Genomic DNA, 57,671 nt, shown 5'->3' on the forward strand with positions numbered 1-57,671 from the left:
AGATGAGGGCCCGTAGGCTCGCGCCAAACGGCTGATATTCGTTTGACATCAGCCGGTTCGCGCCAGCGTCCGGGCCCCCTCATTCATGTTAACTTAGCGGTATTGGGCTCTAGCCGCCTCTTGTCGCTACGTCGCAGCGACCGGGAATCGCCAAAAGGCTAAACACCAACGGTTGCTGAATCCATTTTCACCGATGTCCGTGCCATTCGGGTCAGGTACCTTCAATTCGATCGGGTTCGGCTACGCTCCGACCGCGTTGCGGGGCGCCTGGTCACCGACATGCTGGCGGCTGGCTTCCACCATCGAGAAACGCTCACGCCAGAAGAATCGCTGCAGCAAGCTCGGGCGGCGCAGATTGGGGTCGTCGGCTTCGATCGTATGAACCTTGCCCTTGGCCGTGACCAACCGCAGTTGCCCGTCGGAAAGCACTTCATCGACGACCCAGAACTTGTCAACGACATAGCCGTAGGTTTCTCCTTTGGGAGACGCGACAACTTGTGCGGCGCGACGCCCCGGATTCACGCCGCTCTTGCTCTTACGATAGACCGCCCAATCCCCCGCTTTCCAACTTGCATGCATGACTTGTTCCTCGCTTCGCCTGATGAATGCCCGATCCGTTTCCCCTTCGACCAATGCTAGAAACGACCTCCGACCCTCTGAATCGGAAAGGTTCTCGCCGGCCAAGCTCAGCCGGCTTGCATCCCTTGCATCGCCTCTCTCCCGAAAACACCTCAGTTTAAACAGTACGCACATTCTGCGCGGGTGGACAGTTGAAAACATGTTGAGAATTCAAATTCTTCATCAGATTCACGTTTTTTTCGGGAGAATCACGACATTGGGGATCGATGGTGCCATGACGCAGTGGCGTTGCCGTGACACGTAAACGCTTGGCAGTCCTCAATTGTGTTGCCGCACAACCTTGCGAGCCGACTCCGCCAGGCTTTAAGATACGCAGTGATGAACCGTCACAATGATGACGTTCTGATTCCGGATGCTGCCGCTCATCGTCCGGAACCGTTCGCCCCGAGAACTTATCACGCTTCAAAGGAATTGCGTCATCATGTTGCTCGTCCCGTCTACCTTGATCGCCGCTGCCTCCGTTCCCGTGGCCACCGCTGCAAGCCCACTGCCCTGGGCAGCGATGCTGTTGGCAGCCAATGGGGCCTTTTATGCAGCACTGATCGCCATCGGAACGCTCGTCTTCCTGGTGTTCGCCGCCGTGATGGGCTTCTTTGCACTGCGTTACGGCAAGTTGTGGGTTCAGGCCTACATGTCGGTCGCCGACGTCAGCGCCCCCAGCCTGATCCGAATGCACTTCACGAAGGTCAATCCGAACGTGATCGTCCAGGCCAAGGTGATGTCGGCGCAAGCCGGTTTGGACATCGGACGCAAAGCCGGCATCAGCACGCGTCGGCTGGAGGCTCATTATCTGGCTGGCGGGAACGTGATGAACATCATCCACGCGATCATCGCGGCCGCACGCGCAGAGATCCCTCTCGATTTCGACCAGGCCGCCGCGATCGACTTGGCCGGACGCGACGTGTTGGATGCGGTCCAAACAAGCGTTTACCCCAAAGTCATCGATTGCCCCGACCCCAGCCGTAGTGGCAAAACCACGCTCAGTGCGATCACCAAGAACGGAATCGAACTGCGCGTCCGGGCCCGTGTGACCGTTCGCACCAACCTGGAACAACTGATCGGCGGTGCCACCGAAGACACCGTCATCGCCCGAGTCGGCGAAGCGATCATCAGCTCGATCGGCTCGGCCGAAACACACTTCAAGGTGCTCGAAAATCCGGACATGATCACCCGCGTGGTCCTCGATCGCGGCCTCGATGCCCAAACCGCCTTTGAAATCGTTTCGATCGACATCGCCGACATCGACGTCGGCGAGAACATCGGCGCACGACTGCAAAGCGACCAAGCCGAAGCCGACACGCGCGTCGCCCAGGCCCAAGCGGAAAGCCGTCGCGCCGAAGCGGTCGCGCAAGAACAACAGATGAGCGCGATGGTCGCCAGCAACAAGGCCCACCTGGTTCTGGCCGAAGCCGAAGTCCCCAAAGCCATGGCCGAAGCGTTCCGAGCCGGTCGCATCGCCGCCCCCAACGGATCGGGCATCTAACGGCGCTCGTGAACGAATACGAATCGACCTCCTACCGCGTCAGGTTTCCCAGCGGAATCGAACGCGTCAACTTGGCCGGCATCATCGATCGCCCCAAGGTCTGGCATCCATGGAAGGACGCCGGGCGCACGCGTCTGCGTCCGGTCGTGGTCTATTCGCATTGCTTCACCTGCAACAAGGACTTCAAGGCGACCGTCAAGATCAGCCGTGCCTTGGCCCGATACGGAATCGCGGTGCTGCGCTACGACATGACGGGCCTGGGAGGCAGCGAAGGCGACTTTTCGAAAACCAATTTCACCACCAATCTTCGCGATCTTGCCGCAGCGATCCGATTCGCCAACGAAGAACTGGGTCCGGTCACCGCCTTGGTCGGCCACAGCTTTGGTGGCATCGCCTCGCTGGTCACCGCCGCAAAGTCCTTTCAAACCGATCACGACGGCCTGTTGGCCGGCCTCCGCTTCGTCGCAACGCTCGCCGCGCCCAGTGACACCCAACACCTCGCCACGCTGCTGTCGCGGATGAACCCCGCGATCGAAACCGAGGGTCAAGGCGAGGTCACCATCGGCGGCATCGAATGGACGATCCGCCGCCAAATGCTGGAGGACTTTCGCCGTCACAACGTCACCGATTTGCTGCCCCAAGTCTCTTGCCCGGTGCTGCTGATGCACTCCCCGGTCGACCAAACCGTCGGGATCGATCACGCGCTGCGGATGATGTCGCTGATCCAAACCGACCGCGCGGCCGATGCATCCACGATCACCCCGGTCAGCCTGATGGCGCTGCCGGATGCGGATCACCTGTTGGCCAAACATCCCCAAGACCTGACCTTCGTGTCGCAAATCCTGGCCGCCTGGTGCCACCGTTTTCTCGCCGACGATCGCACGTCCAGCTGATCTCAAACGATCATCAGCCGTTTGGCAAACCCCAATTTCGTCAAATTGACACTGCTTAGAATTGCATCGACTGCCCGAACTCGATGCAGATGCTGCCCAGAAAAGTCTCAGCCCCGAGCGAGCGGGGCAGCCTGCCTTTCTGGAAAATGCAGTCACACCGATTTTTACGGAAAATCCAACGCCCCTCACCTGCCGCAGCGGAACACCGAATCCCCATCGCCTCGATCTTCAGCAAACCGCTCGCTGCCGGCTGAATCACCCGACTTTGGCCTCTCGAGTGCATCCCTAACATGGTCCTTCTCTCTCTGGAGACCAAGACCATGAGCTTCAAAGTACAGCTATCGCGTGAGCAGATCCGCACACTCCCGCTGCGTGACGCGATCGCCATTGATGAGCACACGGTTGCCCGCGCGGCGATCGCACTGATGCGGACCCATTCGTTGGGCTGTGCCGTGATCGTCGACCAGGGTTGCCGCCCACAGGGAATCTTCAACGAACAATCGATCCTCCGGATGTTGGTGGCGGGCGTTTCCCTAGACACGACGCCGATCTCGGCATTTGCCGAGCCCCACGTCGGCATCGTCCGAGCAAACGACCCGATTCTCTCAGCCTGGCAAGCGGTGGTCGACCAGGGACACCGCTTCTTGTGCGTGACCGATGACGAGGGTTATCTGGTCGGTTTGACCGGTCAGCGTGGCTTGGCGGAATACGTTTGTGATTGTTACGCGAAACAGATCGCCGTTCAGCGTCTCGGTAGTGCACCGTGGATGCTGCAGCGCGAAGGAGCTTGACCGATGAGTTCGTTTTTTAGAATGGATCCGGCTGAAGCGTGTGACCCCCTTTCAAACTTCGAGCCGGTCGAATACGACAGCGAATTGGAGCGGGCACTCGCGGAAGACCCGATCGCAGAAATCGACGCCAAGCCGTATCTGCAGATCAGTCCCCGTGCGTCGGTCCAGGAGGCCGTCGAGATGCTCCATGATTCAGGCGCCGCCAGTTTGTTGGTCGTGGAAGGCGAACATCTGGTCGGGATCTTTACCGAGCGTGACGTGCTTGAAAAAGTGGTGGAGAACTACCTGCGGGTTTGTTCCCAACCGGTCGAAAACTTCATGACCACCAATCCGACGATCGTTTACCAGTCCGATCCGTCAGCCGCTGCGGCTGCCGCGATCGCGGTCGCCGGTCATCGGCACGTGCCCGTGTTGGACATGGACGAGTGTGTTCAGGGCGTGATCAGCCCCAAACGCATGTTCGCGTTCATGCAGAAACACTTCTAAATCGCAGATGCAAAGCGCATGCTCGCCACGGTGTTGCCCAAGGAGGGGCGCCCTGGCCTGCGTCCCATGCAATCTACCTCGACTGCGAACGAGCGATTGTTTGTGAGCGGTAGGGCTCTAGCGGGCTGTCGGTTTTAGTCGGGTTCTGCTGAGTTCACGGTGAGCCGCTGGCCGTGAGGCCTCGGGCGTGCGTCACTGTGCCCGGCCGCTTACGCGTCACGGCTCACAAAACCGACAGGGCGCGAGCCCTACGGTCTATCAACCCGGTTTCAAGCTGAAACCGGACGGCGCGCGCCCTTTCCGCGCCCACTTGCCATTGCCCACGTCGCTGGCATTGGGCCTGGGCCGACCGATGGTCTGTGATTGCCGAAATATTGGGGGATGACCGACAATCCTACCGGTCGCAGGGACTGCCACGTCCACTCGGTTCGCTCAAGAATCGGCGTCGCGATGTGGGAGTTGTCTTTTGCCCCGCCGAAAGCGGCACATCCAGCCCGGTTGCGTCGCCTGATCCGAATGATCGCTACACGCGGCACCGCAACCTTCCTTGCACGACCGCCGCCACTGAATTTCTTGCGGGTCGGCCGGCGTGCCGTTGCGCGTGTCCTATCAGTTTCTTTAGTCGCGATCCGCACGGCGACAAACCCACCGATTCGGTCGGAGTCTCTCCAGGATCGATCAAACGTTTAAAAAACAACTACCTGATTTAAGTTGGAGGCCCACCGTGGCTCACGCAATTGCCTTTCGTCCCAGTCGCGCCCGAAAGGGTTTTTCGCTCGTCGAGCTGTCGGTCGTCGTCATCATCATCGGCGTCCTGGCCGCGTTCGGCGTCCCGCGATTGCTGCAAAGTGTTGAACGAAGCAAGGCTTCGGAATCATTCAAGTACCTCGCCAGCGTCCGCGCTGCACAAGAACGCTATCAGGCCCGCCAAGGGACCTACGCATCGGATTTGACTCAATTGGACATGGAGCAAGCTCCGCCGAAGTACTTTAGCGTTGGTGTCGCCGCCGCCGGCGGCTCGGGAAGCCTGGAAGATTCCTGGACCTTGACGCTGACGCGATCCGGCTCAAGTTCCGGTTATGGCGCCTACACCGTGACGTTCACCGAAGACGGTTACGATGCGATGAACAGCACCATCGACCCGGAAATCAATCCACAAAGCACCTAGGCTGACGACCTGACCGCTTTCTGGGGGGAAAGCGTGGCATGAACCGTCACCTCGACGGAATGATGCCACCACCGATCCAATCAGCTGGGGCGGTCCGTAACCATTCACGGACCGCCCTTTTTTTTTGTGCCAGCTTGAACTGGCGTATCGCATCCAGATGCGACAGCGGGTTCTTCACCATCCGGTGAGCCCCGCTGACGCATCACCGGAGGGGACGCTTCCATCATGAACACCGCAAGCGATCGATCCCGCAGCCACGTTGTCGGGATTCTGTTCGGTCGACAACACTTACATGGATGTCACGCATCGACAACCATGTTTGGTGCGGTGCGTTATGAATACGCTTCGGTCGCCGTCCAAAGCGACGACCTCGGTCACTCGTTGGCTGAACTGTTTGACGCCTTGGGCATTCAGGGCGACCCCGTCCCCATTGCCGCGGCCATCCCGACCAGCGAGTGCTACTTTGCGACCCGTCCGATCAACTCCGGCGGCGGCAATGCCAGCCCACGCACGTTGCTTCGCGAATCGCTGCGAAGTTCAACCGCGAAACTCGATCAACTCGCGATCGATGTCCTCAACTGGCAAGCCCATCGCCGACAATTGGTTTCCATCGTGGCCGCGCCACTGGATCGCATCGAATCGATTCGTGAAACCATCGGCAACACCAAACACTCGCTGCAGCGACTCGAGCCGGCCGCCAACGCGCTGATCAGCGCCGCGGTCGAAAATGAACGCAAAGAAAGACGCGACCGATTGGTCACACGCGTGTTCTTGGGCGACACCAGCTTGTTGGCCGTGATGACCAAGGGCACACGGGCGATCCATTGGCAGAGCATGCCCTTGCCACAAGGTGACGAAGCAACGGGCATCGTTTCGATTGTCCGCTCGGTCGAAGCCGCCTACGCCGCGTGCGGCCTGGATACCTCCCCGGACGCGGTCAGCATCTACGGCCGACGCGAGTTGCAGTCGCTGATCGATCGCCAGTGGTTGAGCGACAATCTGCCCGACGACTTTCGCTGGCTCGACGCCCCCTCGATGAAACCGGACCACATCGCCCGCGCCTGCGCCGATGGGTTCTTGGCCGACGAAGAGGACGAATTTGATTTCGTGAGGGAGTATCGCGAGCCGCTGAAACTCCACCGCGTCGTGCCTTACAAAGAGATCGCCCTGTATCTCGTCGCCGCTTGCGCCCTGGCTCTGGTGCTGTTGGACCGCATGAAACAAACCGAATCCAACCATGTGGCACTCGTTTCCAGCGCCCCTTCAATGGTCACCGATGGCTCCAACCCGCGTCCCGAACGTGATCGCTTGAACGCCCGGGCGGGGGCCATCAGCACCTTCATGGACAAACGCGTTCGCTGGAGTCCGATGCTGGGACAGATCACCTCGGTTCTCCCCGAAGGCACGAGGCTGACCGGCATACGCGGCAGTGCGACGATGAGCCAAAAACGAAAACGGGCCGTCAAGACTGCCCCCACCACGTTGATTTTGCACGCCGAGTGCGTGCTCGACGAAGACGGCCAACTCCCCGCCTCGGTGAGCAAACTGACCGAAACCGTCGGCCAACTGGATACCGTCGCCGAACACTTCCAACGCGTCGAACTGAGCGACCTGCGGCGCACCCTCTCGGCCGAAACCGGAATCGCCGGTGCCCAGTTCTCCATCATCCTGACCACCAGCAGCAAGGCCAAGGGGTAGTGCGTCCTCCAAGCCAGTACCATGAAACATCCTGAAGCGAAAAAAGACTGGAAGCAAGAACTGCAGCAGGTCGCCGAACAACTGCGCGACCCGTTTCGCATGCGCGTTGCCGTCGCGTTGGTCATGGTCGCCATCATGTTCTTCGCGATCAGTGAGCCCTTGCACGGCAGAACGAAAAAGACACGCCGGGAACTGCAACAGTTGCGCGAAACGGTCAAGACGGCCGAAGAGGTCATGCTGCTGCAAGACGCGCTCCAGCAGGTTCGGCCGCGGATCCTGCAAGGCGAAGGCAACGATGCGGTGACCGGTTTTTTCATCGACCTGTTCCGGGATTCCGGCGCCGACCTGTTGCAGATCAATGCCGAAGCCCCGCAACGCTTGGGGCCGATCTACAACGTCCGCGTCACCCTGGACTTGGCGGGCGAGTTCTACCAACTCAATGAAGCGCTGTTCCTGCTGGAATCACAACCCGAATTGATTCGCGTCGAGACGCTTCAGATCAATCCGGCCGAACGCAGTGCATCACAACCCACGATGCAGTTGTCCGTTCGCATGCTGAAGGAGAAGGAATGAACGTCAACCTTCAAAAGTACGCACCTCCGTGCGCCGTCCTGACCATCGCCCTGTATCTCGGCTGGCCGCCCGAGACTCCCTTGGACCTCGGCGAGGATGTCGTGCGGGCCAAATCCGTTCGCTGGAAAGTCGCCGACCTGGAAACCCCGACGCTGCCCGCGATGATCAGCAAAGATCCCTTCGCGGCCGTGCTGGTCCAGCCACCCTCAGCCGACGCGTCCGAGGGTGATCCATCGGATGCGACTCCCGACGAACCCACCGGCCCCACCGACGAAGACCTGCGGAACGGATTGCGGCTCGGAGGCATTGCCCGGACGGATCATCACCGCTGGGCGATCGTCAACGGCAGCGTTTGCAAATCGGGTGACCAGGTCCCCGTCCTCGGGCTCGTCGATGTCTCCGCGACGATCCGCGAAATCGCAGCCAACCACGTCACCGTCGTCTCTGGGCCCGTGACCATCCAAATCAAACGAGAAGAGCGTCCCAAACGATCCGCCGACCCGTCTGTCAAACCCGCGACGCCCGCAACAGGCAAAACAGGTGCCGGCTCGCAGGACGCGAACGAAGACGAAGACGAAGACGAAGAAGACGCACCCCGCCCCACAGCGACCGCTCCGGATCGCCCTGAGAATCAGCCCGATCCGCGCGAGAATCGTTTCCAAGCCAGACTTTAACACCGCATCGAATGACGCCTCGCTCCCGATCGAGGCGGAAGACGCCTACCGCACGTGACATCAAACCATGACCAACGCTACCTCCGCCCTGACAGCACAGAACAACCCGCTGATCATTCGGCTGCTTGATTCGATCGACAATCTCGATCCGGAAAAACTCGAGGCACTCTGGCAATCGGTCGGCAAGGATGACGTCACGATCGAAGAATCGATCATTCGTTGCGGTGTCGCGACGGAATCCCAGATCGCACAATCGTACGCCGATCACTACCTGGTGCCGCTGTTTGACCCACCGGCCGACGCGCCACCGCCGATCGACACATCGGTCGCTTCCGTCTTGCCCAACCGGCTCTGCCGCGACCACTTGATCGCGCCGTTGAGCGATGACGGCGGCGTGTTGGAAGTCGCCGTTTTCTCACCCGATTCGTTGTTGCTCGCTGACGAAATCAAACTGCTGACCGGACGTCAAATGCGTCCGATGTTTGCACCGCTTTCGGTGATCGAACGGTTGCTGACGATGCTCTACGAAGAGGGCGGGTGGAACACATCAATCCCCGTTTCCACATCGACCAGTTTCCAGGAAGTCGATGACGCTGAAGACCTGGACCAGGAGGAGGCCGCCGAAGCGACCGAGGTGATTCACCTGGATCAATCGCCACCGCCGGGACGAGACGGACGCATCATTCGCTACGTCAACAGCATCTTCGAACAGGCCCTGACCACGGGCGCGAGCGATATTCACATCGAACCCTACGAAGACGATTGTCGCGTCAGGCTACGCGTCGATGGCGTCTTGTCCGAGGTTCAACCGCCACCGATGCCGCTACTCAATTCGGTCATCAGCCGGCTGAAAGTGCTCAGCAAGATGGACATCGCTGAACGACGACTTCCACAGGACGGGGCGATCGCCCTGCGAACCGGCGAGCACCGCGTGGACATGCGGGTCAACACCTGCCCGACGGTGTTCGGCGAAAAGATCGTGATGCGTGTGTTGGACAAAAACGCGCTCCCGCATGACCTGTCGATGCTGGGCATGGACTCGCGGCAATTCAAAGATTTGACCGAATCGATCCGAAGCCCACACGGTTTGATGCTCGTCACCGGGCCGACCGGTAGCGGGAAAAGTACCACACTGTACTCCTGCCTGAACGCACTCAACGACGAAAAAACCAACCTCTGCACGGTCGAGGACCCGGTCGAATTTAAGTTCGGCGGCATCAACCAGGTCCAAACACGAGCCAAAGTCGGGCTGACGTTCGCCAGCGCCTTGCGGGCTTTCCTGCGACAAGACCCCGACGTGATCATGGTCGGCGAGGTCCGCGACGACGAGACGGCGGAGATCTGCATGCGTGCCGCGCTGACCGGACACTTCGTGTTCTCCACGCTGCACACCAACGACGCGCTCAGCAGTATCACGCGTTTGCAAGACATGGGCATCGAACCGTTCCTGCTGGCCAGCACGCTCCGCTTGCTGGTCGCCCAACGGTTGGTGCGGCGGCTCTGCGACGAATGCAAGGTGCCCTACCAACTCGATCATGAATCAAGCGAGCGTTATGCGATCCCGCGAGAAATCCCGGTGTTCCGCGCCGGCGGATGCGATCGCTGTCGCAACATCGGATACAAGGGTCGGCTGGCCGTTTTCGAGGTGATTCGCGTCAACCAACAACTCAAAGACATGATCCAAGCCGGCGAGTCGGTCGGCGCCATGAAACGCGCCGCGGTGGAAGACGGCATGAAACTGCTTTCGCAAAGTGCCGCGGTCAAAGTCGCCGAGGGCCTGACCAGTTTGGAAGAAGCCGTCAGCCTGTGTAACGATCACTAACCCCAGGACTTGCCATGTCCCTCGACGCCTGGTTCTTGTCTCGCGCACGAGTCTCTGCAAAGCAGCATGGACGCGCCAGTCTGGACGACAAGATGACGTTCTTCCAGCAACTCGGATCGCTGCTCGCCTCCGGGACCCCGCTGCTGCGCGCCTTGCACGTGTCCGCCGAACAGAACCAAAGCAAGACGCTGCAGGCGGTGATGGAAGAGGTCGCCGAACGGGTCGCGTCGGGAATGCCGCTGCACACGGCGATCGAAGCGACCACCGACATGTTCCCCATGCACTGGGTCGCGATGATCGCGACCGGTGAAGCGACGGGGAAACTCGATGAGGTCCTGGTGGATTTGAATCGCCAAATCCGCGAAGCCGCCGACACGCGCAGCAAATTCATCGGTTCGATGATCTATCCCTGCGTGTTGATCTTTGTCGCCGTCCTGGTCGTGTTCGCCATGCTCTGGTTCGTCGTCCCGACCTTCGGGGACATGTTCAAAGAGATGGGTGCGGAATTGCCCGGCATCACGGTCTTTGTTTTGGACATCAGCGATCAAGTCGCCGCGTATGGCTTGTACATCGTCGCAGGCTTCTGTGTCGGCGGGTACTTTTTCAAACGTTGGCTCAACACCGAGGCCGGCCGCCGTCGATCGATCAGTGTCATGGTCGCGATCCCCGTCGTCGGCGACCTGGTCATCCAGTCGTCGATGTATCGGTTCGCGTCCAATCTGGCACTGCTGCTCAAAAGCGGCGTCCCGATGTTGGAAACCATGCAAACCGTCGCCGACGTGTTTGCCGCCCAACCGCCGTACCGCGAAGCCATCGAGTACGCCAAGAACCGAATGGCGGCCGGTCGAAGCCTCGCCGACGGCCTGGAAGAATCGGGGCTGTTCACGTCCATGATGGTCAACGCGGTGCGGGTCGGTGAAGAATCGGCACAGCTGGGCCGGGTGATGGAAGAGATCGCGCCGTACTATCGCGAAAAAACACAAGCGTTCATGTCACGGGTCACCAAGCTGGCCGAACCGGCGATCATCATGGTCATGGGGGCCGTGATCAGTGTTGTGATGCTGGCGATCTACATCCCGATGTTCGAAATGGCGGGGAACGTCAAATGATTCGCGATCGGAACTACCGACGCCAGGCTTTCTCGCTGATCGAAGTCATCGTCACGATGACGATCCTGGCCGTCTTGCTGACCTTCGCCGCACCCAGCGTCGTCCAAACGATGGAACAGTCGCACGCCGACCTGGCCGGGGCGAGTCTCCGCTCGATCGCTTCGGCACAGCGATTCTATTGGTTAGAAAACCGCACCTACGCCACCACGCTGCAGGAATTGATTGACGACGAACTGGTCGACAACGAATTGCTCAATGCATCGCCGCGCTATGAGTTTTCGATCACCGCCGCCGATGCCGCCGGATTCACCGCCCAAGCCCGACGGCGAAGTTTCAACGGTGCCGGGAATCCCGTCTTCAACGGAGCCTGGAGCGGTGATTTTCAGATCGACGAAACCGGTCAGATCACCGGGGACGTCCAGGGCAGGTTCAATCCCATCCTCGGCGACAGCCCGACCATCTCACCCGGGTTCTGAGGCACGCAGCGATGAGTCAATTCGGACGCACCCGAGCCAACCGACGCGGATCAACCTACTTGGAAGTCCAAGTGGCGATGGTGCTGCTGTCGATCGGCATCAGCGGCCTGTACAGCCTGTCGGTGATCCAATCACGCCAGACCGCACGGCTGGGACAAATGCTTCCCGCTGACGAAATCGCCTCGATCAATCCCGTCACCGGCGGCAGTCCATCAGAAGCGGCCTGGATGAAGAAGTTTGGCGTCTACGCCGACATCGCAACCGATGCCGTCGCGGCTCCCGTTCCCAACTACCCGCTCAATGAAGGCTTTCTGGAGATCCGCGACAACGAGGACAGCAGCGGGTTCTCCACCTATGCGGCTGCCGGAGGAGACGACTGGGAAGAATACGGAGGACACCCGGGCGATTATCAGTCAACCGTCCATGAGATCCAAACACCGACCTCCGTCGGGTCGTACGCGCTGTTCTCCTTTTATAGCGTTCCCCCCGGCGACTACGAACTGTTCACCTCGGTACCGGACAAGAAGGATTCCTACGCCGGGCAGTTCGGATCCGCCGTGCCGCACTACATCTACAATGCCGGCTGGACGGCGACCGTGTACGTCGACCAACGCGCGATCGACCATGACCTCGATCACGCCGGCAAATGGTGGGAAAGCTTGGGAGCCTACACGTTCAGCGATAGCACCGTCCATGTGCTGCTTTACGACTCGCCGCGTTCAGGCGATTGGTTGGTCGCCGATGCCGTGATGCTGCGATGTCGTCGTTCGGTCGAGATTGTCACCCCCGTCACGACGACGGTCGCCGGCGGCGCCACGGTCACGGTGGAGTTGGATTGATGGCAGGCAAAGTCCCACCACGCATCCAGCAACGCCGCAAGGGCATGAGCTTGTTGGAAGTCACGATCGGGTCCGCGATGGCCGCGATGATCGCCATGATGGCGGCCGGGGTGACAATGGACATGACACGCAACATGGCCGACAACATCGCCAGAACCAGGATCGCGGGCGAAGCGAGACTGGCGATCGAAGCGTTCCGACGTGATTTCGGCGGCAATGATCCGGACAGCCCAACCGGTGACCGAAACCGCTGGCGTCTGGTCGACAGCATGGTCCCCACCGCCGAAGAACTGCGGCTCTGTTTCGATGCGGACCTGGACGGATCCGCCGATTGGATTTCACCCGATCGCGTCATCATCTACTTCGAAACCGACGGACAACTGATTCGATCGGATTTGGAAAATGGACGGACCAACGTGGTCGCTCAGCTGGTCGACTCGGTCAATTTCGAAGTAATCGGCAACGAACTGCGAATCACACTCGCATTCCAACTCGGCACGATCACCGAAACCTATGTCTTCAATACACCGAACATCTAGACCATGACCCATCGACGCCCTCCCAGCCGAAGACGCGGATACGCCATGTTGGTGGTGATGCTGCTGATTCTGACAACGACCGGCATGGCGGCGGTACATGCGCGACAACTCGCCGCGTCGCTGAGAATTGAACAAGCCAGACGACGCAGCGAAGCCCGGTCGCGCGGGCCGACGACCGCGCTCGCGATCGCTTGCCAACGGATCGAAACAGGAAACCCGACCGACGCCAGCGCCTCGTTTCAATACTCGCACCACGATGGATTCCAGACGGTGCTCTACCGAATCAGCTACCAAGCCGTCGGGCCTGACAAATGGACCGTCACCGCCGAGCCCGATCCGGCGGCGGGAACACTGCCACCCTTGCCCGCATCATTCTAATGCTTTGTCAACGATTAAAAGTGGGGTGAGCTTCCAGCTTGCCGTCTCGTTTCACTCGTGAAACGCAAGCTGGAAGCTTACGCCACTTTCTTGAGCGAAAAAAGGTGCTTCGCATTTTTGGTACCTGCCCCCTTTTCCACAACGCGGGGCTACTCCTTCACGCTGTTCTGGCCCCGCCAGGAACGCATCAACGAACGTAGCGGTGCGGCGAACGCGAAATAACAAAATGCGATCGGCAGCGCCAACCAGTGCAACAGAAAGACGCCACCGACGGCAAACATCGCTTGTCCAATCTGGTGCGTCGTTCGACGGCCCTTGACCCACTGGGCAACCAGGTGGGGATACTGAAATCGAGACACCATCAGGTACGCCAACACGCCGGCAAGCGCCGGGATGAAGTAGTGCGAAGCGACCAGGGCGGCGTTGGCAGCGGTCTGGATGTATTCGTGGTAAATCTTGTTGCTCGCCAGATCTTTTAAGTCCGGCATGGCGATCGCGAACGCGGCCAACGTTCCCGCAGCCGCCGGGCTGGGCAGCCCTTCAAAGGTCTCATGCGAATCGTCTTCGCCTGTCTCCACGTTGAAACGGGCCAGACGAATCAAGACGCACAAGGTGAATAGCACGCCGGCCGCCCACAGAAACCGCTGAGGCAACGCATCGGTGATCCGCCAGATGATCACCGCCGGAGCGGTCCCGAACGTGACCGCGTCGCACAAACTGTCCAGTTGAGCACCGAACTCAGTCTCCTGACCGGTCATCCGCGCCGCCGATCCGTCGAGTGCGTCGAATAGCATCCCGCCGAAAATCAACATTCCCGATGTAAACAGTTTCTGTTCCAGCGGCCAATCCAACTCCACGCCGCTGATGGCGACGGCGATCGCACCCAAACCACAAACACCATTGCCCAGAGTCAGCATGGTCGGTAAGACGGCCAGCATCACCTTGCGGCGACGTTTTCGTTTTTGACGTCGAAAGTCTTTCCGAGAGAGCGGCTTGCCCGATTCGGGATCCCCTTCCGCATCGATCCCTGCCAACTCGTCGAATTCCTCCGGCGGGTAAAGTTCGCGTTTTAATTCGCTCATGGACATCAAAAGGGGTTGCTGAAATCGCCGTGCCGCCGGTGTGCACCAAAATCAATCGCCTATTGTATGGCAAGGTGCCCAATCAAAGGAGAGCCCGAGCTTTCCGCGTCCCCCCGCAAAAAACCAAATCTCCTGACTTGCCCACTAACTCGGAATATCGACCTCATCCCATTCCGCGTTCTCGAAAAACGTCAGCCAATTGAGGGCATGCTGTCGCTCTGCGATCACACCACCCTCGACCCCGGCAGGCGGTTCGGTTTGTCGCGTCGCCGCGTCTCGGGCTGCCCACAACAAGCGAAAGTTCAGGTCCAAGGCGTCCAGAATCTCGCCAGTCGGTCGCAGCGTCGCCGATTCGATCATTTGGCGGGCCGGCATCGCGATCATTTGACGGGCGACTTCGGGGACATCACAAATCGCATCGGGAAAGGGAAGCGTCCCATGCATTCCCAGTGCCCACTGCAGCGTGGCCAACGCTTCGTACCGCCAACCGGCCGCGGAGACGTCGGATTCGGTCGGCGAGGCGTTTTCTAGAAACGCGGTTTCCCATGGCGACAACGCCTGGAACGCCAACGGTGACTTTTCCCGCAAGGCTGCGACGGGAATCGGTTTTCCACTGGAAACGGATTCCGCCCGGACCGCGACGACGAACAACGCCAACATCCGCCAAACGACTTCGTCGGCCGAACGCAGCGTGACTTCCCACTCGCTGATCACCGGCGGCAACGCCTCGGGCGTGTCGATCAATCGGTTTCTCAGCTCGATTTCCGATTGGGCTTTTCGCTGCCGTGCATCGGGCAGAAACGGTAGCTGGGCGTTCGGGTCGGGCTGTTCCGCCGACGGATCGTGCAACACCGCGCCGTTGGGGTCACGGATCGTGCGATCGGGCAGAAACAAAATCGCGTTGGATTGCCAAGCCCACGGCGCGATCGCTTCGACGTGTTCCCCGTCTACCTTGAATGCCACCAACATGTTGGTTCGTTGCAAGTGCCGACAGACGGCATACAAGGTCTGGCTCATTTGTCCTTCACCGAATTCAAACAGGTCTTGGACCAGTTTCATCAGGTGTTCGACGAACCCCGGTGTCGATTCGTTGCGGACGAAGACCGGCTCGTGGGGAAACTCCGGCTCCGGCGGATCGCGGTGCGTGCAATACGCAAAGACTTCTATGGGCATCTCAACCCAACAACTCTGCGTCGAGCTTCTTCTTGCAAGCGCCGATGACACTTTGAACCAACGCGTCGGCATCGTCGCCGCTCAACGTCGTTTCGTCACTCTGCAACTGCACCGACAACAACACCCGCTTGCGGTCCTTGCCGTCCTTTTCCGGATCGCGATAGGTCTCGCGGTAGGTGACCGATTTGAGTTGCCGGCCGACGGCCGACCGGACCACGTTCTCCAGTTCGTTCCAACGCACCGATTCGGACATCACAAAGTTCAGATCGCGTTCGACCGAAGGGAACATGCTGACGATCTGTTGCTGTGGGACCAATTCGGCGTCCGCGAGCAGCGCGGCGATCGACAGTTCGGCGACGATCACGGGGCCGGACAATTTCCATTGCTTCAACGTCTTGGGCGCAACCACACCCAAATACCCCAGGGGCGATTCGCCGAGCGACAGGCGGACCAACTGGCCGGCGACAAAACCGGGTGAATCGACCGGCTGGACCGACAGGGCTTGTCGCGCTCCCAGTCGTTCACACAACGACTCGATGACGCCTTTGACGGAAAAGAAATCGCCGCCGCACACCAGCGCGACCGCGTACAGTTCCTCAGGCAAGTCCTCTTCGGTTTCTCCGGGCAGGTACAGGTGTGCGATTTCGAACAGGTCCGCCTCGATCGATGCCGACGCCCAGTTGTTGGCACGCGCTTCGATCAGACTCGGCAACAGCGTGCGGCGGAGCCGTTTGGCGCCTTTCAGCATCGCCGTTTGGGTGCTCAAAGCCGGTCGCTCGGTCCACGGCGAAAGTGCCTTGTCCAACTTCGACGTCACCACGCTGGGCGTCATCGCTTCGCTTAGCCCCGCAGCGGTCAACACGCCGCGAATCTTTTCCGTCGCCGAATCGAACGTCCGTTTACTGCTCGGAGCGACCGGGATCGGGCTGTCCTCAGGAATCTTGTCATAACCGTGAATCCGAGCGACCTCTTCGATCAAGTCGGCTTCGCGGGTCAAGTCATGACGCCAGGAAGGTGCGACGAACGATCCGGATCCGGTCGAGAGTTTTGCATCGCTCTGACAACCGAGTGCCGTCAGAATTCGCTCGACTTCGCCGGAATCAATGGTGATGCCGAGGATGCGTTCCAGTTGCGCCAGACGCAACACGATCGGCGGCCGCTTTTCGATTTCCGGTGCGGTGTCGATGATGCCCTCGGCGACGGTGCCGCCGGCGGATTCGATGATCAACTGGCAAACGCGCCGGCTGGCCCATTCCACGCCGACCGGATCGACGCGACGTTCGAAACGGAATGACGAAGGGCTGTGCAGTTTCAGCTGTCGCGCCGTCCGTCGGACCGACAGCGGTGAAAAGATCGCCGCCTCGATCACCACATCCGTTGTCGACTCGGTCACTTCCGAATCCGCGCCCCCCATCACCCCGGCGACCGCGGACGCCGCTTTCGCATCGGCGATCACGCACATCGAAGGATCGAGTTCGTATTGTCGGTGATCGATCGCCGTGATGGATTCTTTCGCCCGCGCGGGCCGCACGACGATTTTCTTGTCCGCGATGTCGGCATAGTCAAACGCATGCAGCGGCTGGCCACATTCCATCAGCACGTAATTGGTCGCGTCGACGACGTTGTTGACCGTACCGATCCCGACGCTGGCCAGCGCGGCCTGCATCCAATCCGGACTGGGGCCGACCTTGACCCCCTGGATCACACGCGCGGTGTAACGTGGACAGGCCTCGGTGAATTCATTCTCGACACTCAACAGCGACCGGACGTCCGTCTTGGACGTCTCCAGGGCTGGCGCGGGAACACGCAATTCGGTGTCGTACAACACCGATACCTCACGTGCGACGCCGAGGTGACCCAAACAATCGCCACGGTTGCTGGTGACTTCCAAGTCGATGCAAACGTCATCGGGCGACAGCGCCGGGTTCTCGGCAGGCGTTTCAGTCCCCTCGTGATTCAATCCGCTCAGACTGAGCCGAGTCTCCAGCTGCTCACGATCGGCCGGTAGATCGACGTAGTGGGAGAGCCATTTCCAGGAAACAAGCATGGTCTGGTTGGGGGTTCCAGGTTTCACGTTCCAAGTCACTCAGGAATCGCAACGTGAAACCTGGAGCCTGGAACTCGGAACAGAATTAAAACTGTGACAGAAATCGCATGTCGCCGCTGTACAGATCACGGATGTCCTTGATCCCGTGACGACGCATGCACAATCGTTCGACGCCCAGGCCGAAGGCGAATCCCGAGACCGCTTCGGGATCGTACCCGACGGCCCGAAAGACGTTGGGATCGACCATCCCGGCGCCACCGAATTCGATCCAGTTGCCGTCCCACAAAAAGTCGACTTCGACGCTGGGTTCGGTGAACGGAAAGAACGACGGCCGAAATCGAATCTCGACGTCGCCGCCAAGGTAGTTGGTCGCGAAGACACGCAACACGGTTTTCAAGTTAGCCATCGTCACGTGCGTGTCGACGAGCAACCCTTCCATCTGATGGAACATCGGAAAGTGAGTCGCGTCGGGATCATCGGGACGATAGACACGGCCCAGCGAGATCACGCGAATCGGCGGCTTGCGATTGGCCATCACGCGAATCTGCACCGTGCTGGTTTGGCTCCGCAGCAACCGTGTGCCTTCGACGTTCTGTTTCTCCGACCCCATGGCCGCAGTCGCCAGATAAAAATTATCCAGCGGGTCACGTGCCGGGTGGTCTTCGGGGATGTTGAGCGCGACGAAGTTGTGGTGTGGGTCTTCGACCTCCGGACCTTCGGCGGCTTCAAAGCCCATCCGCCCCATGATCTCAGTCAGGTGGGTGATCGTTTGCGTGATCGGGTGGACGTGCCCGATCGCCGGCCGCACCCCGGGTAACGTCGGATCAAACGTCGGGTCGGCCCCGCTCTCTCCGCCGCCGGAAATCCGTGACTGGGCTTCGGCGACCGCTTTCTCGATCGCCTGCTTGACTTGGTTCAGCCGCATCCCGGCCGACTTGCGGTCGTCGGCCGCGACGCTGCCCATTTGCTTCTGAATGTCTTTTAGTGCGCCTTTCTTTTGGCCCACGTACTTGACCCGCGCAGCCTCGAACGCCTCCGCATCGGAAGCAGCATCAAGGGTCGCGATCGCCTCGGATTGCAGAGAATCGAGGGCGGAGAGAAAGTTTTGCAGAGACATAGCTTGGGTGCCGCGGAAAAGGGGTCAGACACCAAAAATGCGAAGCACCCTCAGCAACCGTTGGTGTCTAGCCTTGAGGCGATTCCCGGTCGCCGCGACGCAGCGACATGGGGCGGCTAAAGCCTGCACACCAACACGCGTGCCCGTGCCCTTCGTACCTGCCCCCTTTTCCGCTCGACAAACGTAACCGTAAATTCGAATCGGGGGAGAGCCTACGCTGCCAACGCTTCTTTGACCTTGTCGACGACGGCCTTGAAACCGGCTTCGTCGTGAATGGCCATTTCCGACAGCGTCTTGCGATCCAATTCAATCCCGGCTTTCTTCAGCCCATGGATGAACTCGCTGTAACGCAGCCCGTGCATACGGGTCGCGGCGTTGAGACGGGTGATCCAGAGTCGACGGAAATCGCGTTTTCGCACGCGGCGATCGCGGAAAGCGTACGCGCCGCTGCGGAGCAGTGTTTCTTTGACCGAGCGGGTCAACGTTCCGCGTCCGCCGACGTAGCCCTTGGCGCGTTTAAAGAGACGTTTTTTCGATTGCCGACGGGCGGCACCTTTGGTCGCACGCATGGGTGCATTCCTTTCAGATTGTTTTGAATCAGGCCCCGACGTCAAAAAGTTGCGTCGATGTTTCGCCTATCCAAATGGTTAAAATTCGAACGTTAGTTGCTGTAGCCGTTGAGCGAAGCCTGGATGGATTTTTCCATGCAGGTGTCCACCGCGGTGGTCCCGCGAAGGTTTCGTCGACGTTTCTTGGTCAGGCCGTTTGCCAAGTGGCTGGTACCACTTTGGCGGTGCATCGCCTTGCCCGTCGCGGACAAGCGAAAGCGTTTTTTGATACCCTTATGGGTCTTCATCTTGTTGCCCATGATTCCATCATTTGCTGGGGGTCATTTTGTTTTCACGCCACTGTTGCTCACGCTGTCAGTCGACGAAGAACCGCGAAAGGTAGCAACTGACGCTCGGGTTCGGAAGAGGGTTCGAACCGCGAAAACGCCAAATTCACCTGGATTGGACTACTTCACCAGATCCAATTGGGCGTTCATCTGCTCCGTCGCCGCCGCGACAGCGTCATGCCAGCGCGCATCCCCGAACTTATCGGCATATTCGGGCCGGGCATGAGCGAAAATGATGTGTCGCGAACTGTTGACAACCGCCCCCATCCCCCCCTCGTGAAACCCGACCTTCACATCGTCGGCTGCTCCGCCCTGGGCGCCGAAGCCCGGGATCAGGATCCAGCTGTGGGGCAGTGCCGCCCGCATTTCCGCCAATTCCTGCGGATACGTCGCCCCGACCACGGCCCCCAATGGCCCATATCCCTCCGCGTTTTGACGGCTCGCATTCAACTCCGTCAACAACTCGGCCACGCATTCAAACACGGTCTGACCATCCGTTTTGCGGTTCTGCAGCAGCCCGCCGCCGGGATTGGACGTTTTCACGAGCACGAAAATCCCGGCGTCCCGCTGATCACACACATCGACAAACGGCTCAATGCTATCACGCCCCAGATAGGGGCTGACCGTCAACGAATCGCTACCCCAAGGGCTCTCGGCCCCCAGGTAGGCGTCGGCGTAGGCGGTCGCGGTGCTGCCGATGTCGTTGCGTTTGCCGTCCAAAATGACCAGCAGGTTTTTCGACCGGGCGTAGGCGACCACTTCCCCCAGGGAGATCATACCGGCCGGACCGAGCTGTTCAAAAAACGCCGCTTGCGGCTTCACGCAGGGCACGTGATCGCCGACCACATCGATGATTTCGCAGCAAAACTGGGTATACGCCGCCGCCCATTCTTCCGGCCGGTCGTTGACAACGGCATCGCGAAGCGGGGCGGGCAGTGAGGCTTTGCGGGGATCCAGTCCGACGCAGGTGACGCTGCGTGTCCGCCGAACCGCGTCGGCCAATCGAGTCGCAAAAGACATGGTGCTGGGGTACTCCGTGGAAAGTGCGGGGGTCGGCCAAGAGTGTGCCCCAAACTCGGCCAAAGCGAAACCGTGGTCCGGCAGCCACGCACCGCCCACCCCACACACCTCCAGCGACGAAGTCACCCTCCCGTGTGCGGGAGGGTCGAGCGAGGGGAGGGGAGGGGAGGGTGACTTCACCTCAAGGACGAACCGAGGGCTTCACTTGATGCCTATGGGGTCGACCACACAAGAAAAAGTGCCCCCGCAGCAGTTCTTTCCGGACTAGAAAACAAAAACAGTCTTCGCTACGCTATCGCACCTTAGCGGGATGTGGCTCAGCCTGGTTAGAGCGCTGCACTGGGGGTGCAGAGGTCGCAAGTTCGAATCTTGTCATCCCGACTTTTCCTAAACTTCGGTTGATACGCTACTTAGCGTAACCGGCATCGTGCCGTGCGACCCGTCTCGCAAATCGTTTCACGGTAGTCCCATACCGTGAAACCTTTTGTAAGGGTTTCGCTTCCATGGCACGTCCACGCTCCAAAATGCCGGCCTACCGGTATCACGTCTCCGGCCAAGCCGTCGTCACGCTCGCGGCCAAAGACTTCTACCTTGGCGAATATGACTCCCCTGAGTCACGAGCCCGCTACTTCTCGCTGCTGGCCGAATACAACAGCAACGGCCAACAAGCACCCGGCCAGCCCCAACGGCAGGCCGAGACGCCGATCACGGTTCGCTGCGTGACCGGCGAGTTTCGCGAACACATCAAGACGAAGTACGCGAACAACAAAACCGCGACCAATCGATTTCAGAACCTCTGCACGCTGCTGGAGGACGAGTACGGCGACCTGCCGGCAAAGAAGTTCGGCCCGCGGAAACTGAGCGCACTGAGGGACCTGTTTGTCGCCAGCGGAAACTGCCGGCCCTACGTCAACAGCCAGACCCGAAACATCATCCGGATCATGAAGTACGGGGTCTCGCGCGAAGTCGTTCCCCCAGAAGTGATCGTCGCCCTCGATTCCCTGGAGCCGCTCCGCCATGGCCAGACGACGGCGCCGGAGGGCAAAAAACGCAAGCCGGTGAGCGTGGACGATGTGATCGCAACGGTGAAGTTCCTATCTCCGACACTGCGTGCGATGGTCATCCTCCAGACCGCAACCGGCATGCGCCCGTCGGAGTTGTTTCGGATGCGTCCCTGCGATGTCGATCGATCGGGCGACGTTTGGCTCTATCGAGTCCCAGTCCACAAGACTGCCCACCATGGAATCGAAAAGGTGATCCCGCTTCTCGGCGAAGCCCGTGAAGCCGTCTCGCCGTTTCTGCTCCGCGACGCCGAAACACCATGCTTTTCGCCGGCGGAGTCCGCCCAGTGGTTCCGCGAGCAACGCTCCGCCAACCGAACGACGCCACGGAGTTGCGGCAACGTGGCCGGCGGCAAACGCAAGGCAAACCCCAAGCGACAGCCTGGAGCACAGTACAGCAAAGACAGCTACCGCAGGGCGATCGAACGCGCCGCGGAGAAAGCGGGCGTCTCGCACTGGTTTCCGTACCAACTGCGACATTTGGCCGGCACCGTCGTTCGGGAACTGGCCGGAATCGAGAGTGCCCAGATCCTGCTCGGACACACTTCGCCGCGGACAACGGAGATTTATGCGAAAGTGCCGCTCGCCAAAGCGATCGAGGCGGCGAGGGTCGCACCACGTCTAACCGACCGAACCGCATGAAGGAAGCGCCCCCTGGGACGGTGGCGCCACCGGATCGCTCAACTCCTCATTGATTCAACTGGCGTGCAAGGCGCGATTGGTCTGCCGCTCAAATCCTGCGATTAACCATCCCGAAACACAATGAAATCGGCGTGCGGGTCGCGCCGGATGCTGTCCTTGTGCTGTCCGCCGAAACGAGGGATGCGGACGGGGCAGGGGTGTTGAGGCCGGTCAACAATCCGCGGAGCGAATGAATGCGGACGAAAGTGAGTACGTTGCATTTTGAATGCTTTGCCGCTGGCAATCCTTGGCAGGAAACGCATCGACCTAGATTGCGATGCATGGCCTCGTCCTACACCGAGTTGAATTGCAGGAGCCAAAGGGGGCCCCATTCGTCACGGATTTCTTAACCGCAAATCGCGTCAGCGGTTTGTAGGTACCTAGGTTACCTCGCGTCCTCTCATTTTCGAAAAAAAAGCGGGGTGGTGTGTTTTGTGATTCTGCTGAGGCGAAGGGAGCAGAAATTACAAAAAAACGAAAGGCGAAATTGAAGAAACCTCGTGATTTGCCGGGCGAAAGTTACTGAAGTGACTTCAGTGTTTCCGCGTGTTTTTGGAGCGAGGTTTCGTGATGGACGAAGGAGAGGACGTGGTTGCAGTGCGTGCTGCTGAGTTTCGTCGGGTGTTTGATGGTCTTCCTGATGTGGAAGTGCCTGCTCGCGAGGTATTGGAATGGGTAGAGGATCATCCTGCGATTGGCAACCGACGAACTGCAGCCTAGGCGACTGATGCCGTCGGTGAAGTGCCGAGGTCCGGGTTTCAAGTGATCTCCTGTCCGGTCACCTTCTTTCCATCACGCCCAAAGTTAGGAAGCCGGCTGAATTTGTAGGCGAATGGCGAGCCCGTTTCCCGACACATCGATCTGAAAGACAGCCACTCGATTCAGCGGAGCGGTTTAAATCACGAACCGGGCCGAGCTTGCCCACCATCAGCGGATGACAGTGGCCTATTCGCTGCTCCGGTCGATGAAGCCGGAGCCAACCTGCAATTCGGAAAGGTCGCAAATCCGCGTCGGTGTTTCACGCCGATGCTATTTAGCCATTGCGGTTCGAGGCGTCGGTCGCGGTCTCCACAGCACATATTTACTGACTCAGGACGGTTCGTCCTCGGTCAGAAACGCAGCTTTCTCAGACGACCAAAAGTGACCCCGACACCATCAATCGGACTATACAATTCACTGGGCTGAATTGCGGTCACGCTGAAGTCCAGTAGATGCCGCAGCGGGCGATACAACCGAATTGCCAATCCGTTGCCGCGAATCGCCTCGGGTGTCGGACCGATACGCGCGAGACACCTTGGTTTCCCACTCTGGTTGCGAGCACGGAAGCCAAAGCAGCGCCCATGATTCAATCGATATTCTGGTCTACAAAATAGAATCACGGTCCTTGAAGTTGTACCACTGCGCAACTTCGTGCTCGTGATGTCCAATAACTGCAGCGCCTCGGAACGGATGAGCCTCGGATCTGAAATCATGTCGCTCGATTCGATCAAGGATGCAACGAGCGACGATCTGGAAGGGGACGGACTCGAATCGGGCAGGGCAGGCGTGAACAGTGGGAAACCAGTCGAAATAGGAACGGCACTGGTCTAGAACAAACAGGTCGCAGTACATCCGGCGTTTCTTTGCAATGTACGTGACGCGGTCGCAGGACCTTGTATTCGCAAACCAGGGTTTCCCGTAGATACCGAGAAGCGAATTCACGATGAGGTTCGGCAGCGGCGAATCGCAGGTGATCCCGGCGCCGCGATCGAACCATGAAGTCGCGACTGCGAGTTTCATCGCATCGCTCAGTATGTCCCAGTGCCCCTCGATCACGTGGTCCAGCAAGGCGGACGCCTTGACCAAGTCTCGGAGGCTGCGTTGCTGATGGGTGAGCGGTTTCTTCAGTCGGTTCAGAACGGGGTCGTCTTTCCGCAGTTCTTCCAGAATCCTCACGAAAGAGGGGATTGGATAAGACGACGGTGACAACAGCAGTTCGCCGGGCAGTTTTCCGCGACTTAGGTCCATCGTTGGGTCATCTGCGCGACCGCGAACCTCTTTGAATTCCTTCTCCCCCATGAGATAGCTGCGAAACAGTGCTCCCATCGACAGTGCCCGGCAGTTCGGCACCAGGTTCATTCCAAGATCGGTGATGAATCTTGTGATGAAGTGCGAGTACAGCGGTTCGAGGTTCTTCGCTGCAAAAGAGTGAAGGTGCCGGTACTCGTGTTGAAATTCCTGCGGGTCGAGATAGCCAGCCTCATGAACGATCCGAGGCAGATCGTTATACCGAGGTGCGAAAAACGCAGTCACCAGGTCAACGTAACGGTCCCTGGCGTCCCCATCGTCTGGAGACTCACAGAAATTCGTGATGAGCACGCCAGGAGAATTCAGTCGCTGCCGATCCAGAATGCTGATGATCGGGTCCAGCGTGTTGGGTTTACTACCGGCGATCGGCCCACAGGCGTCGAAGTAGATAATGTCGAACGTCTCGTTAAAGACGTCGAAGAACTCGGCCAGACTCCCTCGATGTATCTTGAGAGGTACACCAGCTTCGCTGCACGCCGCAACCGCCGTTGCGTGGTCCTCTTTCCCTGTTACTGCCCAGACGTTGTGCGGATTGACTCCCGCCTGAGTCATGACATTCAGGTCATTCAGTGGCTCTGGTCCGGAAAGATAAAGAACACGCAGGGACTGAGACTTTTTGGTCCCGATCCTGGACGAGTGGTAGTCCAGCCACAACGCCAGCTCGGACAGCGTCTTGTCGCGGTGAGCGTCCGAGCGTGTGGCACGCTTCAATGCGGCGAGGAAGAACTCGACGGTCGGGATAAGTTCCTCTTCCCGGATCAGACCGGACCTGTGCCGGTCACTGGTCAGTGCGACGATCGCGGCCGGCAGGATTCGCTCCCGGACAGCGTTTTTCTCGGCTTGTTGATACGAAGATGGCATGGCGCAGCAGACACATTGACGACAGACGACAGGGACGACGGCCTCGGCACGGGCGTCGCCGACCTCGGGCCTGAGTGTGTAAACACCCTTCAGATGGCAGAGCTTGCCGGTGGCCTGGCGAAAGAGGTGACCGTGATCGACAGTTGTTCGAGCGTACCGCTACCAGCTCGCAGGAAAGCCGGCGAATCCGCGTATCCCAATCTCTGAAGCAACGTCTTGACATGCATCCTGCGACCACCAGTTCCTGCCTTGCTTGGGCTTGATTATAGCCGGATTTTCTGGAAGTTAGGAATGGCTGGTGGCCAACGCGGTTTCCTCACTGTTCGGTGGGAACGTGTCGCCCAGAATGGCGGCGATGGTGTTTCGATGAGCACCATTTGCAACTCAATAGCGCGTGTCCTGAGCGCGCAAATGGCTTCTGGCTGGCGTTCTCCTCAGCGGCGATACGCAGTTTCCGAACCTGCGTCGGATTCATCGTCCGACGCAGATTGGCGAGTATTCAAAGTGAGCGAAGTTGGACAAACTTCAGCATTCTTGGCGATCCCCGAACTGCAGGAGGTACGTGACACCGAAGCGGTTTTCGGCATTCCGCTGGCGTCACCCGCTGGCCGACGCCGTAGCGAACAAAGACCGACCCGCGAGAGAGGACACTGAGCGCGATTTGAGCGTCCCCAACGCGAATGATGTTGCATCGTTTTCGGCACTGGGTGCTCCAGCGAACCAACAGCGGCCAGATTCAAGGGCTGCAAGTAGGTCTTTCACTTGGACGCGGCGGTGCATCGATCCCGCGAAACATCCACAGTTTCGCGATGGCTTCATGGAGCGATCGATGTGAAAGGGGGCCCCAATTATCAGCGGGTTTTGACCAGCGATTCGGATTCTCGGTATGCAGGTACCTAGGTTACCTCCTGTCTGTGTTTTTGACATTCTCAGGAACCGGAACCTCGTTTTTGCCGCGAGGCGAATGAAGTTTGCTGAAGTCCCTTCAGTAAACTGTGAATTCCGGCCTCAGCTCGGCGGGTGCTGGCCCGCCGCAATTCCGGTGCGAGGCGAGTCGATTCCGTGATCGGAATAGCTCACCGCACCGGCACCCCCAAGTCACCCCCACTCAAACCACCTGGCTCCCTTTTTGGCTGCCAAAGTGGTCCCCTTTTTCACTGCCATCTCCAGTTCCGGCGGCTAGGCGTCGGGTTCCAACGTCGGTTCGTTATTGTTCCACCCGCGGAAGGAAAGCGCTTCCTGATACTCAGACTCGGTTATTTCTCCGTCTGACAGGTCTATCAGCATCGTGACATGATCGGAGTGAAGCCGCCGACGCAGCATCAACTCATCAGCAATACGTTTGACGGCTTTCACATTCTCCGGTTGTCGCATCAGATCGAGCGCCATGGCCTTGGCTGCTGCACGGGCGCCTTGAACCTTACTAAAGTCATTTTCACACCCAGCCGCGGCCTCATCCTCGCTATATCTCGCGGCTAGCACCGCCCCGTATCCTGCGCAAAGGTATGTGTCAAAATCGGCCATTGTCTGTGCATCCTCGTTGCCCGACAGTTGTTCGTTCGCACTCCATCCGGCCGCACCTTCTTCCTCTTGTTCTTCAACAAGCACACAAGCGACACCAAACAGGTACCAATTTGGAAAGAAGCGACGATGCGCGACGGTGTGCCCCGCCTCGTGGATAGCTGTGATTAGATCCATAGTGTCACCCCGCACCTTCAAAGAACTGTTGAATCTCTACGTCAAAGTTAGTCACCCTGCTCCACGTCAATGTCGAATTCCTCTCGGAGCCTTGGTTATCGAAGGCTAGTTGGCGTATTGGGTCCCGTACGCTCCTTTCACTCCCTTTCAACAGATTCCATTGCGATGTCGAGTCCGACGACGTGCGATCAGCCCCAATGCAACAAAAGCGATGAGAGCCGTGGATGAGGGTTCTGGTACGACTGTTACATTCGCAACCCATGCCTCAGTGCCTCCGAATGGATTTAGGCCGTAACCAATGATGGTTTCTCCATCATCTGAGATGCCCGTCGCCCTACTCAAATCCCATCCGTCGAGATTCAATCCATAATCCGACGTAAGGACTTCGCTGAGATCGCGCATTCCGTTTTCTTCGTCCCAGATAAACGCATAGTTGCCACTTTGGCCTACGATGATCGATCCGTCTGCTGAAACTGCATTGGCCTTGCTATCGCCTGTCACAGATATGGATCCCAGTTCAAGGATCGGTCCACCCGTAAAACGGACTGCCGATCGTCCTGATTCCCCCACAATGGTTTGGCCATCGGATGAAATAGCGAGAGCTGCACTGTCCTCATTCCCTAGACGACCCAATCCTTGGCCAAGTTTGGAAGTTCCCGACCAGTCCCCGCTCCATATCGTAGCCTCAGTCCAAGTACCCTCGCTTCCACTCCTGAGGCTGTTTCCAACGACAACCTGACCATCGCCCGAAATTCCATAGGCTTCTGCCTCCCGTCCATCGATGCCTTTCAATTCGATGTTGTTTCGAAATCCACGCGGACCATCCGGTGATGGCGTGAACCGCTTTACGCCAATCTTAACTGTGCCGTCAGCCGAAACGTCATGCGCAACACTATTGTTCCCGCCTGACGGAATTGCTCCGGAGTTAAGATCGGCAGCTTTGTGGAGGATATAACGCTGGCCAGTTGTTGTGCTAGCGTATTCGTATGAGCCCACGAACACGCCGTTGCTTGACACAGCATTGCCGTGGCTGGACGCAAATCCCCCGACTTGAGTCATGCCTTCCCCAATCGTCCACTGGAACGCTTTGTTACCACTTAACTCACCGCTTTGTTGTGATGCAGGGCCACTCGTTCCAACTATGATTGTGCCGTCCGGAGAAACGTCATTTGCCACACTTCGTGTGTGTCCCGGCAAATGCCCAAGGCCTGTGAAAATCGCAGCCTTCACCTGGCCTAATCCCATCACGGCGAGCAATACCACTGGATATGCAAGCACTCTCATCGCTCTGGCCTGAAGATGGTTGTTAATACGGGGATCATATGATTCCTTCCTCAAAAGTCGTTTGTCAATTGTACCGTTGCAGCGTGCCTCAGCCTGTTCAAGAATTATTTTAGTCGCTTCGCCCGGTGGATCCGGCCGCCGAGATGCTCGACGAACTTCTTATTTTGCACGAACATCTCGCCCGAACTGTCACGGGGCGCCCAAATGGGACCACCTATGGGCGCTTCGGGCTCCTCCACACTTTGGGTGGTATGTGGCTCATCGCTTTTCGTTTTCAAAGCCTATACAGCGAGCGAGAGCCTGTGAAAACAAAAAACGAATCGCCATTAGGGTGGGGGCATTTGCGCGCCCATGAGTGGTCCCTTTTCAAGCGCCCCGTGACACCCGAACCGCAGCGCGGGTCATAAACTCGGTCCCGTACCTAATTGGCGGACATTTCGAGCACTTTCAACGTTGCAGACTCCCAATTCCTAACAAGACATAAGACAATGTGTCTACTGAAGTGACTTCAGTAAAATCAGCGCGGAAAAGTACCAAATACTGAAGTGACTTCAGTGCTTTTAAGCCGAGCGATTACGGGAAAAACACTTCTGAGTCTCCGACACCGGCTTTCAATTCATCGCTTCCTTCGATGAAGGATTGCCTCGCTAAGGGGTGATCGCCCTCGATTCGAACTGATGCCGGGTCGTTCGTGCCATTAGGAAACAGCCGAACCAACGGTCGCTTGCTCTATCCAACCGGCGAGTGTGATGCGTGAAACCTAGGAACCAAAGTTTCAAGCGATCGCGGGTCCGGTCACCTTCTTTCCGTCACGCTCAAAGTTAGGAAACTGGGTGAACTTGCAGACGAACAGGGCCAACGGTGGCAGTACAATCGCTAGCGCTTCATTCCAACTCGTCATTGGTCATCTCGGTCTGCAACCAGGCACGCGTGAAAACCCAGGATCGCTCGGCCTTCGTCTTTGAAATGCCGAGTAACTGAGCCGCCTCGGCGACGGTGAACCCGACGAAGTAACGGAGCTTGACGAGTTTGGCTCGCTCAGGATCCTGTTGCTCGAGCCGATCGAGCGCGTCATTCAGTTGAAACAGTTTTTTGTCCGAATCCTCGGAAGCGATCTGTTCGTGAAATGGCTCGCGTTTGCGATCCCCGCCCCGTTTGAGTGTCTCACGTTCGCGTGCACGTTCGATCAATATCCGTCTCATCGCTTCGGCAGCCGCGGCAAAGAATTGCGCTCGACTTTCCCAGCTGATCGGTGCGTCGTTGCCAATTAACCGAAGAAAGGCATCATGCACCAACTCGGTCGCGTCGATGCTAATTCCGTCTCGCTCACGGGCAAGCTTGGAACGGGCGAGTGTCCGCAGCTGTTGATAGACCAACGGCAACAAATCTCGTGTCTCATTGTGTGTCCCTTCAACGAGACCAACGAGAATTTTGGTCACGTCCGTCATGGTTCGTTTTTCGATAATCGAAGGACGACTTCCGCTTCGCGAACTGCGATTTCAGCAAATAAACGTTCAGTCGAGGCATGATTCCAGTAAGACGAATAGATGACGGTGGGATCACCGGACTTCCACTCCTTGAGATGAAGCCTTGCTTTTTCGAGTTCGTTTGTCGCAGTCTCAAAATCACCAAGGTGATGCGCGGCAATCGAACGGTAGGCAAGATGGGCGACGCTATTCGCATTGCGATACGACAGGTAATTTCGCGTTTTTTCGAAGTCGCCAAGTCGGAGCGCGGCCATGCCACCAGTCAAAAGAGACGGCGAATGGTCGGTGTGTTGTTTCAATTTCTCTTCAGCTTTGCTAAGAAAGTCGTTCGCCTTACTTTCCTGTGGTGGCAGCAGATAGGCCTTTCCAAGGTCAATGATCGTTTCTCGATTCCTTGTTTCGCAAAGCGAACGAATCTCGAAAGTGGTCGCATCGTACTTTTCCATCCAACTTTGGTGATAAGCAATGATTCCCGCGTAGATTAGGCCACGGTACTCGCCCATCCTGTAGGCCTTCATGTAGAGGTCGTAAGCTTCTTCGAGTTCACCTTGGATGACTTGCTCCTGCGCCATCAAGAATTGCCAGTCAGCGTAGTTCGGCAAAGCATGCATCAGCTCCTTGATAACCGCACGGCGTTTCTGAACGTCTAAGTCTTGTCCATACCGACTTGATTCTTCCAGCGTCAGCCCGAGGGTTCGGTCGAGTCGGTCACGCAACATGATCGAGTTTTCGTGATATTCTTTCCATCTCACGTTGCCGGAATTCGGTATCCAGCTTTCTTGATGACGGATCTTTCGTGCCGCGGTCCAACGTAGCATTTTCGCGGCATCCACCCGTCCGAGTTGGTACATAAGTTCTGCGGCCATCAGGTCAAATTGGGTATACGTTGGATGTTTGTTTTTTTGCAGGTAGCTGAGTACGGACTCAGGGGGAGAGTTCGACAGCTCTGCGTAGAATGCAATGGCAAGTCTTACGTACTCGTTTTCATCATCATCGCCGATCAACCTTCCCGCAAGTGCGATCGTTTTCTCGTCTCTTTGCAAACAAGCTTTTGTCGCCGTCGACGCTACGCCAAAAGCTATCGCTTCTTTGAAGGAATCGAGTTGGGCCTCTTCAACGTTTGCGTTCCTCGCCTGTTGCTCGGCATCGACGAGAACCTCCATCGAACTCTTCAACTGGCCTGCGTTCCGCATCGTATATGAAAGTTCCTCGGCGATCCGCTGAAATCGCGCGGATGAATCGGGAAGCAACGTTGCGAGATGCCCGTACTCCTGGCGACGCCAATCAATCTCCTGAACTAGCTCATCAGGCGTGACGGGCTCCGGGATGTCTGGTCGTTGGACAGCAAGCCAGAGCGCAGCACTCGCAATCACAACTGCAGCAACACTTGACGTTGCAACCAAAATTCCACGTCCGTTTCGACGGAAGTATTTTTGGAGTCGATAGCCCGCAGAGGGTCGCCGTGCCGCGATCGGTTTGGTTTGCAGAAACCGCTCCACGTCTTCAGCCAAGCTTTTTGGCGTTTCATACCGGCGTGAAGGACTCTTCTCCAGGCTTCGCAGGACGATCCAGTCAAGATCGCCACGCAAGTATTGGCAGAGTGATTTCGTCGCCGCACCACGCTTCGTCGCGACTACCGACGCGCGTTCTCCCAGTGTGCTGAGTCGATGGCTGGGACGCTCGGCCTCTTCTTCGCGGATCAGACGTCTTAGCTCGTCAAATGCCGCCGACCGAAGCCGTTCTTTACTCACTGGAGTGGTCCCGGTCAAAAGCTCATAAAGCAGGACGCCGAGTGAATAGACATCGCTCCGAGTGTCGACGTCCAAGGCGCTGAGTTCCGCTTGTTCGGGGCTCATGTACTGAGGTGTACCGATCATATGCCCGTACTTGGTGAACAATGTCTTTTCGGTGAGTTTTTGGTTGAGCGCCTTGGCCACTCCAAAGTCGATGACTTTGGGAAAGGGTTCGCCGTCAACCATCGTCACCAAGATGTTCGATGGTTTGATATCGCGATGAATGATACCTTTCTGATGAGCATGCTGGATCGCAGCACAGACTTGAGTAAACAGTCGCAGCCGGTCTTCAGTGGACATGTTGTTGACATCGCAGTACTCGGTTATGGAAACCCCTTTTACCAATTCCATGACAAAGTAAGGACGTCCGCTCTCCGTCGTTCCCGCGTCCATCACCCGGGCAATGTTCGGATGATCCATCAGCGCAATCGCCTGTCGTTCGGCTTCGAATCGGGCGATCACCTCCCTGGAGTCCATGCCCGGCTTGATGACCTTGATTGCGACCTTCTGCTGGATTTCACCGGTCCGTTCCGCCATGTAGACGGCGCCGAATCCGCCCTCACCGATCTGCTGCAATAGCTTATACGCTCCAATCATCATTCCTGGTGATTCCGAGACGGATCGTGACTCCACGGTAGGTGCACCACCAACGGGAGATTCCAGAAATCCGTCCGGTTCATCGTGCGCCCGAAGCAGCTTCAATACCTCTAGCTTGACTTTCTGGCTTGTGGGGGCGGCCTCGATGAACTCAGAACGCCGTTTCGGATCGACGATTTCGGCAGCTTCTAAGAAGAGAGTCTCGGCATTCATCTCGTCTACTCCGCATGGAGGATGTATCTCGTCCAGTTCGAGTGTTAGTGCGAGATTCAGATATGGAATCCGTCAAAAAAGCAAGTTTTTCTTTAATTCAACGGCATTTCACGGGGTGAAAATCGAGTCTCTTCCACCCCGGCTAGATTGTTCGAACTAACGGGGTAGACGATTTGAGGCCCAAGTATCTATCGACCGACTGCGTGAACTCGTGTCGAATACGCCTATCATACGGAGGGCAGTGTATTTTCCGTAACGACCGACTTGGTGTTGAATTGGTGTTCAACGCTACTTGGCTTGTTTCTTTCCTCGCTTGACTCGTTTGAACGCATAGGCCGCGCTCGGGCCTTCGACAATGCAGCCTGTACGCTCCGCCGCCTCCCAAGTGAGAATGTTTTTTTCCATCTTCAGTCAGCGGAGTTAGCGACAATACGCTTTGCATCCAGATTCATTTCGGGTTGTGGTTCTCCCTCACTCATGGTGCTGCGTATCGTATGTGTGTAGTGGTCTTGAGAGTGGAATTTCAGGACACGAATTCCTACGAAACGCTTGCCATCGAGCATCCCCTCACCCGGTCCGATCAGGGCACCGTCGTCGGTCATTCCGTTAAAGCAGATCCTCACATGCTCGCCGCCACGAAACCATGTCTCGACAATCTGCTGCTTCGTCGAATGCCATGCAAACAGGCCGCTCGCTGGCTGCTCACCTGGTTCTTGATAGGTCACTCGGAGCGCCATATCACTGCTGCTTGCTGTTGCGGTGACTTTTGCAGTCTTCTCTTGACCATCCTTATCGAACGTGAGCGTCCATTGCCCCACGAGAGTGTCAATCGCCTTCTTCGCATCGGCCTCGGTCAGAGACGCCAGTCTTTTCCAGACCTCGGTTGGAAATTTCTCCGTCTTGCCATCGACGGTTAGTTCACCTGACCAAGTGTGTGTGTTGCCGCCGTCTGTCGCTGCGATCTGAAAGGCAGCTTCGACATTTTTGCCTTCGCTTGTTGTTCCGCTTCCCTCCTCAATCCAGCCGTCTTCGGATCTGTACGTGATCGACTGGTTAAAGATTCCGCTTGACGTGGAGTATTGGCCCCTGATCCGCTTGGCTGCGGCGTCGTAGGCAACCACCCACGTACCCATATCACGACCGACTTGGTTGCTACAGATCATGGTATTTCCGTCGTCGCTTACCCGACACTGGGAGTAAGCGGTAATTCTGTCACCCTGCTTGCCGAAGCCCGGCATATCGGCAGCAAGTTCAATGTCACCGACCCAACTTCCCTTATGGGCCTCGCAGAACTTATCGAAGTCGGCACGAGAAGATTCTTGAGCCAGTGTCGGTGAGATGAGCAACAGAGTGGCAGCGGCGCATGCCGAAATGGCGATGGTTTTCATCGTAGTTCTCCGTAGGGAATGGAACGGAATCGCAGTATTAGAGATGCTGAGTAACGGCAAACGCAAAACGGACTTGGGATCTACTTGGCTTGTTTCTTTACCCGCTTGAACGTGTAGATCGGACTTGGCCCTTCAGCAAGGCGGCCAGTGCGCTCCAAAGCCTGCCAGGTGATCGTGTCTTCTCCTGTCACGGTCACCCTACCTTTGATCGATGTCTCCTTTCCGTCGCCGTCAATGCCCTTTGAAATCAGCGTCGATGTCTTGGCTGCCTTGTCTATCACAACTGTCCCCATGCTCACGCCGCCCAGTGAATTCATTCCTCCGGAGACAATTTCCTTCTTATCAGCGTTCCAGCCTTTCAGCGCCTTTCCGGAGAAAGTCGTTCCACCTTCGAATTCAACAGACCAGTTCTCCTCTACAGCGTTTTTATTCAGAATCCTCTTCCATGAGAACTGAAAGATCATTTTTGTTCCCTTCTCGGCAACTCCCGCCAAATCCTCCTGCAAAGGTCCTTCGTACTGCCAAGTTCCGAGCATTGGTCCATAGCCTTTCAGGTGCTCGAAGCTTGGGCCGGGCCCGTCCTGCCCATACGTAACGCCACAAAGAAGAAGAACGACAGTCAGTGCGGTAACGATTGATTTCATGACAGATCCTTTCGGGGAAAATTTTCGATGTAATAGGGAAGTTTGACTGGGACTTGAGAGGAATTGGTGATAGATAGCGGGAGGCACTCGAAATCCAGAAGTGTGTCTACCAATTAGGTTAGGCGATGCATCACCCCTGCTGGGGTAAAGGCATCTTCTCCAATAGCTGCTGCGACAGAATGCCTCATCGCCATTGTTGATGCCGGAATTGGATAGCGCCACTTTGGCGGGGTTGGCTTAGGGGGCGGTTGCTTGATCGTTGATGGAGATTTTCGCTTTGTCCGGTTGCCTGTTTTGGTCTAGGCGGCGCTAGATCTCTTCGCCGGCTGCGTTGAGCGAGAGCTTGCGGTAGCTTGACCACAATTCCAGGGCGTTTCCGCTGGTAGCGCAACGAAAGCAGCGATAGAGGTTGCGCCGTAGCCTTGAGTCGTGCCCCCACGCCAAGAAGCTCAAACTGTTCCCAAATGGTTTGTTTCGGAATCGTCGAAAGAATTGGGTTTTAGACAGCAAGTGCGTGGGTTGGCGGTGGCCATTCGACCAATTCACGTGGCAACACGTAACGTGGACGACGTTTCGATTCAACGAGCCTCGGCAAGGTAATCCCAAGGTTGTCTTCTTCTACTTCTACTTCTACTTCTACTTCTACTTCTACTTCTACTTCTACTTCTACTTCTACTTCTACTTCTACTTCTACTTCTACTTCTACTTCTACTTCTTCTGTACCTCGAGTTACCGGCTCCGCCTGTGATTCTCCCGTTACGATGAATTCGTATGCCCGCAACGTCTCAAGGTCCAACGACCATTTCATCGCGACGCCCAGTTTCGCCCCGAGGAAATACGTGTACCGATTGTCTTGTAGATTGATCAGGCCCGCATCGACCAGGGCGTTGCGGATGGCGGCGACGCGAGACGGATGATGCTGTGACGTGGTCGTGCCGTCTTCGTAGAGCTTTTGCCAGATCGCCCGCATCCGCGCAGTTGGATTCGATCCATCTGGGTTTGGATTGGCGGCGAAGAACTCCGCTAACGCGATAAACACGGCGATGTGCTCGGGCGTAATCGCCAGCGACTTGTTGCAGGCGACGCGCGGCTGGCAATCGATGTGGAGCGTTCGCGCGATCCCAAGCTTGGATTCGATTATCTCCCGCGTGATGTGTTTGCAAGCGAACGAACCCTTTGGCTGGTGCGGAGACTCGGAACGCTTGCGCAAAGCCTTTACCGCAGCCCCTTTGGTTGCGGGGATGCGTTTGGAATCGACAAATTTGCTCCTGTCTGGATTCATCAGTCGTTCCAGTTCGACCAGTCGAATCGATGCAGTCTGTGATGCGGTAGCGACATCGCGAGGAAGCTTGCACAGTTGCCCGAAACTGATGCCCTTGAGCTTTCCCTGATCCCAGTTCTGTTTCGTCGGCGTGGCTTTGATCTCAACCACCTCGATCTCGCAACCGTGGAGCTTAACTTGGTAGTTCAACCAGGACTGAAAATCCTTGAGTATCCTTCGGATCAGCTTGACGGGATCTCGGCCCCATTGGACTTCCAGGTACGCGTGCACCCCGCGGCTGTTGGTCGACGGCTCAAAGAATAGGCCGGGGAAGAAACTCTCAAAAAGCGCAGCCGCTTCGTTCGCGCCGGCGATCGTTCCGCACGAATGGCAGTCGATGTCAATCGCGATCAGACCCGATTCCTTGTTCGCGTCCGTCGTGTAATAGAATGTTTCTTCGCCGGTTTGATGTTGCTGAACAAGTCGTGACGAGTATCGCCAAATTTTGTTAGCGTTCCCCCGCCGGCATAAGTCAATTTTCTTATCCCGGCTTTCCAGCCGAATCGGGCGTCCGTCGACCTTCATTGCGACGTCAACGTTGCAGATTCGATCAAGCAACCATTTGATGCTCATCGTAACTCGCTCCAACGCCTGGCAATCCGAGCGATCACGCTTGAACTAGGTAGGGGTTGGCGTCTGGCGAGTTATTCCTGACCGTAAACCCGTAGGTAGCCCTGACCCTTCGGCTACTATCAGGATGACCGAAGGGAATAGTTCGGTACGTTCGACCGGCAACCGTAAACGTTTTGGGCACGACGAATCTGTCGCCTTGCGCCGCCGCTTCCGTCTGTGCGATCGCTATGGCCTGTGGAAACGTCTTGTTGGACCGACCAGCCCGATAGAGCGACGAAACAAGGATTGCCTCCATCGTCTTTTTCTTCTTCGGCTTGCTGCTTTTCTTGACCTCCTGCAGTTCGCCACCAAGAAACACCAATCCTTGGGACTTCCGCTCCGGCTTCATCGGCTCGTAGCCACAAGCATTGCATCGTCCTCCACGATAAACGACGGAGCATTTGGGACAGCTGATGCTTGGCCGTGTCTTGTGCTCCTTTGATGGCCGTGACGACCAATCGAGAGTCCAATTCACGGGGTCATCGAAGAAACCAAGTCGCTTCACATTGCCACCGTGATCAAGAATCACACAATCTTCAACTCCAGGATGCTTGCGTGAACCACGTCCGATCATCTGAAGATATCTGGGGAGTGACCCGATGGCAGTGCACAGTTGAATGCATCCGATCCGCGGGATATCCGTGCCGCGTTCAATCACTCCAACATTGGCGATGTAGTCAATCGTCCCGTCATTCAGCTCGCGGAATATCTGATTCCGCTCGTCATCGGAAGTTCTGCCGTCAACGTACTCAGGACGAATTCCAGCAGCACGCAGTATCTCGACCGCCTCCTGTGCCTGTGACAGCCGGTGGAAGAAGCCAACCGTTGCACGTCCTTCGGCAAAACGCTTCAAATCGATTACCAAGTCACCTGCGAGCCCTTCCATCGCTTCCCCAACTGAATCCTTGGTGAACTCATCACCACGACGAACCAGCTTTTCAAGTTGTCCCTCTTTGCCTTGGAAGTATCGAAAACGTTTGAGGTAGCCGTTTTCGATCATCCAGGCCGTAGTGGGCCCCATGACGATCGTCTTGTAAATGTCGCTTAGCCCTTGCGCCTGCGGTGTTGCACTTAGGCCAAGCACGTACGGTTCCGACAGTCCCAACTCTTTGCGTTTGGCGTTGTGGGCGGTCAGGAACGTCTGGAACTTTGAGTGATGGGCGTGGCATTCATCAAACACAATGAAGTCATACGTCTGGGTGCTGTCGTACTTTCCGCCCTCGCAATACCAAGACAGCATTGTGTCAATCGAACCCACTTGGACGGGAAGACCGCCCGTCGTTTCACATCCACTCATCAGCACGCCATGCTCCAGCGATGGATTTTCGCTGAAACTATTGGATGCATTCTGAACCAATCCGCGTCGATGGACGACAAACAGCACATGTCCGCTCTGGTCGTTGCGTCTGCCGCGATTAACCACGGATCCAAGAATGTTCTTCGTTACCCGAGTCTTCCCTGCGCCTTGTGACATGCACGCAATCACAGCCCGTTTCACTGTCAACGCATTTCTGGTGTCAGATCGTAGTTTCTCTTGGTAGTCGTATAGGTGGGGCAGCTTGATCATTCTGGCCCCCATAAGTTATCCATTGCGCAGCAGAGGTTTTCGAGAACGTCGCTGTGGGCTTTCACATTCGGCACCAATTCGTGATAGTCATCATTCGCGCGGAAGGCCGACTCGATGGTCTTTTTCAACTTTGAATATGCGGTCTTCTTCTCCTTGTTGGGGCCGCCGCCGGATTCAATCGCGCGTCTTACCGCTTCGGGTCCACTGCGGACGATGTCGCCTTGCTTCTTGCGGTCGGGAACCACGTCAACCAATTGGTTCGCATCTGCGACCGATAGGTCCCCCTGCTTGACCGCTCCCTTCAATAGGTTGCAAGCACCGCACGACAGTGATTCACTATCAGGGGGATGAAACGTTTCATCCCCCTGGTTGGGTGCGGGGTCAATTTCAGCTAGCAGTAAAGGCGAGGCGTCATCCAAAACATCCTCCCTCTCTGTGGTCGACTCGTTGTCGCCTTCCTCACGCGGGGGACGCTCGCCAACACCGCTGAGCGCCCTCTTGACAGTTGCAACAAGCCCGCGACTGACATCACACGCTTCTGCAATTCGCTTGTCGGACCAATCGGGAAACTCCGCCAACGCGACAGCAACAGCCTTGCGTTTGTCCGCATTGGTGCGTCGTAAACCGTGTGAACGATTCGCTTTCAGCGCGAAGAGGATGGCATCTTCGCGACCGCCTTCACGGACATCCGCTGGAAGCGATGTGCGGCCCGCATTTTTAGCGGCGAGAATTCGGTGCCATCCGTCTCCGATCCAGAAATTAGGTCCCTCGAAAAACAAGACGGGATCCGAATCAAACGGAGACCCCGCCTTCGGTTTGTAGCTTTTCCAAATTTCGACGTAGTCATCTCGTGTGTCGATGCAGATTGACTGGCGGCACTGGATCGACTCGTCGAACTCAATTGATGAGATTGATACCTCCTTTATCATTTTTCACCTCCATCGCCATTCGACGCGTTGAGATGAGTCAAGAAACGAGTGACGGCCTGCCTAGACGTGATGACGCTGCGACCGATCTTGACGGCCTCCAGGCGGACGCCTCGCACACCGGTGCGATACCATCGCCAAACGGTCGAAACGTGCGGTCGGCGTCCCGGCAGCATCGCCGGAACTTCGGCCAAAGTGATCGCGTCTTCAGTTAAGACTCGACTGAGTGTCTTGTTACGCATTGCCACATCTCCTTTGCGTCGCGGAGATGGGCGAACGATCTTTTTGCGTGCTTGCCGTGGTTGTCTTACGCACCGGCGGGCAGCCATCGGCTTCCCACTGTTCGATGACGCAACGGGACCATCGCAGGATCCTCCCGAAGCATTCGACGGGCGGCGGGATAAGTCCTTGATCGACTTTCCGTCGGATGGTTCGTCGGTGGGCGTTCCACCGAATTTCGAGATCGGCGATGGAGAGCATCGACCGATCATCGCCGCCGGTGCTACCAGCGGCGCACAGATTTTTCTGAGACATTGGGATTCCATGTATCGGGTGAACGACGAGACGTCTGCAGGTCAGACGTGTCGCACACGATCATGGAGAGTCCACTGTGAAAGTCTGTATGGGTTTGGAGCAGACCCATATGGGACCCATACGGAAATTTCTATTTTTTTCGGGCCGCCTCTTTGTATCGAGCCGAATAGGTAGGCTTCATCTCAGGAATGTGGTACGCCACCGATTTCTGGGCATCGACACCGCTACGGAACGTTCCGATACAATCGATCCCCCACTTCCCGAGTTTGTCCGAGAACAACTGTGCCCCTTTGCTTGCGGTTCGGTAACCGGCCATTGTGGATGATTCGATCTCCAGGTGATCTCCGAGCCGCGCCCCCAGGATCCAGTCTGGAGATTCGGGGTCGTAAGCCGGCGGAGGGCAAGGATCAGACTCTGGAGAACCTCCCTCGTCGATGTGATGCTCTTCCGATGAAGCGACGTGGATGGCTCCTTGTTCGCTTCCTTGTGTGAGGCTCTTTCCGTTAGCAATTCCTGCTTTTTGTAGCTCCTCACCCAACACTGACCGGCAGTGGTCGAGAACTTCCTTGGTAATAGATCCGATAAGGTCTTTAACCAGTCGGAACCACAAATTTTCTTGCGCATCCCGAACGGGACCATCCTCGCAAGCTCGTTCAACCTCCGCTCGACGAGCCTCCGCTTCCTTCAGCCGCATCCGGTCGGTAGCCGTTGCATCTACGATTGGGTGCGTCGAGTCGTCAGCGGAAGTCGGGTCGGGGATAGCCGGATTGTAGCCCTCTGGAATGTTGCCTTCTCTGTAATGCTCAAAACTATCGTCGTAGCGATGCATTTCGTATTCGAGCTGAAAGCACTCTTCGTCGGCAACAAGCCACGCGTCCAGCGTCGGATGCCCACAATATGGAACGGTGGGGTTAATGGAATATTCCTTCGGCGGATAAAAGCCACGACGGCCGTGGTTTTCAAAAGACTTTCGGTCGTGTTCCCTAACCACGTAGGTCCATATCGCCAACACGGTAACCCATTCGTCGTTGCTGAGTGTGCCTTGCCGAAGTTCTTGGTCCAGTTGCTTCGACCAGAGTGGCATCCAGCTAATCAACCCATCATTTTCCCATTCATTTTGCAACACAGCTTTAACGCTCCGTCGGACCGTCAGACGTTCGGCACGTCGCGCTTCGTTCGGATCTCGGTCTAGTTGTGTGTCGTTCATTCTTATTCAAACAACAAAAGCGGCTTGAGGCAGCGGCAATGAGCAAGCTTCGCAGTTGGCGGGGAAGTTGAAGGTCGGCGGGACGCATTCCGGCCTGTTGATTTGATCCGATCACACATGGGATCAGCCGTTACGCGCTAGAGTACGGGCCTCAACCTCCAAGGAAACTCGCCCATGCCCGTAGGCTCGCGCCATACGGCTGACTAAATCAACAAGCCGATTCGCCTTCTGCGATTCAGGTCGCGCCGCCTATGAATGGTGGCGACCGGCTTCCCGGACTGTTGATTTCTTACATCGGCAACTGAAGTTTGATCTTCACTCTGTAAGTTGTCCCCCGCGGAGGAAGTACCGGCCGGGTGCTTTCTCACCGTTTCACGGTTTGGTAAGGTTTGCACAACGATCGGGACGTTGCAACTGCCGCGGGGAGGGTTCGATGGAAAAGCTCGACAACTACTTCACAATCAAAGACGCCGCAGAATTCCTGGGCGTCTCGCAAAACACTGTCCGGAACTGGGGGCGTGCCGGAAAAATCCCGATGCACCGAAACCCGGTGAACGGTTACCGGTTGTTCAAGCGGCGAGATCTCGAAAGTCTGCTCAGAAGTGCAGAGAAATCTCGAATCGCCCCACGGAAGGCGAAGTAGCGTGATCGGAATGGCGGATTTGAAGGACGTTGCGGCCTCGAACGCGCTGGAGCGGTTTGGGTTCTCGATGGCATCAGGAGGTCCCCACCTTGCTCGGTCCATGATGCTCAATGATCTAACCACCCTTCTCGGGGATAGGCGTTTCGAGCAACCGCGAAACGCCCTGGTTGACGCGATCGAGGACGAAAACGTTTTGGGGAAGCGAACCGCCAGATCGCGAAAGTTGGCGGTGCGGCATCTTGAAACGTTGTACGCCCTCGACCTTTCGGTGCCGCTGTATCGGGACTTCGCCTTTCTCTGGCAACGCGATCCGCCAGGACGTCCCCTGTTGGCATTCCTCGTGGCCTATGCCCGAGACTCCGTTCTGCGGACCAACACGCCGTTCGTCTTGGGAATGAAAGACGGTGAACCGTTCGTGCGGGAAGCGTTGGAAAGGTCTATCGACGAACAGGAACCGGGACGTTTTAGTGCGGCCACGCTGAAGTCGACTGCCCAGAACCTCGCAACCACTTGGACGCACGCGGGGCACTTGAAGGGCCGGACCAGGAAAACTCGTCGGCGTGTCCAGCCGACCCCAGGAGCCGTGGCGCTGGCTCTGCTTCTCGGCTTTGTCACCGGCGATCGCGGGCCGCTACTATTCGAAAACCCGTACATGAAACTGCTGGACTGTTCTCCGAGCACCGGAGTCGACTTGGCGGAATTGGCCGGTAACAAGGGCTGGATCAATTTCAAACGGGTGGGCAATGTCATGGAAGTTGCCTTCCCGCGTCTGCTGACCGCTGAGGAACGGGAGTGGATCGTTGAGCAAGATTAAACAACTGGTCGAATCGTACGCCCGGCACATTGCGATTCCTTGGCGAGACGACGCGGCACCCGCACAGCGCGTCATCTTTTGCGTGTATCCCGAATACACAGAGCTGCGGTTGCGCGCCCGACTCGATGAATTTGAAATTGCGACTCAGCGTGCCGATCACAATTGGGCCCTGTTCGACCTAACGGATTCGTTTCCCAACTGGATGGGATCCCAGCGGTACGCAAAAGCCTACTTCGCCGCCCCGGAAAAGCTGACGACCCTCTGGGGCAAGTACGAAGACTACATCGTTGAGCAGTTCACTCAGTTCTGTGAAGACAGATCGGTGGGCGACGATGATGTCGTGGCGCTCGCCGGAGTCGGCACACTGTTCGGATTTTTGAAAGTAAAAGGCGTCGTCGACAAACTTGCTCCACTCGTTCCCGGCCGCCTCGTGGTCTTCTTCCCCGGCAGCTACGAGGACAACAACTATCGCCTGCTGGACGCCTACGACGGATGGGGATACCTAGCGGTCCCGATCACCGCAGACCGCTAATTCTTGCTCCAGTTCGACAACCCACCTCCCTCAAAACCCTCCCTAGACCGCCCCGCAACCATGCTGAACCAGGAAATCTATCTTGACCCGCCACAGCAGCGAAAGCTCGAAAACCAGGGCGTTGCAAACGTCAACGACGACACACGCGATCAAAACGCCCTGCAGGTATTGAAATACGAATTGAAGACGTTCGTCTGCGATGGCCAATACGAAAAAGGGATCCACGACATCCTGGACACGTACCTGAAGAACATCAATAAGCCCGAGCAGCCTGGTGTTTGGGTAAGCGGTTTCTTCGGCTCCGGTAAGTCTCACATGGTCAAGATGCTTCGAGCGTTGTGGCTGAACACCGAGTTTCCGGACGGAGTGGCCGCACGCGACTTAGCCAATCTTCCCCAATCCATCAAGGATCACCTCGTTGATCTTTCGAATGCGGGGAAGCGGGAAGGCGGTCTTCATGCGGCTTCGGGGACACTCGGTTCAAGTGCCTCAGGCAGCGTCCGGCTTGCACTTCTGCAAATCGTGTTCAAGTCAGTCGACCTTCCGACCCAGTATCCGGTCGCTCAGTTCGTGATGTGGTTGCGAGACGAAGGTATTTTGGATCGCGTCCGTTCGGCCGTCGAGTCGAAGGGCTACGACTGGCAAGAAGAGCTGGACAACTTCTACGTTGCCGAGGGACTGCACGAAGCCTTGGTGCAGGAGAAGCCCAATTTATTCAGCTCGCCACAAATGTGCGTGGAGACGCTCAACAACAAGTATCCCCACGTCACGGACGTCAGTAATGCACAGATGATCAAATCGATCCGAGATGCACTGACCCGTGCCGGCAAGTTCCCACTTACGTTGATCGTGTTGGACGAGGTCCAGCAATACATCGGCAGCAATTCGGACCGCTCGATTCAAGTCCAGGAGATGGTGGAGTCCTGCTGCAAGCAAATCGGCGGCAAACTGATGATCGTGGCCACCGGGCAAACCGCCGTCACCGGCACGTCCAACCTGAAAAAGTTGGAAGGACGGTTTACCACACGAATCGAACTTTCCGATGCCGACGTCGAGGGCGTGATTCGAAAGGTAATCCTTGCGAAAAAGCCTGGTGCGATCAAAACCATCGAGTCCAAATTGGAAACCAACCTGGGCGAAATCTCACGCCAGTTGGAAGGAACCAGCTTGTCGCACCGCCAAGACGACAAAAACGTCTTCGCGGCCGATTACCCGATTCTGCCCGTCCGGCGACGATTCTGGGAGGAGGCCTTGCGGGTGCTCGACCAAACCGGCACCGACAGTCAGTTGCGAAACCAGCTGAGCATGGCGCACAAAGTGATCCAAACCAACTTGGATCAGCCCGTGCCGCATGTGATCGCTGCCGACTATCTGTATTTCGACTCGGCCGACAAGTTGCTCCAGGCTCGGATGCTGCCACGCAAGGTCTACGAACAAACGATGCAATGGAGTAAAGGGTCGGATGACCAAAAACTGCTCGCGCGAGCATGCGGGCTGGTCTTCTTGGTCAGCAAAGTTGCGTCGGGAAACGAAGAACTGGGAATACGAGCGACTTCCGATACGATCGCAGATTTGATGGTCGAAGATCTCGACGCCGGAAGCAAGGATCTGCGTGCCAAGTTGCCTGCGCTGATGAGCAAGTGTGACCTGCTGATGAAAGTCGGTGACGAATACCGAATTCAAACCGAAGAGAGCGCCGCGTGGACCGATGAGTTCATGAGCCAACGCAACCAGCTCGGCAACGAGACACACCGAATTGAAACGGAGCGAGATGATCGTATCCGAAGTCGGTTCGGTGAGATCGCTGGGAAAAAGACGCTGGTTCATGGACAATCGAAAGTCAGTCGAACACTCTACACCTGCTTCGATTCAAAGCTGCCCAGCGACGCCGACAAGCACGTGACCATCTGGGTCCGCGACCAGTGGTCGACCGAATTGAATTCGGTGCAGATCGATGCACGACAAGCCGGCAACCACTCACCAACGGTGTTTGTCTTCATCCCGAAGCGGTCGGCGGACGAACTGCGGCATCATCTGATCGATTCCAAGGCCGCAACCGCAACGCTGAGCGCTCGCGGAGAGAACCCGACGTCGCCGGAAGGCATCGAGGCCTGTTCCGCAATGAAAACGACACGCGATGCGGCGCAAGAGAAGATCAGGCAACTTCTCGACGAATCCTTCGGCGGCGCGCGGGTCATGCAGGGCGGGGGCAGTGAAGTGCTCGGAAACAACCTGCAAGAGATGATTCTCGAAGCTGCCGAGAATTCACTTGCCAGGCTGTACCAGAAATTCCCAATCGCTGATGCCGTCGGGTGGGACAAGGTTTACAAGAAGGCCAAGGAAGGGGCACCCGATGCACTGAAAGCCGTCGGCCATGATGGCGATGTCGACAAGCATCCCGTCTGCAAGGAAATCATCAGTTACATCGCCGCCGGTAAAAAGGGCTCGGATATTCGATCCCACTTTGAGGAAGCCCCCTACGGTTGGGACCGCGATGCGATCGATGGCGGTCTTCAGGCATTATTGATCTCGGGATTGATCCGTGCCCAAGACGAGAAAGGCGGTCTTGTCGATCCGCGCGAGCTGGAGCGGAAAGCGATCGGCAAAGCGGTGTTCAAGATCGAGTCGGCCACCGTATCGGCGACTCAACGGATTCAGATCCGAAAACGATTCCAGCGACTCAAGTTAACGGTGAAGTCTGGTGAGGAGCTTTCGGCCGTTCCGGAGTTCATTACACGACTGACGAAACTCGCCAACTCGGCCGGCGGCGATGCACCGATGCCAGCCACTCCCGATCGGTCGGCGATCGAAGAGATTCGCTTGGCCAGCGGGAACGAACAATTGTTGGTGATTTACAACCGGCGCGATGATCTAGAACAGTCGATTGACGACTGGGAAGCCATTGCAAAGAAGATTGGCGAGCGATGGCCGGTGTGGCAGCAACTGCAGTCGCTTCTGACACACGCGGGGAATGTCAAGGCTGCGGACGAGGCACGGCAGCAAGCAGGTGCCATCACGGATCAAAGGCTTTTGCTTGCCGATCCAGATCCGATCTCTCCGATGGTCAAGTCGGTTGAAGACACGCTCCGCAGTGAATTGACATCGAAGCACCAAGCGTTTTGCGATCGCTTGAAGAAACGAGAGGAATCGCTTCAGTCTGACGAGTCATGGGCACAGCTTTCCCAGGAGCAGCAAGCGAGTATTCGATCGCAGTGCAACATTGAACCGATTGCTGCGATGCAAGTTTCAAGCCAAGAGGAGTTGATCGCTGCACTCAAGTCGTATCCGATCTCCAGTTGGAGCGACCGCATCGAAGCGCTTAGCGGGCGATTCGCTCGTGCGAGGGAATTGGCTGCAAAGGAACTTGAGCCCGAAACACAGAGCATTGAAATCCCACGCCGAACCTTCAACAAAGATGACGTCGACGCGGTTGCAGCGTGGTTGGACGAAGTCGGGGCTTTGCTGAACGATGCCGTCGCGGACGGACCGGTGGTGATCAAATGAGTAACACCGGGACAATCAATCAATTGCCGCTGGACAAAAAACTTCGTAACAAGCTGGAACGCACGGTCAAGGATGCTCGGGACGTTTCCGAAGAAGCCGCGTTGGCAGCTTGTAAACAACTCGGCGTCGGGCTTGCGAAAGCGGACTCGCACTTGACCGAGGACGAAAAAGACCTGCGCCGTCGACTACGAATTCACGGTCGGCAGCTTGGTGATCTCCGCGATCCGTCAAAAGAAACTCAGGAGTTGGATCGCCTGGTTGAAGAGATCGCCTATCAGCACTGGCACCGGATGTTATTTGCCCGGTTCCTGGCCGAGAACCATCTGCTGATGTATCCCGATCCAGATGATCCGGTCTCGGTCAGCCTCGACGACTGCGAAGAGATGGCGGCCGATGAGCATGCCAAGAATGGTTGGGAATTGGCGGCTCGATTTGCCACGAAGATGCTCCCGCAGATCTTCCGCATCGATTCTCCGGTGTTCTCGCTGGACCTGCCACCGGAAAGGCAACAGCAACTTGAAAAGTTGCTTTCCGATTTGGACGATGAAGTCTTCAAGGCATCGGATTCGCTCGGCTGGGTCTATCAGTTCTGGCAAGCCAAACGCAAAGACGAGGTGAACCGGTCGGAGGTGAAGATCGGAGCACGTGAACTTCCCGCAGTTACACAGTTATTCACTGAACCGTACATGGTCAGCTTTCTGCTGGACAACTCGCTCGGAGCCTGGTGGGCAGCGAGACGATTGACCGAGGAAGACCTTCGCACCGCGACGAGCGAACAAGAGCTACGAGACAAAGCTGCCTTGCCCGGTGTCCCGCTCGACTATCTTCGCTTTGTCCGCACCGACCAAAACTCTCCTGGCTCCCCTCGCCCCGATTCGGGGAGAGTGACTGGGGATGAGGGGCAAAGCGACGTTGCGAACAGGCAATCCGGCCCGTGGACACCGGCGGCCGGAACTTTCGACGCTTGGCCGGAGTCGCTTGCGGAGCTGAAGACCCTCGATCCATGTTGCGGCAGCGGTCACTTTTTGGCGGCGGCATTGTTAATGCTGACTCCGATGCGAATGACGCTGGAAGATTTATCAGCTCGCGAAGCGATCGATTGCGTGTTGAACGAGAATCTACACGGCTTAGAAATTGATCAGCGCTGCGTCGAACTCGCAGCATTTGCGCTGGCATTGGCGGCATGGCGCTATCCGGAAGCCGGTGGTTACAGAAAGCTCCCCAACCTAAATGTGGCTTGCTGTGGACTGAGTGTTGGCGTCTCCAAAGACGAATGGAAGGCTATCGCAAAAGACAACAAATCGCTTCGCATCGCGCTTGATTGGCTGTACGACGCATTTAAAGATGCGCCCGTCCTGGGAAGTCTTATAAATCCGTTAGTTTCCGGCTTACCGCCGGGGGTTAATTGGCCTGACATCTCCCGAATGGTTGCTAATGCGTTGGAGGCTGAGAACGACGAGCAGATTAGCTCAAGAGGTGTTGTGGCCCAAGGTCTTTCACGCGCATCGCTACTTCTTGGAAGTCGCTATCACGTTGTGACAACCAATGTCCCCTTTCGTCAAACAGACGATCTATCCGATGAGATCCGCAATTTAGCTGAGGTAAAATGCAAGCTAGCACGTGCAAACATTGCTACGATATTCTTTGCAAGGATTTGGGAATACTTGATCGACGATGGGGTTGCGGCAATCGTTCATCCGCAAGGACTTCTGTACAAGGACTATTATTCGAAATTTCGCGAGCAATTGTTCGGGCGTCACAGGTTCCGAGCAATTGCCCGACTTGGCCCTGGAGCCTTTCATGAGATTACGGGCGAAGAAGTCAAAGTATGTCTCATTATCGCGGAGCGAAGTTTTGACAGCAGTAATATGCTCAATCAAATCGACGCTACGTCGGGCGAGCCGGAAGACAAAGCGGTTTGCTTGGCAACTGACTCACTCGACCGAAGAAATCAATCGAAATGCCTCGTTAGCTCAAAGAAAGTAGTCGGTATTGGACGTCGAAGCAAAGCGTCACTTCTCGAGGAAGCGGTTACTTTTTCAAATGGAATCCAGACAGGCGACTACCCTCGGTTTGGGAGAACGTTTTGGGAAATCGATAGTATTGCAAATGGTTGGGCGCTTCAACTTTCTACGGTAAAAAAGTCAACGCAATATGGAGGACGAGAACACTGTATATATTGGCAATCGGGTAATGGTGAACTTGTTAATTTTATAAGACGCAAAGTGGGGGAGAATAGCGTTGCCTCTTGGGTTCGCGGACTTCACTACGCTGATCGTCGCGGCGTTGCGATCAGTGCGATGGGTGAGCTCAAAGCGACTCTCTTCAACGGCGAACTTTTTGACGACAACACCGTTGTCTTAGTACCAAACAATGACGATGACCTTGGAAGACTTTGGGCTTTCTGTTCAGACGTCGGATTCAATTCAAAAGTGAGAAGGATCGACCAATCGAACAAAGTGCGCGGGGCAATCGTTCGCATCGAATTTGACCAGCCGCCGATCGACAATTTCGGCTTTTCACCTTACTCCGACGATTCAACCCAATGGATCTTCCACGGGCATCCGGCCAGCAGCACTGACGCCCTGCAAGTAGCCGTCGCGCGGTTGCTCGGCTACCGCTGGCCCGCCGAATTGGATGCGGACATGGAACTGGCCACCGACGCCCGCCAGTGGATCGAACAGAGTACTACGCTTACTGATCTTGCTGACGAGGACGGAATCGTTTGCATCCCTGCGGTTCGTGGGGAGCAAGCCGCCGAAGACCGGCTGCTCAACCTGCTTCACCTGGCTTACGAACAAGGTCGGGGACAGGAGCAAGTGTTCCGCGAAAAGCTGGAAGCGGCTGACGGCAATGATCCCGTGACCGTCGATTTGTGGCGCCGCGGTTGGGAGCCATCGCTCGCCAACAGCTTTCCGGCTTGGCGAGACAGTCTATTGGAGGCCGCTGGCCACACTGGCAAGCCGCTGGAATCGTGGCTTCGCGACAAGTTCTTCACACAGCATTGCAAAACGTTCCACAACCGCCCCTTCATCTGGCACATTTGGGACGGGGAAAAGGACGGATTTTCGGCGCTGGTGAACTACCACAAGCTGGACAACAAGACGCTGGAATCCCTGATCTACTTGTATCTGAACGACTGGATCAGCAAACAAAAGAAGGACAAGGAGAAGGGTGTCGACGGCAGCGAATCCCGTCTCGCCGCCTCAGAAAACCTCAAGACCAAACTCGAAACGATCCTGAAAGGTGAGTCCCCACATGACATCTTCGTTCGCTGGAAACCGATCGAAGAGCAGCCCATCGGCTGGAACCCTGACTTGAACGATGGCGTCCGCCTGAACATCCGCCCCTGGATGACCGTCGGCGACGTCAAAAAGAAAGGAGCGGGCGTCCTAAGAGACAAACCCAACATCCACTGGAAAAAGGACCGCGGCAAAGACGTCGAGTCCGCCCCCTGGTACCACCTCGGCCCCGAGTACGGAGGCAAGGGAGGCGACCGCATCAACGACCACCATCTGACCCTGGCAGAGAAGAAGGCAGCACGAGGCGAGCAATGAACATGAAGGATAAATTCCCCGGTTACTATCCTCCCAATGAGAAAGAGGAAAAGTTGCTTTGGGACGAGGCCATCTTTGTTTTCGACACCTGCTCCTTGTTGAATCTCTATTCGTATTCGGACAGCACCCGAGACGAATTGCTGGGTGTTCTGAACAAGATCAAAGATCGGCTCTGGATGCCGTACCAGGTCGCGTCCGAGCTGCACAAGAACCGGGTTCTCCGCATCGCTCAAGAGCGGAAAAATTATGCCGACACCATCAAGTCAATCGATGCCTTTCGCAAAGACATTGACAAACGCCACCGAAGCAAACGCCAGCATCCTTTCATCTCGAACGAATCGTTTGAACGGCTTGTGAACGCTCTCGATGCCGTTCAGAAAGAGATGGAGGATTGCCGGGACAAGCACGATCGCAAACTCCATGATGATTCACTCTTCGAAAACATATGCAGCTTGTTTGGGTCCAACGTCGGTAATGGGTTCGACGAAAAAAGGCATTCAGCCACCTGTGAAGAAGGAAAGAAACGGTACAAAGCCAAACGCCCGCCCGGCTACATGGACGGCGACGCAGCCGGCAGGGACGCAAAGCCCGAACCTGATCGCTACGGCGATCTGGTTCTTTGGTACGAAACGATTGACCATGCAAAGAGCAAAAGCAAGCCAGTGGTCTTCGTCACAGATGACAGCAAAGAAGATTGGTGGAGGATTTCACCGATCGAAAGCCGCAAGACTCTTGGCCCACGTGCCGAGCTGATTGAAGAATTTATCGCAGTAGCTGAACAGAAGTGCTGGCTTTACAGCAGTGAGAGTTTCGTAAGCCGAGCTACCGACTTCATCAAAGTAGTTTCCACAAAAGCCCAATCAGAAGTCAAGAACATTGCTCGATCAGACACTCCCGGCTTGCTCACGGGAATATTCCTGCCCAGCTTCAAACTTGAAGATATGATAGCCGATTCGTTTTCGAAATCACAAAGAGAACGAGAGGACGTGTTTGCGAAAGCAATTGCTTCCGTTGCGAATCCGAGTATTTCGCCCGAAGCGATCAAGTTTTTAGCACCTACTTTCAAGTTTGAAGAGCTCGCAAAGGAGGCGTTCCATAAGGCATTGGCAAAACAAGAAGTGATCGACGCTCTAAAAGACTGTGCATCAGCTGTGGATGACGACCTGGACCTCGATGAGCGAGACCAACTTGACGAGGATGACCCTGAGGGAGCCGATGAAAATGCGTTGAACGAGGACTGAGGCTTACTGCTTTGGCTTCTGGGAGCAGACACACCGCGATCCCACTCTTGATGTTTGAAAAAAACTTTGAGCAGGCTGATTTCGATTACTGGCTGAACATCATCAATCGATGCAAGGCGAAACAAGCCGATCTCATCAATGACCGGCCCTTGAAAAACATAAAACATAGTTGCGACGCAAGAACCTCTGATGATCAACTCCGCACACAAGTACGACGTTTCTGAAATCCTCAGTCCCGACTCCAACGTTCGGTACGCAATCCCCAAGTATCAACGCAAGTACACCTGGCGGAAGGAGGATTGGGAGGCGATCTTCGACGACGTCTGCTTCAATCCCAAGGGACATTTCCTGGGGTCGATCATTTGCATCAATCAGACCAAGGACGCCAACGCGGCACAGGAACTGGATCTGGTCGACGGCCAACAGCGGATGACAACGATCACGCTATTGTACGCGGCAATCTACAAGTGGCTGATGAGGCAGGAAGCGGATCTGGACGAAGATCAACTCGATGACGTCAAACGCATTCGGCGAAGGGTGCTTTTTGGGAAGAAGGAACTTCGTGTCACCCCGTCCTATCACGGCAACAATCTGGTCGATTACCGCTGGGCCATGCATCGATGCGGTGCACTCGCCGACGCGGAGAAGCCAGCCAATGTCGGAAATCGCCGAATCATGAAGGCGTTTCGCTACTTCCTGGAACGACTGAATGAAATCGAAAACGGTAGTCCCAAATTCACGATCGAAAGCGCATTGGACCTGCTGACGAACCTGAATGCGGCCTGCGTCGTGAAGATCGAGGTGTCGTCGCATTCGGACGCCTACGTTCTTTTTGAGTCTCTGAACAACCGCGGTGTCCCGCTGTCGGCGATCGATCTGATCAAGAACAAGCTGCTATCCGAAATGGAGAAGCGTGGCCTGGCAACCATCGATGAAAACTTCGAACAATGGAATACCCTGCTGAACAATCTCGGGGACAGCTACAAGATCCAGGAACGGTTTCTTCGTCAGTTTTACAACGCCTTCCGCCACGACGAAAACATCACCGTTGGGAAGGCGCCCAAGGCGACCCGATCGAATCTTATTCAAATCTACGAAACACTGATTGAAAAGGATCCCAAGTCGATCTTTGACAAGCTGCGTAACTGCTCGGATTTGTACGCTCGCTTGATCGTTCCCGACGATGATGACAACGATCCAGAGTTGACAAAGCAGCTCGAACAGTTGGAGCGGATCCAGGGAGCCCCGAGTTACGCGTTCTTGATGTACGTGCTCAGCCGGAAACCGTCGCAGCAACTGCTCGTCGACCTTGTCAAGTTGTTGGTCCGTTTCTTTGTACGTCGAAACGTCACAGATTTTCCCAACACCTACGCGTTGGACAGTCTGTTCATGGATCTGATCCAGGTCTATCACCAGGAGAGTGCGGAGAGTATCGCCCCATTCGTGCGATTTGTTCGAGCGAAATCATCCGACGATGATCGCTTCCGATCGGCGCTCCACGGCGACATCTACGAGAACAATGTGGGGGCGACGCGTTTCTTGCTTTGCTCTCTCGAAGAGGACCAGCAGACCGCAGAAACGATGACCGACTTGTGGAAACGCGACGACAAGAACAAGTTCATTTGGACAATCGAGCACATTTTCCCGCAAGGGGAGAATGTCCCGGATTGCTGGGTGCAAATGATCGCCGACGGCAAAAAGGAGAAAGCGAAGGAGTATCGAGAGAAGTATGTCCACCGACTGGGAAACCTGACGCTGACCGGATTCAACAGCAAGCTTGGCAACATGAGTTTCGAGAAGAAACGCGACCGAAAGGATCGAAACAACAAGATCGTCGGCTACAAGAACGGACTCGCGATCAACAACGACCTTAAGGATCGAGACGACTGGAGTGTGGACGCGATCAACACTCGCACCGACAAAATGATCGACCGACTGATGACGATTTTTTCGTTTGAGTCGATCGCTGCCGAGAGCTGAACGCGGGGGCATCGTTTGTCGATCCGAAATGACAACATGACAAATCAACAAAGTAGCGAGCCAAAGTGATGAAAGTGTTTTTGAGTTGGTCCGGAAAGCGGTCGGAAGAGGCGGCAAGAGCGTTTTGGCAGTGGCTGCCGGATGTCCTCCAAAGTGTCGAGCCCTGGATGTCGAGCGAAGACGTCGGTTCTGGTGCTGGGTGGAATCAGGAGATTCGGGCGGCGCTCGACCAGAGCAACTTTGGGATCATTTTTGTTACCCGTGATAATCGGCAATCGGAGTGGCTGATGTTCGAAGCGGGTGCGATCGCCAAACATGTTGCAGATGCTCGCGTCGTTCCGTTAATCGTTGACGAAGATCTGTCACCAGAGATGTTGACGGGACCACTTGGTCAGCTTCAAGCACGCACCGCCACCGAAGAAAAAATACGGCGGTTGATAGGTGACATAAATTTCTCATGCTCCAGCAGATTGGAGTCCAATCGCCTTGCACGGTGTTTTGATTCACATTGGCCGACACTTAAGCAGCGTCTGGACAACCTGCCCGAGCCTATGGGCGAGACGCCTGTATTAGACGAAAAGACGATGCTTGCTGAGATACTGCACCTCATCCGTGCCGAACGGACGCATCAGTCGAAGGGCGGTAACAATTACCTCTCCGGAGTTCTTGACCAAGCGATGAAGCGAGCAATTCACGGACAGCCCAAAGGGCTCCAACGCCTGAAGCTTCGCTTGAGTGAATTCGAATGGGAGAACGCTGAGAAGGAACGAATCCTGGCGCTATGGGAAACGTTTGAAGAAAACGAATTGAAGACCGAGTTCCAAATCGATGGCAGGACCTATGGGCTTCACCGAAACGGCGATATCGAACTGCCGGAGATTTCCTAGATGACTTTGGGATTCGTCCTCGGATCGGATCGTTTGTATTCTTCTCCGCGCCAGCGACGGATTTCCCGCGATAACCGCCCACGACCAAAGCTGGACTGAAACACCAGGATTCGTGGAAAGTAACGCTATTTCCTCACGGTAACAGGGGTGCTGTTACCGTGAGAGATCCGTGTTACACTGAGTGCATGGAGAACTCCGGCGAACACTTGCGACGGTACTTTGATGACGTTCTGGGACTGCAGATCAGTCTGGAGCCCTGGCCTGGGGTTTCACGCCTGCCCCTGGTGTTCCGCAACCGCTACCGTCTTTTCGTCTCCCGCCTTCTTGGCTCCGATTGCTTGTTCATGATGGACCAGAAAGTCGGTCGAACTGCGTCAAACATCCGCAGGCACATGGACATCGTTCAGGAGAAGTGGCAGGCGGCCAACGAGCCTGGCGAATCCGACCATGATCCGCAACTTGTGATTTACGTTGCTGACGCCGCCGGCTCAGATGAGCGTCTTCGCCTGATTGAACAGAAGATCCCCTTCGTGATCCCGGGAAACCAGATGTACTTGCCGATGCTTGGCATGGATCTCAGGGAGCATTTTCGCCGGGTGCAACAGCCGGTTACGAAGTTCAGTCCGTCGACGCAGGCTGCCGTGATCCTGTTGCTGGTTGAGACCGAACCACGAGCGTACGACGCGGTCGCACTGGCGGAACGTTTGAACTATTCCAAGATGACCGTTTCCAGGGCGTTCAACGAGTTGCTGTCGCTTGAACTGGATTTGATACAGACAGACGGACGCGCGAGAGTCCTGAGGCACAGCGGTTCTCGTCGCGATTTGTGGACGACCTGCCTTTCCTTGATGGAGACACCGGTTCGACACCGGCAGAAGGTCACCGGTGGTGAGGTCAGCGGTATCATCGCCGGGTTGCCCGCCCTGGCCACGCGTAGCATGCTCGCGAAACCGGCCAACCAGTGCCTTGCCGTCACTACCGAACAATGGAGTGAAATCAAAGAACGGTCAGACCTGAAGCCCACTCCGATGGAAGACCCCGACGCGATCGAAATCGAGATGTGGGGCTACGACCCGGCGTTGTTCGCGTCCGCAGGAGTGTGTGACCCGTTTTCACTCTATCTGTCTCTCAAAGACGAAACTGACGAGCGTGTCGAAGGTGCGCTCGAAGAGATGATGGAGGCGATCGAGTGGTAGAAGGACTTGATCGATTTCGGGACCACTTTGAAAAGTTCGTTGACCAGTACATCCTGATCGGTGGTGCTGCGTGTACGGTCGCGATGGAGAGCATTGGTGAATCGTTCCGTGCGACGAAAGACCTGGATATTGTTCTTTGTGCTGAAGCCCTCGATGCGTCTTTTGTTGCTTCGTTCTGGACATTCATCCGAGACGGGCAATACCAGATTCAACAGAACGCAAAGGGCGACAATCAGTATTACCGCTTCCAGCGTCCAAGTGATTTGGCGTTTCCCTTTATGTTGGAGTTGTTCTCACGCTCTCCGGATCAGTTTGCTCCCGCCGAAGGAAGCGTGTTGACACCGATTCCGATGGGGGAGGACATTTCCAGCCTGTCAGCGATATTGCTCGATGACAGCTACTACAGCTTTCTTCAGAGCGGGAAAAAGGTCGTCGACGGAATTCCGATCGCCACTGCCGAACAATTGGTCCCGTTGAAGGCACGGGCTTGGCTGGACCTGAGCGAGCGAAAAGCTGACGGAGACCATGTGGATTCCAGGGACATCAAGAAACACAAGAATGACGTTTTTCGCCTGTTCCCCATTCTTGATCCCGAATTCTCCGCCGTTGTGCCGGACAACGTGAAGTCGGACTTGGTTCGATTCCTCGACCGGATAAAGAGTGAAACGATTGACTTCAAGTCCTTCGGATTGTCTGGGCAGACGATCGAGACGATTGGAGCCGAGTTAGGGAGAATCTATGGCTTCTGAGAACGATCTGATCGTAACGCACTTGATCCGGGCGATCCGCAGTGCTGGGGTTTACAACGCCAACGTCCAAAATGCTCCCGCATGCATTTTGTGGCCGGACGGAGATCGCCAATGGGAACCAGTCGTCGGTCGCCTGCAGGGTGAGCTTGCTGAATTGTGTGTCCTAGGAAACTACCTGCCCGCCGAACGCACTGGGCCGGCGATTTGGCTGCGGCTGGTGATCGCGGACAAGTCGAGCGACGTGAAGCTTCCCGGCGACAAGCTGCCGATCCTTTATCTGCCCGGCGTCCGTCGGCAAGATTTGCGTGCCGTCGGCGATTGCCCTGAGCATTTGAAGCCACTTGCCGAGCTTCAGTACCGCGGCGTAATCTGGTCGCAACTCAATTCAAAGGACTGGACCATTTCATCGTTCCTACAATCCAACCAGGGCGGACTCGGATTGGATGTCGCCCAGGACAACGAAACCAAACAAGCGATGCGTTTGGCTCTTTTCCGGTTGCTGGATGAACGCGTGGACCTTTTGGATGGCAAACGCCTCGACAAGGACTATTTCAACAAGCTGTTGACAAGCGGCGACCCGCATCGTGATCTGTTGATGTGGATCGACAATCCTGACCAGTTCCGCCAGCAGTGTGATACCAACACTTGGAATGCCTTCGTCGCGATCTGCAAGTCTCAGTTGAAGTTCGATCCCGCGAAGGACGGGGAAATTGAGGCGGCGGAACGACTCGCAGAGCGAGCACCTCCGTGGAACGCTGTTTGGCAGCGGTACGCGGACGCACCGAAAAAATATGCCAACATCCCTGCGCAGATCCGAAAGACCAAGGTCACACAGCTTGACCCCCTATTTCCTGACTGCGGAGGTTGGCCGCAATGGAACGATCAGCAGGAAGACGAACTTCGTAGTGAACTCGCGAAGGTTGGAACACTCTCGCCGGCGGAAGCGCGGAAACAGATTCGCGTATTGGAAACCCAACATGGGCCACGACGCGATGAAGTCTGGGCAAAATTAGATCTGTCACCGCTTGCCACCGCGCTGGAGTACTTGATCTCGCTCGCTGAGGTCACAAGTGACTCGCTCGCGGCAGGAACGGCCGCAGACATCGCAGCCGCGTACCATGCCAGCGGTTGGCGGGCGGACGACAGTATGCTGCGTGCCCTCGCTGTGATTTCGTCTGACGCAGACTTGGTAGTCGTCAGATCGGTACTGGAAACGATCTACGCACCTTGGGCGACCGATGCGGCACTGCACTTGCAATCGGTCGTTGCCAACGACGGCTATCCGGGCCGAACGGCAGAGGAAATTCACGCAGAATCGTATGACGCGGGAACGTGCTTTTTGTTCGTTGACGGGCTGCGTCTCGATTTAGCCAAGCGACTGGAATCGTTGCTGACGGACAAAGAGATCAAAGTGGACGATTCAATCGCGTGGTCGGCATTGCCGAGTGTCACCGCAACGGCCAAGCCAGCCGTTACACCCGTTCGCCACCTCATCAAGGGTGCCGATGTCAACAAAGACTTTACCCCTGAGGTCGCAGCTACCGGGAAGAGTCTCAATGGCCACAGCTTTCAAAACTTACTGGAGCAGGAAGGCTGGACGAAGCTGGGGAAATCGGAATTGGGAGACCCCAACGGAAAAGCGTGGACTGAGATCGGCGACGTGGATCACGAAGGTCACGAACGCGGTTGGAAACTCGCTCGTCACATCGACTCGCTTTTGGGGGA

48 protein-coding genes and 1 tRNA gene (1 of these 49 running past the window's edge) are annotated in these 57,671 nt (G+C 56.6%); 28 read left to right on the top strand and 21 right to left on the bottom strand.

The genetic code is table 11. From position 1 onward, the window contains the following. Positions 1-240: 240 nt before the first annotated feature. On the bottom strand, positions 241-579 hold the full coding sequence (locus NZK35_RS05315; protein ID WP_259631557.1) for a hypothetical protein: 339 nt from the start codon (positions 577-579) through the stop codon (positions 241-243). A 562-nt stretch (positions 580-1,141) separates the two neighbouring features. On the opposite strand from NZK35_RS05315, the gene floA reads away from it, so the two are divergent. From floA to NZK35_RS05385, 14 genes are all read left to right on the top strand, one after another. Next, the gene (gene floA / locus NZK35_RS05320) at positions 1,142-2,122 is read left to right on the top strand and encodes a flotillin-like protein FloA (RefSeq protein ID WP_095742429.1); all 981 of its coding nucleotides are present in this window, start codon (positions 1,142-1,144) and stop codon (positions 2,120-2,122) included. An 8-nt stretch (positions 2,123-2,130) separates the two neighbouring features. Next, the gene (locus NZK35_RS05325; protein ID WP_259631558.1) at positions 2,131-3,015 is read left to right on the top strand and encodes an alpha/beta hydrolase family protein; all 885 of its coding nucleotides are present in this window, start codon (positions 2,131-2,133) and stop codon (positions 3,013-3,015) included. Between the two features lie 320 nt (positions 3,016-3,335). Beyond that, on the top strand, positions 3,336-3,806 hold the full coding sequence (locus tag NZK35_RS05330) for a CBS domain-containing protein (protein WP_259631559.1): 471 nt from the start codon (positions 3,336-3,338) through the stop codon (positions 3,804-3,806). Between the two features lie 3 nt (positions 3,807-3,809). After that, complete coding sequence (locus NZK35_RS05335; protein WP_259631560.1) at positions 3,810-4,292, top strand: CBS domain-containing protein; 483 nt, start codon at positions 3,810-3,812, stop codon at positions 4,290-4,292. A gap of 724 nt (positions 4,293-5,016) precedes the next feature. After that, on the top strand, positions 5,017-5,460 hold the full coding sequence (locus NZK35_RS05340; RefSeq protein WP_259631561.1) for a type IV pilin protein: 444 nt from the start codon (positions 5,017-5,019) through the stop codon (positions 5,458-5,460). A gap of 225 nt (positions 5,461-5,685) precedes the next feature. Next, entirely contained in the window at positions 5,686-7,158 is a 1,473-nt protein-coding gene (locus NZK35_RS05345; RefSeq protein WP_259631562.1) for a hypothetical protein, read from the top strand. A 21-nt stretch (positions 7,159-7,179) separates the two neighbouring features. Further along, complete coding sequence (locus NZK35_RS05350; RefSeq protein ID WP_259631563.1) at positions 7,180-7,731, top strand: type II secretion system protein M; 552 nt, start codon at positions 7,180-7,182, stop codon at positions 7,729-7,731. After that, positions 7,728-8,405, top strand: coding sequence for a hypothetical protein (locus tag NZK35_RS05355; protein ID WP_259631564.1), 678 nt, complete (start codon positions 7,728-7,730; stop codon positions 8,403-8,405). Before NZK35_RS05350 ends, NZK35_RS05355 begins: the two co-directional genes overlap by 4 nt. Before the next feature lie 67 nt (positions 8,406-8,472). Continuing rightward, the gene (locus NZK35_RS05360) at positions 8,473-10,227 is read left to right on the top strand and encodes a GspE/PulE family protein (RefSeq protein ID WP_259631565.1); all 1,755 of its coding nucleotides are present in this window, start codon (positions 8,473-8,475) and stop codon (positions 10,225-10,227) included. 14 nt (positions 10,228-10,241) lie between these two features. Continuing rightward, positions 10,242-11,336 (top strand): type II secretion system F family protein, encoded by a 1,095-nt coding sequence (locus NZK35_RS05365; RefSeq protein WP_145209908.1) that lies wholly within the window; start codon positions 10,242-10,244, stop codon positions 11,334-11,336. After that, positions 11,333-11,812, top strand: coding sequence for a type IV pilin protein (locus NZK35_RS05370; RefSeq protein WP_259631566.1), 480 nt, complete (start codon positions 11,333-11,335; stop codon positions 11,810-11,812). Before NZK35_RS05365 ends, NZK35_RS05370 begins: the two co-directional genes overlap by 4 nt. 11 nt (positions 11,813-11,823) lie before the next feature. Then, positions 11,824-12,651, top strand: coding sequence for a carbohydrate-binding protein (locus NZK35_RS05375; RefSeq protein ID WP_259631567.1), 828 nt, complete (start codon positions 11,824-11,826; stop codon positions 12,649-12,651). Continuing rightward, positions 12,651-13,190, top strand: coding sequence for a hypothetical protein (locus tag NZK35_RS05380; protein WP_259631568.1), 540 nt, complete (start codon positions 12,651-12,653; stop codon positions 13,188-13,190). The genes NZK35_RS05375 and NZK35_RS05380 overlap by 1 nt, the downstream gene beginning before the upstream one ends. 3 nt (positions 13,191-13,193) lie before the next feature. Next, positions 13,194-13,568, top strand: coding sequence for a hypothetical protein (locus tag NZK35_RS05385; protein ID WP_259631569.1), 375 nt, complete (start codon positions 13,194-13,196; stop codon positions 13,566-13,568). A 149-nt stretch (positions 13,569-13,717) separates the two neighbouring features. Here NZK35_RS05385 and NZK35_RS05390 read toward each other — a convergent pair whose 3' ends face one another. From NZK35_RS05390 to pyrF, 7 genes are all read right to left on the bottom strand, one after another. Then, positions 13,718-14,650 (bottom strand): CDP-alcohol phosphatidyltransferase family protein, encoded by a 933-nt coding sequence (locus NZK35_RS05390; RefSeq protein WP_259631570.1) that lies wholly within the window; start codon positions 14,648-14,650, stop codon positions 13,718-13,720. 144 nt (positions 14,651-14,794) lie between these two features. Then, entirely contained in the window at positions 14,795-15,823 is a 1,029-nt protein-coding gene (locus NZK35_RS05395) for a DUF4272 domain-containing protein (RefSeq protein WP_259631571.1), read from the bottom strand. 1 nt (position 15,824) lies between these two features. Beyond that, positions 15,825-17,870: a phenylalanine--tRNA ligase subunit beta gene (pheT, locus tag NZK35_RS05400; protein WP_259631572.1), complete on the bottom strand. Its 2,046-nt coding sequence runs from the start codon at positions 17,868-17,870 to the stop codon at positions 15,825-15,827. Between the two features lie 85 nt (positions 17,871-17,955). Continuing rightward, positions 17,956-18,987, bottom strand: a complete 1,032-nt coding sequence (pheS, locus tag NZK35_RS05405) for a phenylalanine--tRNA ligase subunit alpha (RefSeq protein WP_259631573.1) — start codon at positions 18,985-18,987, stop codon at positions 17,956-17,958. Between the two features lie 212 nt (positions 18,988-19,199). Beyond that, the gene (rplT, locus tag NZK35_RS05410) at positions 19,200-19,556 is read right to left on the bottom strand and encodes a 50S ribosomal protein L20 (protein ID WP_259631574.1); all 357 of its coding nucleotides are present in this window, start codon (positions 19,554-19,556) and stop codon (positions 19,200-19,202) included. Positions 19,557-19,648: 92 nt separating this feature from the next. Continuing rightward, positions 19,649-19,855: a 50S ribosomal protein L35 gene (gene rpmI, locus NZK35_RS05415; RefSeq protein ID WP_095742399.1), complete on the bottom strand. Its 207-nt coding sequence runs from the start codon at positions 19,853-19,855 to the stop codon at positions 19,649-19,651. Positions 19,856-20,002: 147 nt separating this feature from the next. Beyond that, complete coding sequence (gene pyrF, locus NZK35_RS05420) at positions 20,003-20,902, bottom strand: orotidine-5'-phosphate decarboxylase (protein ID WP_259631575.1); 900 nt, start codon at positions 20,900-20,902, stop codon at positions 20,003-20,005. A 306-nt stretch (positions 20,903-21,208) separates the two neighbouring features. Here pyrF and NZK35_RS05425 point away from each other — a divergent pair. The 3 genes from NZK35_RS05425 to NZK35_RS05435 all read left to right on the top strand — a co-directional run bounded on the left by NZK35_RS05425 (position 21,209) and on the right by NZK35_RS05435 (position 23,364). Further along, positions 21,209-21,283 (top strand) — tRNA-Pro (locus tag NZK35_RS05425). A gap of 122 nt (positions 21,284-21,405) precedes the next feature. Beyond that, positions 21,406-22,605: a tyrosine-type recombinase/integrase gene (locus NZK35_RS05430; protein ID WP_259631576.1), complete on the top strand. Its 1,200-nt coding sequence runs from the start codon at positions 21,406-21,408 to the stop codon at positions 22,603-22,605. Between the two features lie 609 nt (positions 22,606-23,214). Next, a complete protein-coding gene (locus NZK35_RS05435; protein ID WP_259631577.1) occupies positions 23,215-23,364 on the top strand; it encodes a hypothetical protein in 150 nt (49 codons plus the stop codon). Positions 23,365-24,006: 642 nt separating this feature from the next. Here NZK35_RS05435 and NZK35_RS05440 read toward each other — a convergent pair. From NZK35_RS05440 to NZK35_RS05500, 13 genes are all read right to left on the bottom strand, one after another. After that, positions 24,007-25,572: a hypothetical protein gene (locus tag NZK35_RS05440; protein WP_259631578.1), complete on the bottom strand. Its 1,566-nt coding sequence runs from the start codon at positions 25,570-25,572 to the stop codon at positions 24,007-24,009. Between the two features lie 1,179 nt (positions 25,573-26,751). Beyond that, entirely contained in the window at positions 26,752-27,270 is a 519-nt protein-coding gene (locus NZK35_RS05445; RefSeq protein WP_259631579.1) for a hypothetical protein, read from the bottom strand. A 147-nt stretch (positions 27,271-27,417) separates the two neighbouring features. Further along, on the bottom strand, positions 27,418-28,554 hold the full coding sequence (locus tag NZK35_RS05450) for a PEP-CTERM sorting domain-containing protein (protein WP_259631580.1): 1,137 nt from the start codon (positions 28,552-28,554) through the stop codon (positions 27,418-27,420). 775 nt (positions 28,555-29,329) lie between these two features. After that, a complete protein-coding gene (locus tag NZK35_RS05455) occupies positions 29,330-29,455 on the bottom strand; it encodes a hypothetical protein (protein WP_259631581.1) in 126 nt (41 codons plus the stop codon). Then, entirely contained in the window at positions 29,439-30,002 is a 564-nt protein-coding gene (locus tag NZK35_RS05460; RefSeq protein WP_259631582.1) for an ECF-type sigma factor, read from the bottom strand. The genes NZK35_RS05455 and NZK35_RS05460 overlap by 17 nt, the downstream gene beginning before the upstream one ends. Further along, positions 29,999-32,644, bottom strand: a complete 2,646-nt coding sequence (locus NZK35_RS05465) for a serine/threonine protein kinase (RefSeq protein WP_259631583.1) — start codon at positions 32,642-32,644, stop codon at positions 29,999-30,001. Before NZK35_RS05465 ends, NZK35_RS05460 begins: the two co-directional genes overlap by 4 nt. Positions 32,645-33,051: 407 nt before the next feature. Then, on the bottom strand, positions 33,052-34,032 hold the full coding sequence (locus NZK35_RS05470) for a hypothetical protein (RefSeq protein ID WP_259631584.1): 981 nt from the start codon (positions 34,030-34,032) through the stop codon (positions 33,052-33,054). An 80-nt stretch (positions 34,033-34,112) separates the two neighbouring features. Then, on the bottom strand, positions 34,113-34,676 hold the full coding sequence (locus NZK35_RS05475) for a hypothetical protein (RefSeq protein ID WP_259631585.1): 564 nt from the start codon (positions 34,674-34,676) through the stop codon (positions 34,113-34,115). 499 nt (positions 34,677-35,175) lie between these two features. After that, positions 35,176-36,570, bottom strand: a complete 1,395-nt coding sequence (locus NZK35_RS05480; RefSeq protein ID WP_259631586.1) for a hypothetical protein — start codon at positions 36,568-36,570, stop codon at positions 35,176-35,178. Positions 36,571-36,604: 34 nt separating this feature from the next. Continuing rightward, positions 36,605-38,176: a DEAD/DEAH box helicase gene (locus NZK35_RS05485; protein WP_259631587.1), complete on the bottom strand. Its 1,572-nt coding sequence runs from the start codon at positions 38,174-38,176 to the stop codon at positions 36,605-36,607. After that, the gene (locus tag NZK35_RS05490) at positions 38,173-38,754 is read right to left on the bottom strand and encodes a hypothetical protein (protein ID WP_259631588.1); all 582 of its coding nucleotides are present in this window, start codon (positions 38,752-38,754) and stop codon (positions 38,173-38,175) included. Before NZK35_RS05490 ends, NZK35_RS05485 begins: the two co-directional genes overlap by 4 nt. Positions 38,755-39,101: 347 nt before the next feature. Next, positions 39,102-39,344: a DUF1580 domain-containing protein gene (locus NZK35_RS05495; RefSeq protein WP_259631589.1), complete on the bottom strand. Its 243-nt coding sequence runs from the start codon at positions 39,342-39,344 to the stop codon at positions 39,102-39,104. Positions 39,345-39,766: 422 nt separating this feature from the next. Beyond that, positions 39,767-40,843: a hypothetical protein gene (locus NZK35_RS05500; RefSeq protein ID WP_259631590.1), complete on the bottom strand. Its 1,077-nt coding sequence runs from the start codon at positions 40,841-40,843 to the stop codon at positions 39,767-39,769. A gap of 433 nt (positions 40,844-41,276) precedes the next feature. Here NZK35_RS05500 and NZK35_RS05505 point away from each other — a divergent pair, with 433 nt between their 5' ends. The 11 genes from NZK35_RS05505 to pglZ form a co-directional block, all read left to right on the top strand. Beyond that, positions 41,277-41,486, top strand: a complete 210-nt coding sequence (locus tag NZK35_RS05505; protein ID WP_259631591.1) for a MerR family transcriptional regulator — start codon at positions 41,277-41,279, stop codon at positions 41,484-41,486. Between the two features lie 100 nt (positions 41,487-41,586). Next, positions 41,587-42,300, top strand: coding sequence for a hypothetical protein (locus NZK35_RS05510; protein ID WP_259631592.1), 714 nt, complete (start codon positions 41,587-41,589; stop codon positions 42,298-42,300). Next, a complete protein-coding gene (locus NZK35_RS05515; protein WP_259631593.1) occupies positions 42,287-42,832 on the top strand; it encodes a DUF1788 domain-containing protein in 546 nt (181 codons plus the stop codon). The genes NZK35_RS05510 and NZK35_RS05515 overlap by 14 nt, the downstream gene beginning before the upstream one ends. 60 nt (positions 42,833-42,892) lie before the next feature. Continuing rightward, positions 42,893-46,336 (top strand): BREX system P-loop protein BrxC, encoded by a 3,444-nt coding sequence (gene brxC / locus NZK35_RS05520; RefSeq protein WP_259631594.1) that lies wholly within the window; start codon positions 42,893-42,895, stop codon positions 46,334-46,336. Then, entirely contained in the window at positions 46,333-49,893 is a 3,561-nt protein-coding gene (locus tag NZK35_RS05525; RefSeq protein WP_259631595.1) for a BREX-1 system adenine-specific DNA-methyltransferase PglX, read from the top strand. The genes brxC and NZK35_RS05525 overlap by 4 nt, the downstream gene beginning before the upstream one ends. Positions 49,894-49,895: 2 nt before the next feature. Next, positions 49,896-51,134 carry a PIN domain-containing protein gene (locus NZK35_RS05530; protein WP_259631596.1) on the top strand — a complete coding sequence of 413 codons (1,239 nt, stop codon included), beginning with the start codon at positions 49,896-49,898 and terminating at the stop codon, positions 51,132-51,134. Between the two features lie 189 nt (positions 51,135-51,323). Next, positions 51,324-53,114, top strand: a complete 1,791-nt coding sequence (locus tag NZK35_RS05535) for a DUF262 domain-containing protein (protein WP_259631597.1) — start codon at positions 51,324-51,326, stop codon at positions 53,112-53,114. Positions 53,115-53,182: 68 nt separating this feature from the next. Then, complete coding sequence (locus NZK35_RS05540) at positions 53,183-54,001, top strand: toll/interleukin-1 receptor domain-containing protein (protein WP_259631598.1); 819 nt, start codon at positions 53,183-53,185, stop codon at positions 53,999-54,001. Positions 54,002-54,186: 185 nt separating this feature from the next. Continuing rightward, positions 54,187-55,197 (top strand): hypothetical protein, encoded by a 1,011-nt coding sequence (locus NZK35_RS05545; protein ID WP_259631599.1) that lies wholly within the window; start codon positions 54,187-54,189, stop codon positions 55,195-55,197. Continuing rightward, on the top strand, positions 55,191-55,946 hold the full coding sequence (locus tag NZK35_RS05550) for a hypothetical protein (RefSeq protein ID WP_259631600.1): 756 nt from the start codon (positions 55,191-55,193) through the stop codon (positions 55,944-55,946). Before NZK35_RS05545 ends, NZK35_RS05550 begins: the two co-directional genes overlap by 7 nt. Then, positions 55,936-57,671: the 5' portion of a BREX-1 system phosphatase PglZ type B gene (pglZ, locus tag NZK35_RS05555; RefSeq protein ID WP_259631601.1), read on the top strand. The gene runs 613 nt beyond the window's last position; only the first 1,736 of its 2,349 coding nucleotides appear in the window; it begins with the start codon at positions 55,936-55,938; the stop codon falls past the right edge of the window. The genes NZK35_RS05550 and pglZ overlap by 11 nt, the downstream gene beginning before the upstream one ends.

This window comes from Stieleria sedimenti, assembly GCF_025060895.1.
In the GTDB taxonomy this organism is placed as follows: Bacteria; Planctomycetota; Planctomycetia; order Pirellulales; family Pirellulaceae; genus Stieleria; species Stieleria sedimenti.

What these genes read in the sequence shown, in the direction of transcription:
- NZK35_RS05315 (WP_259631557.1), bottom strand. Translation starts at nt 579, where the DNA reads ATGCATGCAAGTTGGAAAGCGGGGGATTGGGCGGTCTATCGTAAGAGC.
- floA (WP_095742429.1), top strand. Translation starts at nt 1,142, where the DNA reads ATGCTGTTGGCAGCCAATGGGGCCTTTTATGCAGCACTGATCGCCATC.
- NZK35_RS05330 (WP_259631559.1), top strand. Translation starts at nt 3,336, where the DNA reads ATGAGCTTCAAAGTACAGCTATCGCGTGAGCAGATCCGCACACTCCCG.
- NZK35_RS05335 (WP_259631560.1), top strand. Translation starts at nt 3,810, where the DNA reads ATGAGTTCGTTTTTTAGAATGGATCCGGCTGAAGCGTGTGACCCCCTT.
- NZK35_RS05345 (WP_259631562.1), top strand. Translation starts at nt 5,686, where the DNA reads ATGAACACCGCAAGCGATCGATCCCGCAGCCACGTTGTCGGGATTCTG.
- NZK35_RS05350 (WP_259631563.1), top strand. Translation starts at nt 7,180, where the DNA reads ATGAAACATCCTGAAGCGAAAAAAGACTGGAAGCAAGAACTGCAGCAG.
- NZK35_RS05355 (WP_259631564.1), top strand. Translation starts at nt 7,728, where the DNA reads ATGAACGTCAACCTTCAAAAGTACGCACCTCCGTGCGCCGTCCTGACC.
- NZK35_RS05360 (WP_259631565.1), top strand. Translation starts at nt 8,473, where the DNA reads ATGACCAACGCTACCTCCGCCCTGACAGCACAGAACAACCCGCTGATC.
- NZK35_RS05365 (WP_145209908.1), top strand. Translation starts at nt 10,242, where the DNA reads ATGTCCCTCGACGCCTGGTTCTTGTCTCGCGCACGAGTCTCTGCAAAG.
- NZK35_RS05370 (WP_259631566.1), top strand. Translation starts at nt 11,333, where the DNA reads ATGATTCGCGATCGGAACTACCGACGCCAGGCTTTCTCGCTGATCGAA.
- NZK35_RS05375 (WP_259631567.1), top strand. Translation starts at nt 11,824, where the DNA reads ATGAGTCAATTCGGACGCACCCGAGCCAACCGACGCGGATCAACCTAC.
- NZK35_RS05380 (WP_259631568.1), top strand. Translation starts at nt 12,651, where the DNA reads ATGGCAGGCAAAGTCCCACCACGCATCCAGCAACGCCGCAAGGGCATG.
- NZK35_RS05385 (WP_259631569.1), top strand. Translation starts at nt 13,194, where the DNA reads ATGACCCATCGACGCCCTCCCAGCCGAAGACGCGGATACGCCATGTTG.
- NZK35_RS05390 (WP_259631570.1), bottom strand. Translation starts at nt 14,650, where the DNA reads ATGAGCGAATTAAAACGCGAACTTTACCCGCCGGAGGAATTCGACGAG.
- NZK35_RS05395 (WP_259631571.1), bottom strand. Translation starts at nt 15,823, where the DNA reads ATGCCCATAGAAGTCTTTGCGTATTGCACGCACCGCGATCCGCCGGAG.
- pheT (WP_259631572.1), bottom strand. Translation starts at nt 17,870, where the DNA reads ATGCTTGTTTCCTGGAAATGGCTCTCCCACTACGTCGATCTACCGGCC.
- pheS (WP_259631573.1), bottom strand. Translation starts at nt 18,987, where the DNA reads ATGTCTCTGCAAAACTTTCTCTCCGCCCTCGATTCTCTGCAATCCGAG.
- rplT (WP_259631574.1), bottom strand. Translation starts at nt 19,556, where the DNA reads ATGCGTGCGACCAAAGGTGCCGCCCGTCGGCAATCGAAAAAACGTCTC.
- rpmI (WP_095742399.1), bottom strand. Translation starts at nt 19,855, where the DNA reads ATGGGCAACAAGATGAAGACCCATAAGGGTATCAAAAAACGCTTTCGC.
- pyrF (WP_259631575.1), bottom strand. Translation starts at nt 20,902, where the DNA reads ATGTCTTTTGCGACTCGATTGGCCGACGCGGTTCGGCGGACACGCAGC.
- NZK35_RS05430 (WP_259631576.1), top strand. Translation starts at nt 21,406, where the DNA reads ATGGCACGTCCACGCTCCAAAATGCCGGCCTACCGGTATCACGTCTCC.
- NZK35_RS05435 (WP_259631577.1), top strand. Translation starts at nt 23,215, where the DNA reads ATGGACGAAGGAGAGGACGTGGTTGCAGTGCGTGCTGCTGAGTTTCGT.
- NZK35_RS05440 (WP_259631578.1), bottom strand. Translation starts at nt 25,572, where the DNA reads ATGCCATCTTCGTATCAACAAGCCGAGAAAAACGCTGTCCGGGAGCGA.
- NZK35_RS05445 (WP_259631579.1), bottom strand. Translation starts at nt 27,270, where the DNA reads ATGGATCTAATCACAGCTATCCACGAGGCGGGGCACACCGTCGCGCAT.
- NZK35_RS05450 (WP_259631580.1), bottom strand. Translation starts at nt 28,554, where the DNA reads ATGAGAGTGCTTGCATATCCAGTGGTATTGCTCGCCGTGATGGGATTA.
- NZK35_RS05455 (WP_259631581.1), bottom strand. Translation starts at nt 29,455, where the DNA reads ATGACGAGTTGGAATGAAGCGCTAGCGATTGTACTGCCACCGTTGGCC.
- NZK35_RS05460 (WP_259631582.1), bottom strand. Translation starts at nt 30,002, where the DNA reads ATGACGGACGTGACCAAAATTCTCGTTGGTCTCGTTGAAGGGACACAC.
- NZK35_RS05465 (WP_259631583.1), bottom strand. Translation starts at nt 32,644, where the DNA reads ATGAATGCCGAGACTCTCTTCTTAGAAGCTGCCGAAATCGTCGATCCG.
- NZK35_RS05470 (WP_259631584.1), bottom strand. Translation starts at nt 34,032, where the DNA reads ATGAAAACCATCGCCATTTCGGCATGCGCCGCTGCCACTCTGTTGCTC.
- NZK35_RS05475 (WP_259631585.1), bottom strand. Translation starts at nt 34,676, where the DNA reads ATGAAATCAATCGTTACCGCACTGACTGTCGTTCTTCTTCTTTGTGGC.
- NZK35_RS05480 (WP_259631586.1), bottom strand. Translation starts at nt 36,570, where the DNA reads ATGAGCATCAAATGGTTGCTTGATCGAATCTGCAACGTTGACGTCGCA.
- NZK35_RS05485 (WP_259631587.1), bottom strand. Translation starts at nt 38,176, where the DNA reads ATGATCAAGCTGCCCCACCTATACGACTACCAAGAGAAACTACGATCT.
- NZK35_RS05495 (WP_259631589.1), bottom strand. Translation starts at nt 39,344, where the DNA reads ATGCGTAACAAGACACTCAGTCGAGTCTTAACTGAAGACGCGATCACT.
- NZK35_RS05500 (WP_259631590.1), bottom strand. Translation starts at nt 40,843, where the DNA reads ATGAACGACACACAACTAGACCGAGATCCGAACGAAGCGCGACGTGCC.
- NZK35_RS05505 (WP_259631591.1), top strand. Translation starts at nt 41,277, where the DNA reads ATGGAAAAGCTCGACAACTACTTCACAATCAAAGACGCCGCAGAATTC.
- NZK35_RS05510 (WP_259631592.1), top strand. Translation starts at nt 41,587, where the DNA reads ATGATGCTCAATGATCTAACCACCCTTCTCGGGGATAGGCGTTTCGAG.
- brxC (WP_259631594.1), top strand. Translation starts at nt 42,893, where the DNA reads ATGCTGAACCAGGAAATCTATCTTGACCCGCCACAGCAGCGAAAGCTC.
- NZK35_RS05525 (WP_259631595.1), top strand. Translation starts at nt 46,333, where the DNA reads ATGAGTAACACCGGGACAATCAATCAATTGCCGCTGGACAAAAAACTT.
- NZK35_RS05530 (WP_259631596.1), top strand. Translation starts at nt 49,896, where the DNA reads ATGAAGGATAAATTCCCCGGTTACTATCCTCCCAATGAGAAAGAGGAA.
- NZK35_RS05535 (WP_259631597.1), top strand. Translation starts at nt 51,324, where the DNA reads ATGATCAACTCCGCACACAAGTACGACGTTTCTGAAATCCTCAGTCCC.
- NZK35_RS05540 (WP_259631598.1), top strand. Translation starts at nt 53,183, where the DNA reads ATGAAAGTGTTTTTGAGTTGGTCCGGAAAGCGGTCGGAAGAGGCGGCA.
- NZK35_RS05545 (WP_259631599.1), top strand. Translation starts at nt 54,187, where the DNA reads ATGGAGAACTCCGGCGAACACTTGCGACGGTACTTTGATGACGTTCTG.